At 45.0% G+C, this 47,915-nt stretch carries 29 protein-coding genes; 6 read left to right on the top strand and 23 right to left on the bottom strand.

The annotated features are described in order from the left end of the window. The 6 genes from ACFORF_RS04235 to ACFORF_RS04210 form a co-directional block, all read right to left on the bottom strand. Positions 1–8,908 (bottom strand): family 20 glycosylhydrolase (locus ACFORF_RS04235; protein WP_380425802.1); only part of this gene is annotated, 8,908 nt, incomplete at its 3' end. A gap of 187 nt (positions 8,909–9,095) precedes the next feature. Beyond that, on the bottom strand, positions 9,096–16,541 hold the full coding sequence (locus tag ACFORF_RS04230; protein ID WP_380425800.1) for a discoidin domain-containing protein: 7,446 nt from the start codon (positions 16,539–16,541) through the stop codon (positions 9,096–9,098). A 256-nt stretch (positions 16,542–16,797) separates the two neighbouring features. Further along, on the bottom strand, positions 16,798–17,382 hold the full coding sequence (locus ACFORF_RS04225; RefSeq protein ID WP_380425799.1) for an HD domain-containing protein: 585 nt from the start codon (positions 17,380–17,382) through the stop codon (positions 16,798–16,800). A gap of 72 nt (positions 17,383–17,454) precedes the next feature. Next, positions 17,455–17,913: an NUDIX hydrolase gene (locus ACFORF_RS04220; protein WP_380425798.1), complete on the bottom strand. Its 459-nt coding sequence runs from the start codon at positions 17,911–17,913 to the stop codon at positions 17,455–17,457. Between the two features lie 12 nt (positions 17,914–17,925). Continuing rightward, positions 17,926–19,917 (bottom strand): excinuclease ABC subunit UvrB, encoded by a 1,992-nt coding sequence (gene uvrB, locus ACFORF_RS04215; protein WP_380425796.1) that lies wholly within the window; start codon positions 19,915–19,917, stop codon positions 17,926–17,928. A gap of 103 nt (positions 19,918–20,020) precedes the next feature. Further along, on the bottom strand, positions 20,021–20,932 hold the full coding sequence (locus ACFORF_RS04210) for a CPBP family intramembrane glutamic endopeptidase (protein WP_380425794.1): 912 nt from the start codon (positions 20,930–20,932) through the stop codon (positions 20,021–20,023). Between the two features lie 183 nt (positions 20,933–21,115). On the opposite strand from ACFORF_RS04210, the gene ACFORF_RS04205 reads away from it, so the two are divergent. The 3 genes from ACFORF_RS04205 to ACFORF_RS04195 all read left to right on the top strand — a co-directional run bounded on the left by ACFORF_RS04205 (position 21,116) and on the right by ACFORF_RS04195 (position 25,892). Further along, the gene (locus tag ACFORF_RS04205; RefSeq protein ID WP_380425792.1) at positions 21,116–23,326 is read left to right on the top strand and encodes an ABC transporter substrate-binding protein/permease; all 2,211 of its coding nucleotides are present in this window, start codon (positions 21,116–21,118) and stop codon (positions 23,324–23,326) included. Then, positions 23,326–24,066 (top strand): amino acid ABC transporter ATP-binding protein, encoded by a 741-nt coding sequence (locus ACFORF_RS04200; RefSeq protein ID WP_380425790.1) that lies wholly within the window; start codon positions 23,326–23,328, stop codon positions 24,064–24,066. Before ACFORF_RS04205 ends, ACFORF_RS04200 begins: the two co-directional genes overlap by 1 nt. Before the next feature lie 302 nt (positions 24,067–24,368). Continuing rightward, positions 24,369–25,892, top strand: a complete 1,524-nt coding sequence (locus ACFORF_RS04195) for an ATP-binding cassette domain-containing protein (RefSeq protein WP_380425788.1) — start codon at positions 24,369–24,371, stop codon at positions 25,890–25,892. 176 nt (positions 25,893–26,068) lie between these two features. Here the strand turns inward: ACFORF_RS04195 and ACFORF_RS04190 are convergent, their stop codons facing one another. The 3 genes from ACFORF_RS04190 to ACFORF_RS04180 all read right to left on the bottom strand — a co-directional run bounded on the left by ACFORF_RS04190 (position 26,069) and on the right by ACFORF_RS04180 (position 28,166). Next, on the bottom strand, positions 26,069–26,239 hold the full coding sequence (locus ACFORF_RS04190) for a hypothetical protein (RefSeq protein ID WP_380425786.1): 171 nt from the start codon (positions 26,237–26,239) through the stop codon (positions 26,069–26,071). Between the two features lie 355 nt (positions 26,240–26,594). After that, positions 26,595–27,911, bottom strand: coding sequence for a GTPase ObgE (obgE, locus tag ACFORF_RS04185; RefSeq protein WP_380425784.1), 1,317 nt, complete (start codon positions 27,909–27,911; stop codon positions 26,595–26,597). A gap of 126 nt (positions 27,912–28,037) precedes the next feature. Next, complete coding sequence (locus tag ACFORF_RS04180) at positions 28,038–28,166, bottom strand: DUF4044 domain-containing protein (protein WP_380425782.1); 129 nt, start codon at positions 28,164–28,166, stop codon at positions 28,038–28,040. A gap of 159 nt (positions 28,167–28,325) precedes the next feature. Here ACFORF_RS04180 and ACFORF_RS04175 point away from each other — a divergent pair, with 159 nt between their 5' ends. Next, on the top strand, positions 28,326–29,567 hold the full coding sequence (locus ACFORF_RS04175) for an aminopeptidase (protein ID WP_380425780.1): 1,242 nt from the start codon (positions 28,326–28,328) through the stop codon (positions 29,565–29,567). Positions 29,568–29,638: 71 nt separating this feature from the next. On the opposite strand, the gene ACFORF_RS04170 is transcribed toward ACFORF_RS04175, so the two are convergent. The 12 genes from ACFORF_RS04170 to ACFORF_RS04115 form a co-directional block, all read right to left on the bottom strand. Then, positions 29,639–30,049 carry a GNAT family N-acetyltransferase gene (locus tag ACFORF_RS04170; protein ID WP_380425778.1) on the bottom strand — a complete coding sequence of 137 codons (411 nt, stop codon included), beginning with the start codon at positions 30,047–30,049 and terminating at the stop codon, positions 29,639–29,641. A gap of 10 nt (positions 30,050–30,059) precedes the next feature. Beyond that, entirely contained in the window at positions 30,060–30,788 is a 729-nt protein-coding gene (locus ACFORF_RS04165; protein ID WP_380425776.1) for a pseudouridine synthase, read from the bottom strand. Further along, on the bottom strand, positions 30,775–31,725 hold the full coding sequence (locus ACFORF_RS04160; protein ID WP_380425774.1) for an ROK family protein: 951 nt from the start codon (positions 31,723–31,725) through the stop codon (positions 30,775–30,777). The genes ACFORF_RS04165 and ACFORF_RS04160 overlap by 14 nt, the downstream gene beginning before the upstream one ends. Positions 31,726–31,834: 109 nt before the next feature. After that, a complete protein-coding gene (locus tag ACFORF_RS04155; protein WP_380425772.1) occupies positions 31,835–32,458 on the bottom strand; it encodes a V-type ATP synthase subunit D in 624 nt (207 codons plus the stop codon). A gap of 131 nt (positions 32,459–32,589) precedes the next feature. Continuing rightward, entirely contained in the window at positions 32,590–33,993 is a 1,404-nt protein-coding gene (locus ACFORF_RS04150; RefSeq protein ID WP_380425770.1) for a V-type ATP synthase subunit B, read from the bottom strand. Continuing rightward, on the bottom strand, positions 33,980–35,770 hold the full coding sequence (locus ACFORF_RS04145) for a V-type ATP synthase subunit A (RefSeq protein WP_380425768.1): 1,791 nt from the start codon (positions 35,768–35,770) through the stop codon (positions 33,980–33,982). The genes ACFORF_RS04150 and ACFORF_RS04145 overlap by 14 nt, the downstream gene beginning before the upstream one ends. A gap of 14 nt (positions 35,771–35,784) precedes the next feature. Then, complete coding sequence (locus tag ACFORF_RS04140; protein WP_380425766.1) at positions 35,785–36,105, bottom strand: V-type ATP synthase subunit F; 321 nt, start codon at positions 36,103–36,105, stop codon at positions 35,785–35,787. Then, positions 36,095–37,105: a V-type ATPase subunit gene (locus ACFORF_RS04135; RefSeq protein WP_380425764.1), complete on the bottom strand. Its 1,011-nt coding sequence runs from the start codon at positions 37,103–37,105 to the stop codon at positions 36,095–36,097. Before ACFORF_RS04135 ends, ACFORF_RS04140 begins: the two co-directional genes overlap by 11 nt. Positions 37,106–37,115: 10 nt before the next feature. Next, the gene (locus tag ACFORF_RS04130) at positions 37,116–37,700 is read right to left on the bottom strand and encodes a hypothetical protein (RefSeq protein WP_380425762.1); all 585 of its coding nucleotides are present in this window, start codon (positions 37,698–37,700) and stop codon (positions 37,116–37,118) included. 60 nt (positions 37,701–37,760) lie between these two features. Continuing rightward, positions 37,761–38,240 (bottom strand): V-type ATP synthase subunit K, encoded by a 480-nt coding sequence (locus tag ACFORF_RS04125; protein ID WP_380425760.1) that lies wholly within the window; start codon positions 38,238–38,240, stop codon positions 37,761–37,763. A 1-nt stretch (position 38,241) separates the two neighbouring features. Beyond that, positions 38,242–40,215 carry a V-type ATP synthase subunit I gene (locus tag ACFORF_RS04120; RefSeq protein ID WP_380425758.1) on the bottom strand — a complete coding sequence of 658 codons (1,974 nt, stop codon included), beginning with the start codon at positions 40,213–40,215 and terminating at the stop codon, positions 38,242–38,244. Further along, positions 40,205–40,528, bottom strand: a complete 324-nt coding sequence (locus ACFORF_RS04115; RefSeq protein ID WP_380425756.1) for a hypothetical protein — start codon at positions 40,526–40,528, stop codon at positions 40,205–40,207. The genes ACFORF_RS04120 and ACFORF_RS04115 overlap by 11 nt, the downstream gene beginning before the upstream one ends. Before the next feature lie 273 nt (positions 40,529–40,801). Here ACFORF_RS04115 and ACFORF_RS04110 point away from each other — a divergent pair, with 273 nt between their 5' ends. Then, positions 40,802–42,067: a threonine/serine exporter family protein gene (locus ACFORF_RS04110; RefSeq protein WP_380425754.1), complete on the top strand. Its 1,266-nt coding sequence runs from the start codon at positions 40,802–40,804 to the stop codon at positions 42,065–42,067. A 169-nt stretch (positions 42,068–42,236) separates the two neighbouring features. Continuing rightward, positions 42,237–43,721, top strand: a complete 1,485-nt coding sequence (locus ACFORF_RS04105; RefSeq protein WP_380425753.1) for a DUF1846 domain-containing protein — start codon at positions 42,237–42,239, stop codon at positions 43,719–43,721. A 42-nt stretch (positions 43,722–43,763) separates the two neighbouring features. Here ACFORF_RS04105 and ACFORF_RS04100 read toward each other — a convergent pair whose 3' ends face one another. Beyond that, positions 43,764–46,478, bottom strand: a complete 2,715-nt coding sequence (locus tag ACFORF_RS04100) for a YfhO family protein (protein WP_380425751.1) — start codon at positions 46,476–46,478, stop codon at positions 43,764–43,766. 559 nt (positions 46,479–47,037) lie between these two features. Further along, on the bottom strand, positions 47,038–47,853 hold the full coding sequence (locus ACFORF_RS04095) for an aldo/keto reductase (protein ID WP_380425749.1): 816 nt from the start codon (positions 47,851–47,853) through the stop codon (positions 47,038–47,040). Positions 47,854–47,915 lie beyond the last annotated feature (62 nt).

Genomic DNA, 47,915 nt, shown 5'->3' with positions numbered 1-47,915 from the left:
CCCATTCCTCAATCATAGCTGGTTCGTCGGCGACTGGATAGAGTTCATCAAGCCATTCCTCGACAACTGCTGGCTCTTCAGCGACTGGATACAACTCGTCAACCCATTCCTCAACTACTGCTGGTGCTTCGGCGACTGGATAGAGATCATCGATCCATTCCTCTACTACAGCTGGTTCTTCAGCTATTGGATACAACTCGTCAACCCATTCCTCAATCATAGCTGGTTCGTCGGCGACTGGATAGAGTTCATCAAGCCATTCCTCGACAACTGCTGGCTCTTCAGCGACTGGATACAACTCGTCGACCCACTCTTCATTTACAGTCACTTCTGTACTTGTTGGTAGCTTTGGATTAGCTGGCGTGCTTGGCGTATCGACTATAGTAACACGGACAGGGACAAGGTCACTAGTACCATCGCTATAAGTCACACGTACTTGACCTGCAATAACAGAATCCGTCGCTACACTTGCTGGAACAGTTACGGTTACAGTACCCGAGATAGGATCTACAGCGATGCTTGCATCACTTCCTGACTCCAAACTAAATTGCGTACTCACAGGAATATTACCAATAACTGGCAAGATCAATGACTCTCCGGCTGTGGTAGTCTTGTCTTCATAAGTCGGAGTATAATGTTCAGATTGCGCACTACGAATGGTAAAGTACTTGCTTACTTGACCTTGATAACTTCCCTTACCTTCAATAGTCACTGTCGCCACAACATCCTGACTTTGATTACCAATGTTATCAGAATAAGTCAAGGTGTAATCTGTACCTTCTTCTAGGACAAGTCCCGCAACGGTCACGACTGGTTTTGGTGTCACCGCACCGTCACTAAACGGCAGGCTAATTTCTGATAAGCTAATATGATCATCTCTCAGGGTCACAATAACACTCTCACGAGCACGTAATTCACTAGCAGACATGTAGCGGTTTGCACTTCCAGCATCACCAAGTGTTGATATCGCTTGTAATTTGATGTAACGTCCTTGGGTCGGTGTGAAGCTAACCTCTTGCCAATCATTTGTATTTGTAAATTCACCTGATTTCACTAGAGTCCACTTCGCATTGTCCGGACTTACATAGACTTGGTAGCCAACAACTTTGCCGTTTGGGGAGGTATCTTGACGTTGCATATAAGCCAGACCATCTAGCTGACGCTCTTTACCCGTATCTAGGGTCACCCAAAGGTTCGTCACATCTGTACCTGACCAGGCTGAATGCCAATGGGTAGCTAAGTCGAGGTCGTTAGCATTTGTTACTAACTCACTCGGACGATTTTCCACAGATCCAGCGACCATAGTCACCTCATCACGTGGGATATAACGATGATTCTCGAGAGTCTGAGGACTTTCTGGAACAATGTTAATGGTGTAAGCTAAGGATTTCGTCTTATCCTCTGACTCTGTAAAGATTTTCACCACGCCTTCCTTAGCTGGCAAGATAGTAATGCCGACATTGCTATTAGTATTAGTTGCGAGGACTGCACCCGTATCTGGCACACGCATATTTGTGGTTACCTTGTTTCCACTGTAATTTCTATCTCCGATGCGAACGTTAGTCAAGCTAGCGTCGCTATACTCGGTAAAGCGCTCTAGAGCTGACATCAGTTTCAACTCTGCCAAACCAACGGATGTCTTTCGACCAGTGAGGGCTTCATCAGAGTTTTCAACGGTCATCTTAAAGACAACTGCTGGCACTGGTTTGGCAAGGTTGTAGATAATCTTAGTCAACCCATTTTCTAGGACAGGTGCGCTAGCAGTGTAGGAGATTGCTTGATCTTCAGATCCTGAGCCTAGATTGTAAGCAAAGCTAACTGATTTTGGCAAACGCAAGGACCAATTGTCCTTATGATAATAGGCAACGACTTGAGCAATGTTTTGGGCGGTGTCATATTCAAAGGTCAGAGTCGCATGGGTATTGCCTGCTTGAGCAGACTTGTAATTAGACCAGATGGTTGGATTGACAGGATTTCCACTGAGGTTTGGATCAACGGTCAATCCTAAATCTTTGATGGCATTCAAGGTATCTGATTGCAGGTTTTCTGGAATGTCCTGTGTCAATCGTGCAGCATTTGGGGCTATGTTTTGATTGATGGTAATTGACTTGGTCGCCACTCGAACAGTCGCTGTAACTGATTTAGCATCACCAAGGACATTAGCCAAACCTTGGATAGTTACCAGTCCTTCGGTATCAAATACAGAATCCTCTGGCATTCCCCAGCGAACCGGGAAAGTTGCAGACAAGAGTGTGCCATCAGGCATATAGGCTTGAACTGTTGTTGGCAAGCTTGGTACATGACCAACTTCAACAGCCCGACTAATGTTCTTGATAGCGGCAACTTGGTCAATGACTGCCACAACTACCTCAGCCTCTCGAGACAAGCCAGCCACCCTACCACGCGCAACAAAGTTGCCGCCTGCAGCTAATTTTTCTGCAATAGTATCCTGGTCAAATGTAACTGCCCGCTCCTCTTCATGGCCGTCCTGATAGCGAACGATGACTGTTTCTGGAAGTTTAAGTTCAGCACCTTTCTTGATGTAAATGGTCTTACTAAATTTATAAGCATCTACAACTGATGGATCCTTAGTTTCCTTGGCTTGAACATTAAACTCTTGACTGCTGCTGGTTAATCCATCTGCGCTTGCGGTCACACGAACTGTACCAGTCTCACCAGTCATCTTGAGAATGGCGACAACCTTACCAGCAAAGGCTTGGCGATTGCCATCTTGATAGGACTGGTGATCCACAGCATTACCATTGTCCATGGCAACTAATTCGGCAGGTCCGTCAACTGTAACGGTCACACGATTCGCTGCGTTTGTCACCAAGTTTCCATTGGCATCTTGGACATCAATTTCGACATAGGCAAGATTATGGCTATCAACTGTAGAAGCCTGCTTGGTTACCTTAGTCGCTAATTTAGCAGGTTGGGTGAAGCCAGTAATGGTATGACGGCCGACAGTATCTGCAATCACTTCATCATTAGCATTCAGAGCGATAGCCTTGATGGTTCCTGGTGCGTAGGTAACATTCCAAGTCAGATAGAGGTTTTTATGCTCAGTCCGTTGCTTACCTTCACCTTCAAAAATCTTGTATGTGTAGCCTGCATCCGTCGTCTTGTTTGTGAAGGTCTTGGTTCCCAGGTCAGTTTCTTTACCATTAGGGTCAATATGAACCAATTTAACCTTGTCTGCGTTAGAATAGACGACTACCTCAACCCGATTTTGACGGTCTTTGCTGATGACCGATTCTTCCCATACAGGTAGAACATGGAGGGTCGTATCTTTTTGGTTCCATTGACTGCGGTAGAAGTAATAAGAATCTTTAGGGAAGCCTGCGGTATCAACAATACCGAAGTAAGAGCTCTTGGCAGATGGCCATCCTTCTGTCGCACCCGTACCGGTATTATTCCATGGAGTTGGTTCTCCTAGATAGTCAAATCCCGTCCAGACAAATTCTCCAGCCACAAAGTCTCGTTTGATAACATCGTACCAGGCTTCACTCGCAAAGTGACCCCAGTTTACCTTGCTTTGATCATAAGAGGTCAGTTGTTTATCAGATCGTTTAGTATTACCCTTGACATTGTAGACGCCACGGCTATTGACAGAAGAAGCTGTCTCAGAACCGTAAATAATCCAGTTTGGATTGAGGGCATGACCTGCGTCATATTGGCTACCGTCTGCGTAGTTATAGCCAACAATACCATTCTTAGCCAATAGAGCATTCGCCATCGCAACTGAAGTCGCGTTCTTGTGTTTGAGATAGTTATCTCCCAAAGTGGCTGGACGGGTCGAATCAATCTCTCTAATCCAATCAATCAAGCGGTTAATGACTTGCGGATAGCCACTGGTATCTCGACCGCCAATACCTTCCAATACTTCGTTTCCTGTTGACCACATGATGATAGAAGGATCGTTGAGGCCACTCTTCACCATCTGTTTAACATGGTACTCTGCCCAAGTTTGATCAACCTTGGCTCCATTGAGATGCTCTGCCATGCTTCCAATCTGACGGTTAAAGAAGCGGGCATAGTCATTGGTATTTTCATTCTTAGCATATTCCCAAGTGTCGAAGGCTTCGTCGATAAGAAGCATTCCCTTGCGGTTAGCAATATCTTTCATGACACGGGATGATGGGTTGTGGGTCACACGGACAGCATTAACCCCCATATCCTTAAGAATCTCAAACTGGCGTTCAACCGCGTCGTAATAAGCACGCGCACCCAAACTTCCTTGATCATGGTGCATGGAAACGCCTTGGAGTTTCATGGCTTTGCCGTTGAGTTTAAAGCCGGTATCCTTGTCAAATTCTGTATAGCGGAAGCCCATTTCTTGGTCTTTGCTTTGCAATTGTTGACCGTTTTGGAAGACTTCTGTCCGTAAAATGTAGAGGTTAGGTGTGTCAAGAGACCAAAGTTTTGGAGTAACCAGCTTAAAATCTGTCGTTAAGTCTGTCTCTTGACCTGCCTCGATGCTGCTGATTGGCGTCAGGGCAGATTCAGCCATCTTATCACCAAGACTGCCATCACTGAGACGCTCATAAAGACTGGCTTTGAGCGTGACATTGGCTGTTTCTGTTCCCTGATTAGCGACAGTCGCTTTAACCTTGATCGTGCTACCTGTAGCTTGGTTGTAAGTTTCTTTCAAATCTGGTGTTTGAACAGAAACTCCGTAGTCTGCTAGATGGACATTTGGCGCAAAATTCAAGTTAACAGACCGGTAAATACCAGATCCTGAATACCACCGTGAACTTGGAACAGGATTTGTCACCTTAACAGCAATCAGATTTTCTTCACCAACCTTGAGGTAATCCGTTAAATCAAAGCTAAACGGTGTGTATCCATTGGTATGAGTGCCAAGGGAAGTACCATTAATGAAGACTTCTGTCTCCATATAAGCACCATCAAATTGTAGATTCACCCGTCCTTTAGCAGCTTCTTCGCCAATCGTAAAGGACTTGCGGTACCAACCCACACCACCTGGTTTGTAGCCACTTTCAGCCTCACCGGAAGCCGTATAATCTTGAATTAGACTGAAATCATGCGGTAAATCAAGATTCTTCCAAGATGATGCATCAAAGCTCTTGTCAGCTGCACCGGAAATATCTCCTAAATTAAACCGCCAGTTCTGATCAAAATTGATGGTCTTATCCGTTTCATTGTAATGGTTAACCTGATGCCAGTCAGTTGGGGCATCCTTTTGAGGCAATTTTTCTTCTGGCTTCAAGTCATCCAGACTAACAGGGACTGGCTTGAGTTTGAGATTGGCCAAGGCTTGACGAAGAATCGGCACATAGGCGTCAACATCCGCCTGCTCAGCCCGTTTCTTATCCCAATCAATGCTACGAATGGCGTGTTCAAGGGCTTTGGCACTGCTATCAGTATACTTGCCAGACAACAAATCCTCAGGGATAGTTCTTGCCAGAGCCAACAGTTCTTGATAATTAGCGCCTAAATAAGTAGCATTCTTATCGGCAAAGGCTGTAACCAGCTGATTAAATTTATCATACTCAAAATTAGCACTTGGCGTATCTGCCCAAATGGCTACCATACTACCAATGCTTGGAACTGAACCCGCTTTTGAGCCGGGTAATTGATTAAATGGTGTGCTCTCGATACGAGTCAAGGCAGAAGCAAGATTGTAGCCACCGGTCGTATCATTTCCAAGCACATAGTACCAGGCATCGTTGGTGTTAATCAGATGATGCCCCTTATTTACCAAGAAGTCAGGTTTAGCAACGTTATAACCGTTCCAGCCAACCGTCCAATAAGAGATTATCAGGTCCTTATCAAAGGTTCCAAAGTTTGTCTTACTATTGTAGTAAATACCATCATTAAAGGCCATTGGCTTGAGACCAGCCGCCTTCACAATACCTGCGAGGTCATTGGTATAGTCAATAAACTTACTGTACTTGCCTGTGCTTTGAAGGACCTGCCAACCCTTGGCATCTGTAGCATCATTCGCGTACTCATCCAAACCAATATTGAAGATTTCCACCTTACCAGAGAAAAAGTCAACATATTTTTTAATCAAGGCCTTGGTAAAATCAACTGCCGCAGTATTGTCCAAATCGATGGTACGACTGGAAGTCTTATTCTTGTAAACAAACTTAGGATTTTCAATGCCTAACTCGACCATAGCATCTAGGATGGCATCCATGTGCCCAGGACTGTTGATAGTTGGGATAACACGAATATTCTTATCCTTAGCATAGGCTAAGATATTTGCCATCTCTGCTTGGGTCAAACTGTTTCCATTCGGATCATTATAGTAGTGATTATTCCCATTAGTAATGGCTGTCTTCACTTGCTCACTGGTATAGGTCTTATCGTTTGCAGTGATGGTCATATCGTCTAACTGCAGACGCAAACCATCATTTCCTAAAAGCAAATGCAAGTCTGTGAAGCCTGTTTGACTAAGTCGGTCAATAACTTCCTTAATCGTATCAGATGCAAAGTATTTGCGACCCGCATCCAAGGAGAAGATTTTCAGGTCTAAGTATTCTGTCGGCACTTCTGATAAAAGCGGCAGAACAGCTTTTTTCAAGACATCGACATAGGCGTTAACTTCTGCTTGTTTGTCCTTGCTCTTCTCCCAATCGATAGACACCACAAATTGCTTGATCCCTTCAACGTAATCTGCTGGTAGATTGCTAGTATCCGTAGGAATCAGATCAACCAGTTTCTTCACTTGCTTGTAATCCGCTTTGAAGATAGTTGGGTTCTTCTCAGTAAAGGCTGTCAGTAACTGGTCTACCATAGCTTGGTTATAGGCATTTCGAGGTGCATCTGCCCAAACAGCCACCATAGCCCCGATAACAGGAACTTCTCCCGTCGCATCACCTTGAATCTTATGGTAGGCAGTTCGTTGAATCCCACCCTTACCTTGCTCAAGGTTATACCAACCACTGCGTGAAGTATTGCGACCGATAATATAATACCAGTCATCATTGGTATTCATGATTTCATGGCCCTTATCATGCAGGAATTTCGGAGTTGCCACATTGTACCGCACTCCTTCAACTTCAAATCCTGCTGTCCAGTAAGAGACAATAATATCCTTGTCAAAGGTTCCAGAAGCCACATCATTATCATGGTAAATACCATCGTTGAAGGCCATCGGACGAAGGTTATGTTTCTTGACAATAGCTGCCAAGTCATTTGCATAGGTGACAAACTTACCGTATTCACCACGCTCTTGCAGGGTTTTAAAGCCTAATTTTGGTCGTGTCACGTCATTGGCATACTCATCCAAACCAATGTTGAAGATTTCTGCCTTACCTGAGAAATAGGCCGCATATTTGTCAACCATAGCCTTGGAAATAGAAACTGCAGTCGCATTATTCAAATTCAAGGTTGTTGCAGAAGTTTTTCCATCATGGCTAAACTTAGCATCCGCCACACCCAATTCGCCAATGGCAGTGACGATAGCATCCATGTGACCTGGACTGTTGATAGTTGGGATGAGACGAAGCTGCTTGCTGTGGATGTAGGCAACAAGCTCATCCATCTCAGCCTGAGTCAAGGCCTGCCCCTTATCGTTAGACCGTTGTGTCTTCTCGTAGGCCAAATTTCCCTTGGTCAGAGCCTCTTTAACAGCTTCACTGCTGTAAGAAGTCCCATCAACGTTGAGTGACATGTCATCCAAGAAGAAGCGGAGGCCATCATTTCCTAAAATTAAGTGGAAATCTGTAAAACCTAATTTATCCAGACTATCCACAGCTTGTTTCAAGGTTTCAAGAGAGAAATATTTGCGACCGGCATCCAAAGAAAAGACAGTCATAGGTTTGGTCGTTGCAGTAACAGGAGGTGCTTCAACTGCCGTATTCTTCAACTTCAAGCTTGCAATAGCAGTCTCGATAGCCAAGGCATAGGCATCGACTTCTGATTGCTGACCGGCCAACTTATTCATCTGCACGGCTAGGATGGCTGCATAGACCGCTTCAACACTTGATTCTGTATATTTGTCGACATTTTCAGGTGCTAAGAGGGCTGTGGCTTTGTCGCTGGCCGCCTGTACCTTACTATAGTCTGCTGGCGCATTTGTATCTGAACTGCTGTCATCATCGTCGACCCAGCTCGAATCCGAACTCGCTGGATCTGATAGCGAAGTCGTTGCCTCAACCTTAGGTGTTAAACCAGCAAGAGCTGCGTCAATCTTAGTCGCATAAGCGTCTACTTCTGCCTGTTGACTAGCTGGCTTATCTGGCACAACTGCGCCAATGGCTGCGTAAACAGCCTGAACACTTGACTCCGTATATTTGCTGAGATTATTTGTCGTCAGAAGGGCTGACGCACGCTTGATAGCTTCCTTAACCTTAGTATAATCTGCCGGTCCAGTCGGAGTTGTCGGAGCTGGTGTCGGTGCAGTCGTCTCAGTGGTATCCGTTTCATCGTCTACCCAGGATGAATCAGACTCAGTCAAATTATTAGAATCTGATGCTGGTGTCGACACTTGAGATTTCAAACCAGCAATAGCTGCGTCAATTTTTGAGACAAAGGCATCCACCTCGGCTTGACGACTAGCTGGTAAATCCATCTCAACGGATAAAATAGCAGCATAAACAGCCTGTACACTTGATTCCGTATAATTGGCCAAGTTACCTGTTGCTAATAAAGTCGTTGCCCGTTGAATAGCCTCTCTAACCTTGCTGTAGTCTGCTGGCTGGCTGGACTCAGTCTCAGTAGTGGTCACGGGTGCAGTCGCTTCTGGGCTAGTTGTCTCATCCTCGACCGAGGTCTCATCCTCACCAACAAACTCTTCTGCTACAGATGACTGAGCAGTCGTCTCAGCAAAAGCGGTGTCCGGCAAGAGTAAACTAGCACCAATCATCACAGAACAAACTCCAACAGTTAACTTCCGAATGGAAAACTGATGGCGTCTTGAATACAACATATCTTTCATTCAAATGATTCCTTTCACTTGTTTTTTAAACGCTTACATATTTATGCGAGAGAAAAGGCGGTTAAAAACTGAGGTTCGACTTCGAATTCAATTTTCAAACCACCTATATTTCTCCTTAACTTAGAGGAACTTGATTTGGATTAGCTCTTCTATTTTTTAGTAAACAATGACAGAAATTATTAGAGACTTAGTTGCGACGGCGTTTGCCTAGAGCTGTTGCACCAAGAAGACTCGCCACACCAAAAGCCATATAAGCATAGGCACTGGCATCACCAGTTGCTGGAAGAGTTCCCTTCTCATCTGCTTGAGCTTTCTGAGACGATACTTCTGTAGCTGCCGGTAATGTATCTGATTTAGACTGTGTATCTGTTTTCAGTTTATCCACACCTTCACCACTCACTTCCGTAATAGCTTTCTTGGTATCCACTGTTGCTTCTTCAGCATTAGAAGACACATAGGCATCATCGACCCACTCTGCAGTCACTCCTGAGCTAAAGGTCATTGTTACAACTTGACCATCATAGCCAGTTGAGTCATAGCTCAAACCTTCTGCTAACTTCGCTTCTGCGAGCGCAGACAAACCAGCTAACAAAGTATCATAAGTAATGTTCTTAAAGTGAGAGGTTTGAACTGTTTGACCATCTACAATAATCACAATCTCATAGTCATCATAAGATACTGCATCAGTAATAATATCTTCGCCTCTCGTATAATCACTTTCTACGAATTCACTATTTGTGGTAGTTGGTAACGGTTTATACACAATCGTATAGAAACTAAAGTGGTCTACGGTCACTGAAACAGAGGTGTCTGACAGGACTGTATAGTCGAGTGACTCATCTTCTTGAGTTGGATTGACGTAGTAGACAGCTTCAATATCTCGATTTGCGCGTTTTGGAAGGATAACTTGACGAGACCCTTCAACTGTTACAACCTCACCTGAAGCATTCACAAAGTGGATATCATAGATGTCTAAGTCTTGTGTTTCCAGGTTATCATCCAAAATTGGAGCAACTTGTGTCACTGAAGTTGGAGTAACTTCTAAACGAAGACCTGCGACTTCACTTGGTTTAACTGTCAAGTGAACTGTTACACCAGTGACTTGATTAGTTAAAGTGACAACCTGAGTTGCTTCAAGAACTTCTGGTGCAATATCTTCTGACCAGTCTTCAACAACTGTAGTATCGTCAGCGACTGGGTATAACTCGTCGACCCATTCTTCCACTACGGCTGGTTCCTCAGCAACTGGATACAACTCGTCAACCCACTCCTCAACCATAGCTGGTTCTTCAGCGACTGGATAGAGCTCTTCAATCCATTCCTCGACAACTGCTGGCTCTTCAGATACTGGATACAACTCGTCGATCCACTCTTCAACTACGGCTGGTTCTTCTGGAACTGGATACAACTCATCGACCCACTCTTCAACTACGGCTGGTTCTTCTGGAACTGGATAGAGCTCTTCAATCCATTCCTCAACTACTGCTGGTTCTTCTGGAACTGGAGTTGGTGTAGGATTTGGATCTGGATTCGGAGCGACTTCCGATGCTTTTGTCAGCACGTAAAGTTCTTGTCCTGACGCAAATCCGCCAACACTAGAGAGCCAGTTTACTTTGACATAGCGTCCTTGACTACCTACTGGGAGCAGAGCAACCTTATCTGTATTATTTTGGTCCCACTTGATGACTGGAGTTGCTGCTGACCATGTCTCACCGTCTTCGCTGACTTGAAGGGTAAGACTGGTGATTGTTCCATTTCCAGCATCGCGACGAGGCACATAAACTAGATGATCCAACTCTTTTGAAGCACCTAAATCCAGTACTAAGGAGGACGGCACAGCTCTAGTATTGTACCACTCACTGTGATACTGAGTATCCTCACTGCCATCAACAAATAGTGAGACTTCTTGTCCAGCTTGAGAGGCAACTTCTGCTGTAGCTGTAATTCCTGTTGCCCGACCAGTCACATCTTTAACTGTTGTTCGACCAGAAATCAGTTCCGTAGCTTCTGACGTACCCAGTGGATTTACCGCTTTGACTCGGAAATTGTAAGCTGTATCTGGTAGTAAGTTGTAAATATCTGCACTATTAGTTTCAACACGCGCCACTTCCACATAGGACTTGCTACCATCTTCTGCAGTGACTTCTTTTTCAACCACATAGCGGAGCACCTGAGCATCATTATCCCATGTCAAGGTTAGGCTGCCTTGGGTTGGACGTGTCACAGTTACATTTGTAGGAGTCGTAGCTGGACCTGTATAATGAACAGCCTGACGAACAGGTTCATTGGCTACCTTAGCCGCAGCTTGGTTATTGCCAACAAGGATTCCTTCATTGCTGGTGAAGTCCAAGGTAACGTCTGACAACGCCTTCAAGGTTACAGTAGCTACTGCACCAGAACCACTCAGCAATGGCTTATCACCAAAGTTTACAAAAGTAAAGACAACATCTGTCTTACCTTCACGGGTCTTGACATTAGAGAAATTCTCAGCTTCTTTCGTAAACTCAGTGTTTGGCGTCACCTGATTGCCAACTACAGAAAGAGCACCTGCATCAATCTTGAAGGTTGAGGTCAAGGCGTTGGTATTGGCTACTTCATCAGCCATCAAGGTAACTACTGCTGTCTCTCCAGCCTTCAGAGTCAATTTATCAGCGGTCAAGTAGAGACGTCCACTAGGAGCCACCGTTTGTGGGCTAGTGACACCACCTTCTAGTTGAGTCGCGATCACGTTGATATCCTGAGCGTCAATCAGTCCATTACCATTGACATCGACATGCTTAATGTAGTCGAAGTCGCTATCTGATTTTCTCAAACCAGTATAGTTGAGGAAGGATGTCTTGTCATCTTCAGTAATCTTACCATCATTGTTGATATCACCAGGTACAGCCATCTTAGTGCCTGGTTTTTTGAAAATGAGCATCTCTTCACCGGAAATAAAACCATTATAGCTACTGGTCACCGCCATGTAGACATAGCGAGCCTTGGCATTAAGGACATGTTTCTTAGAAATACCATCACCACGCCAATCTTCCCCACCAGAAGGTGTCCAATTAACGCCATCTTCACTGATCCAGAAATTAGTCCATTGAACACGACCATTTAGACCTCCGTCGCTACGTTGACGATATTCTAGGTAGTCAAGATCATAGACACCACCAAGATCAACCTTGATGTATGAGTCGCTAGAGACAGAGGAATTCCAATCACTATGGAACATATCCCCTTTCTTCTTGTTGAAGAGTTTATCAATACCTTCACCTGGTTGCTGACGAATATTAGTTTCAACCTTGGCTGGATCAATGTCGATGGCATTCAACCATGGATCTTGACTGGTTTGTGTGGTCAGTGGTGCAGACCAATCTGAAGCTCCCTTAGCATTGACAGCTCGAACTTCAAAGGTATGAGAACTTCCGTAGTCGAGGTCTCCAAAGCTAAATTCTGTCGCCTTGATATTAGAGTAGACTATGCCGTTATGACGGAGGTCATAAGCATCTGCTCCTTCACTCGCTGTCCAAGTCACTTTAATATCTGTAGCTGTAACATAGGCTACAGGAGTAGCAAGGTCAGTTGGTACGGCAGGTATAGCTAGATTTTCATCGACTTCTTTGTCGACTTTCTTATTGATGAAACCATCGATAGTTACAATAACTTCAGACTGAGTGACGTCTGTTTTTTCCAATTTGATTTTGACTAAGTCGTTCATGGTGACCGTCAGATTTTGAATAGCCTCACTTCTTGCCCCATAAGTTGCCATCGTTGGATTCTTGTGGTAGAAGAAGACATTAGTGCCATTTTCATAATCCTCAAGACTGTTCACACGAGTCAGGGTAACATCACGGTCGCCAATTCGAGCAGTGACACTATCAACATCTTCAGAAACATTGACATGAAGTTCTGTTGTTTTTTCCTTAACAAAGCCTGTGAAATCGCCACTTGTCTTGCCAAAGGTTAATACAGCAGTTCCCTTGGTATTGGAATCACCAGCCTGACTGGTGATGATGGTCGTTGCAACCTCTCCAGTCTTGTATCCTTCGCTTGTGCCATCGTCTTCATAGAGTTTGAACTCACTTGATTTATGAGGATAGAACTGAACGAGACGATTGCTACGATCAATTTCAGACGGATTATTGTTGGCATTTGCCATCGGGATAATAGCCCCGTTTTTCACAAAGACAGGGATTTTCCATAGCGGAGCATCAAAACCATTGAGGACACGTCCACCTTCGTATTTTTCTCCTGTATAGAAATCAATCCATTCCACACCTTCTGGAAGGTAGATATTGTTACGGATATCATTTCCTTCGCTATCCATGGCCGTTTCTTCATAAATCGGTGCTACAAGGAAGTAATCTCCATACATGTACTGATATTGTACAGCCTTGGTGTAGTTAATCGCATCACTCGGATAATCCAAGAACATTGCACGAACAATAGGCTTACCTGTCTCAGCCGCCTGATGGCCTGTCGAATAAGCATACGGTGTCAGGGTTGACTTAGTCTTAAGTGAGATCCGGTTAAGGTCTGTCGTCTTATCGTCAAAGGCAAATGGTGTCTTTGGATTTGCACCCCAGCCGTCCATGTTCATCATGATGGAGGTGAACATCTTCCATTGGTACTCACGGGCATTGATAATGGCATTTCCACCACCAAAAATGCCGTCCATATCTGATCCCATGTTCGGGTTACCAGAAAGACCTAATCCGATATAGGTTGGGATATGGAAGCGAATGTATTCCCACTCACCACCGACCTGGTCCCCAGACCAGATAGCAGCACCGCGTTGAGTACCACCCCAACCATCAAGCGAGATGATAAATGGACGAGCATTCTCACCGCTCTTTTCAGTCAAAAGAGCTGCTCCAGTCGTCACCCCATTAAGTCCAAAGGAGTAACCAGGACCTACCCAAGCAACGTCAGTCTTAATCGCACGAATACCCGCATCCGCAACCTCTTTTTCAATATTACGGTGGAGGACAACGGCCTTACTTGGATCCGTGTCATAGAGGTCAGACTGGGTCCACAAGCCGACTTTAATGCCATTTTGCTTAGCATATTCAACAAATTTCTTGAGGTTTTGAATATTGCCTTCCAAGGAATCTGCCTGACCATAACCGGCACCATAACCATCATTTGGAAGGAACCAAGCAACAGGCATGTCCATATTCTTATAGCGGTCTATCACTGCGCGTGCGGAGAAGGTGTAACTTTCGCCTTCACCATTGAGGGTTTCTTTGACCGCTTTTGCACGATCAGCTTCAGGCAATTGATTTGGTTGATATTCACGGTAGTATTTACCTTCCAGTTTAATTGCCCCACGGGTTCCTTCAGGAACTTCCACCCAATAATCACGGTTATAGGCATTCAAGTGCCCAAGATAAAGGGCATACTCAGGTAAGACGACAGGAGTTCCGGTCAGTTCTTGGTAGTCCTTGATGATATTAGCAGGTGTTGTATTGATGAAGAAAAAGGCATCATAACGAGACTCATTGTGAGTTGTCTCTACTGCTGATTTATTAGTCGTTCCAAAATCATAACTACCTGGTTTAAAGGTATTTCTCAAGACACCATAGCCTCGTGTTGACCAGTAGAATGGATTTGGAGAGGCGACCCCGCCATCAACCCAGTTATTTTCGTTAACGATACTAATCTTGTTTCCCTTATGAGTGAAGCGACCATTTTGCATCCCACCACCAAAGAAATACTCATCTGCAGCTTGACTAAGGGTCTGTACGGCCGAACCAGCTGTCATTTGAACTGGAACAACTTCCTTGGTAATCAATTTACCAGTTTGATCATAGACTGACATACGGGCAGTAGCCTTATCGAAAACTAGCTTGATAGCATCTGTCTCAATAGTATAAGCCTTATCATCTTGAGAGAGACGGCCTAGAGTGCTACCATCTTTTTTATAATCAGCTAATTTTTTAATAGCAATTTCTGCTGGACGATCTGCACGGCTAGGCTCAGGAGTATCAACGAATGTCGCATCTCCATTTTCAATATTATAGCGGAAAACATGATTATTGTAGAGATCCAGTTGAGCCTTTTGACCTGTCGCAAAATGAATCGTCGCACGATCATTTTCAAATGTCAGAGAGCTAATAGCACCTAAGGCATTTGCAGGTTTGACGTAAGTATCCTCAGTATCAGTTGGAGTTTCAGTTGGATTTTCTACAGGTTGTTCTGCTGGTGTTTCTGTTTCTGTAGCCTTAAACTCATAAAGTTTTAGTTCTCTCAGTGTTAATTTTTGCTTATCTACGGCACCATCCGCTGAATTTTTAGCTTCTAGGAAAGTGATAACAACCTTATTGGCTGTCACATTCCCCAGGTCATGGCTAGCCACTTCTTCAGCAAAATCAGTCGTCACATCTTCTGAACGGTAGACACTCTCCTCCCCATTAAAAGCTTGAACACGATATTTCGTCAGGGTTCCGTTTGAACCAGCACGCTTGAGGATTTCTAATTTATTCAGGACAATAGCAGAGCCATCCTTGGTTGACAGAGTGATATCCTGTGGCAGAGAAACAGTATCAGGCAGTTTTCGATTTGAACCGTAATCCCACTTGAGTTCTGCCAATGTGTCAAGGTTACCATCCGTTAATTTGTCCAGTCCTGCACCGTAAGTAGTCTCGTAAACGTTTTCATTTCCAGATACACTAAAACTGCTAGAATCAATCTTTTGACCATTGTTACTGTAAAGTTCTACTTCTTTCAGAGAGAGTTTTTGATTATCGACTGCTCCTGCAGCTGAATTTTTGGCTTCCAAAAAAGTCAGTTGAACATGACTTACTTTAGTCGGCTGGGTTAATATATGAGCCGCAATTTCTTCAGAGAAATCCGTCACTATATCTCCTGAACTATAGACCTCATCATCACCATTAAAACCAGTTACTCGATATTTGGTTAAAGTTCCGTTAGCATTGATCCGCTTGAAAATTTTAAGGCTCTCAAGGTCTACAGCTTCGCCATTATTAAAGCTAAAAGTTACCGGCTGAGGAAGCTTAATCTCCTCAGGCAAACGACGGTTTTCGTCAATGTCCCATTTGAGTTCTGCTAGAGTTACAGGATCTCCATCAAGCAACTTCTCTGGTGTCTCTCCATCTTGATAGACTTCGCTATTGCCACTAATAGCAAGAGATTCCTTGGCGACCTCTACAACTGAACCAGAAATACCATCTGAGTTTGCACGAGATGGTTGTTCACTATTAGCTTCACGTGTAACCCCTGCTGAGGAACTTACCCTTGTATTTTCTATTACTTCCGTCTCAATGGCAGAGCTCGTCGTTGCAACAGTGCTGGCAGACTCTGAGACTGTTGTATCTGATGACGAAGCCACAGTAGTCTCTACCGATTCTACTGGCACATCAGCACTAGACGTTGGCTTTTCTTCAATAAGATTACTAGAGTTCACTGATTCTGTAACCCCATTAGCATCTGACGTAGTATTCGTTGTAATTTCAGACGTATCTGAGGAACGTGTTGCTTCTGTCGTTTCAAGATTTACAGTAGACACCTCTTCATCTGCAAGGGCAACTCCACCAGAAGCTAAAAAACTGAACGCAATAACAGTCGAGCAAACTCCCACTTTGAACTTACGAATGGAGTACTTTGGCTGTTTATTAAATTGACTCATGCTAGTCTTCTCCTTACTTTTAAATTTTTTATTTAGCACTACACTTAAACTCCCCTCCTTACATGGTAGCGCATACATTTTTCAAATAAAGGATATCACGCTTAATTCACAAAGTCAATATATCAATACAAAGTTTTTAACTTTTTCTTCATATTTTTGTTTAAAATGAGAGATTTTAGAGTTTGCAGATTTTTTCATTAGAAAAAGGTAGAGTTTCTTGCGAAATCTCCACCTCTATTTACCTATTAAAATCTTCTTACTTATCTAAATACAACCCCTTGGCTACACTTTGGTCCAACAAGTCTTGGGTCAACTGCCAGAGTTCTGGACTCTCCTTTTCGATAAAGGATTTTTTAGCCAAGACCTGTGATTTCGTTAGCTCGTCACTATTCTCACCTTCTGCTGCAATCCAAAGATGATTCATCAAGGGAGCCAAAGCATCCATACAGCGTGCAAATCGTGCTTCAGGGCTACGACCTTGCTCAAATTCCTTCCATAAGCCTAAATAATATTGAGCTTGTGCTTGAGGAAGATGGCCAAAAGTTGCGGTCACGGATTTTAGTTCACGCTCATAAGACGTTTGCTTGCCGACCTCATCAAAAGCTGACGTGTCGCCAACTCCGATTTCTCCAATATCATGAAGCAAGAGCATTGACAGCACGTGCTCTAAGTTAATTTTTTCTGGAAAATAATCCCGCAAGGTCATGGCCATCACTGCCAATTGCCAAGAGTGTTCGGCCGAGTTTTCATAGCGCCCATCCATCGTCTGATTTTGACGGGTGACTGTTTTTAACAACTCCAATTCCTTGAAAAATGCAAGTTGTTGGGTAAGGTGCTTCATAATTTCTCCTAACATTTTATGGAAAATCTGATTTCATTTCAACAGAAACAAAACTTTGAATCACAATAACTTTCATCCTCTTTTACGAAGATAGTTAGTAATATAGCCTCTGTACTCATCTCCCAAATTCTCTGGCAACTGATCGTAGTCAAAAAATTGCAAAGCTAGCCCTTCTGACTTATCCAGTTGCAACTGACCAGCATAAGACACAACTTTATAGACTGCCGTGATGACATAAATCTCATCTTGATTGCTCAGTTTGAAATGGTAATCCGGTCCAGAAAAGGTATGAACAAGGCTCAACTCCGTAATCTCAAGGCCAGTTTCCTCGCGCACTTCACGAATGGCTGCTTCTTCTAGCGTTTCTCCAATGTCAAGCAAGCCGCCAGGAAGCCCCCAATTCCCAGAAAGGCGTTGTTGTAGGAGGACTTGGCCTGACTCATTTTCTAGGATGACATTTGACCCGACTAACATCAGCAGATCATGACCGATTTTCTTTCTGATTTCTTTGAAATATTCTGATTGAGGCATAGCTCTCTCCTCCTAATCCATCGCCTTTAGTTCCAGCACCATATCCCGGATTTGGGCGGCGAGTTCGAAGTCCAGTAATTCGGCTGCGGCCTGCATTTCTTTTTCCAGTTTCTTGATAGCAGCCTGGCGTTCGGTTTTGTTCATGGCGGTATAGTCCACGGTTTCCTCAGCCACGTCACTACTGCTGTTTTTAGTCACGGCGATGAGGTCACGGATTTCTTTTTTGATGGTTTGTGGGATAATGCCGTGCTCTTCATTGTATGCCATCTGAATCGTCCGACGACGGGCTGTCTCGTCCATGGCCCTTTGCATGGACTGGGTGATGGTATCCGCATACATAATCACATGACCTTCCGAGTTCCGAGCAACACGACCGATGGTCTGGATGAGCCCACGTTCATTGCGGAGGAAGCCTTCCTTGTCGGCGTCCAGGATAGCGACCAGACTGACCTCCGGCACGTCAATCCCTTCACGCAACAAGTTAATCCCGATCAGGACATCAAAGACTCCCAGACGGAGGTCGCGAATAATCTCGGTCCGTTCTAACGTTTTAATATCGCTATGCATGTACTTGACCTTGACCCCCATTTCCTTAAGGTAGTCGGTCAAATCTTCCGCCATTTTCTTGGTCAAAGTGGTGACAAAGACCCGCTCGCCTTTTTCAGCTCTGCTATTGATTTCGCCCAAAAGATCGTCCATCTGCCCCATGGTCGGACGAACCTCCACCTCTGGGTCCAGCAGGCCTGTCGGACGGATAATCTGCTCGATGACCGTGTCGGTCTGCTCAGCCTCGTAGTCACCAGGAGTGGCAGACACGTAGACAATCTGATGCACGTGTCCCTCGAACTCCTCCCGACGAAGGGGACGGTTGTCCAAGGCAGACGGCAGGCGGAAGCCATAGTCAACCAGCATCTGCTTGCGGCTGCGGTCGCCGTTGTACATGCCCTTGATCTGGCCCATGGTCATATGGCTCTCATCAATCATGATAAGAAAATCCTCCGGGAAAAAGTCCAAGAGTGTGTAAGGTGGCTCACCTTCGCTCCGGCTATCCATGTGACGAGAATAGTTCTCTACGCCGTTGGTGTAGCCCATCTCCCGCAGCATCTCCATGTCGTACTCGGTCCGCTGACGAATCCGCTGGGCCTCAATCAACTTGCCCTCAGACTCAAAGAGCTTGACTTGGGCTTCCATTTCCGCCTGAATCTGGGCAATGGCATGCTCCATATGCTCATCGTTAGTCATGAAGTGGGTGGCAGGAAAGATCGACAGGTGAGAAACCTCGCCTAACTTGCGACCGGTCAGACTCTCAATCTCCGTGATTCGATCAATCTCATCCCCGAAAAGCTCTACCCGAAAGGCATGCTGGTCTCGGCTGGCCGGAAAGATTTCCACCACATCACCCCGCACACGGAAGCGCCCCCGTTGGAAGTCAATGTCGTTGCGCTCAAACTGGATATCGACTAGGTCATTCAAGAGCTGGTCACGGGAAATCTCCTGTCCAGGTCGCAGACTAACCACGCTGTCAGAGTATTCTTTGGGCGACCCCAAACCGTATATACAAGAGACAGAGGCCACAACAATGACATCATTACGCTCCAGGAGGGCTGAAGTCGCTGAGTGGCGGAGCTTGTCAATCTCGTCATTGACCGCACTGTCCTTCTCGATGTAGGTATCGCTGGACGGCACATAGGCCTCGGGCTGGTAGTAGTCATAGTAGGACACGAAGTACTCGACCGCATTGTCTGGGAAAAACTCCTTGAATTCCCCGTAAAGCTGACCGGCCAGGGTCTTATTGTGGGCGATGACTAGGGTCGGCTTATTGACACGGGCAATGACCTGGCTCATGGTGTAGGTCTTTCCGGTTCCTGTCGCCCCCATGAGGATTTGGGCCTTCTCGCCTCCCTCGATATTGTCCACTAGCTGCTCAATGGCCTGAGGTTGGTCACCAGAGGGAGAGTATTTGGAAACTAATTTAAATTGGTTATCGGTTTTGCGTTCAATCATAGCTATACTTCTTTCAGACGTTATCCTTTTATTTTACCATAGTTAGGGCTATTTTTTACCATAGAAAAAGGCTGAGCATGGTCAGCCTGTATCTACAAATTTACTATTTTTTCCGCTCTGCCATGAGTCCATAGGCAAAGTAAGCGATGAAGGCTAATTCAACCAAACTGGCGAAGAGACTACCTTCAATCCCAAATTGACCCCCGGACAGCCAATCCGGTACACCAGTCTGTGTCGCAAAATGCAAGAGAGAATTCCCTGCCTCTGAACCAGAGACCGAAACCCCATAGATATTACCCTGGAAGAAATTCCAAGCCGCATGGAGGCCAACGACACCCCAGATATTATCTCGCTTGAGCATGTAAAGCGCCATGGTCACCCCAGAGAGGATGATACTGACAATAGATAGAACCGTCACGTTATCGTTGCCCAAATGCATGACACCAAACAAGGAACTACTGAGTCCAATGGCCCAGGCCAAATTGGTCCGCTTGTTCAAAATCGGCAGGAGCCAGCCCCGTGTCAGCAGCTCCTCTGTCCCACCCTGAATGAGCCAAAACGGAATAATGGACATCACAAAACCAATGGTACCAGCAGAAAAATCCACTCCTGCGAGCTTAACTCCACCAAAAAGATAAACGAAGAGCAAGGATAAACTAAACATGAGGCCACCAATGAGAAAGCCAAGGCTTAGTTCCTTAAACCAATTTTCCTTGAAGAATCCTAGACTGACAATTGGACGCTTTTCAGCCCATTTGACCCAAGCAAAGAGTAAAAGGGAAACAGCCAAGAAAGCCAATAATTCGACATGCAAAGGTATCCCACCCGTCGTAAAGAGGGACACATTTTGAGTAATCCCAACATAAATTCCAGCAACTATTCCAAATAATATATAGTACAGGGTACTCCCTAAAAAGAAAAATACTTCTACCATGGCTAGGGCTACGGGCACTAAAACCCAGATTGGCCATTTGACATAAAGCAGAGTTGGGGCTTCTAACATTCGCTTGTTCATCCTAAAACTCCTTTTGTTTTATTTATTTAATACAATTATAGTTTTACAACCGATAAAAGTCAAGACTTTATGAGTCACCGCTCTTGTTTTTTTGTGTTATAAAATATAACATGAAATTGCATTAAAGTTGCTTACCCTAAAGATTTCTGATATAATGGGACTAATTTTTGAAAGGAGACTAACATGAAGAAACGCATTTATGCATTTATGCTAGCCATTTTTTCAGTATTTTTCATCTTGGGTGGAAAAACTGTTGCCGCTGACGATACTATTGATATCGCCCTTGACTCAACATATGCCCCCTTCGAATTTAAAGATGCTGACCAAACCTATAAAGGTATTGACGTCGAAATTATCGATGCCGTTGCTAAGCGCGCTGGTTGGACAGTCAACAAGACTTTCCCTGGCTTTGACGCTGCGGTCAACGCCGTTCAATCTGGACAAGCTGACGCCCTCATGGCAGGAACTACCATTACAGAGGAACGTAAAAAAGTCTTCACCTTCTCAGACCCTTACTTTGATACTGAGATTATCCTCGTGACGACAGGCGCCAACTCAATCTCTGATTACAGCCAACTCAAAGGTAAGGTTGTCGGAGTCAAAAATGGTACCGTTGCCCAAACCTTCCTTGAAAAAAACAAGGATAAGTACGGTTTTACCATTAAGACCTACGATACTGGTGATACCATGTATACCTCTCTTGCATCTGGTGCAGTTGACGCTGCTATGGATGACAAGGCAGTTGTTCAGTATGCCATTAGCCAAGGCCAAGATTTAGCCATTAATATCGAAGGTGAAAAAATCGGTTCCTTTGGTTTTGCCGTTAAAAAAGGAAGCTCGTATGAGTACCTTGTAGAAGACTTCAACACTGCTCTCGCTGAGATGAAAGCTGACGGCTCTTTAGACGCCATCATTGCTAAATGGACAGGAGAAAGCACCGAGACGAGTAATTCAGACTCAAAATATGGTTCTAGCTTGACACTTACAGGAGACGCTTCTGCCAAGGCAACTCCAATCAAATCTTCCTATACAATTGTTGCCGATTCATCCTTTGCTCCCTTTGAATTCCAAAATGATGCTGGCGAATATGTCGGTATCGATATGGAATTGATTAAGACAATTGCTGCTCAACAAGGATTTACCATTACCATCCAAAACCCAGGTTTTGATGCTGCGCTTAACACGGTCCAAGCTGGTCAAGCGGACGCCGTGATTGCAGGAATGTCCATCACAGATGCCCGCAAGGAAATCTTTGATTTCTCAGATGCCTATTACACCTCTAACATCCTTATGGCTGTCAAATCAGGTAGCGATATTGCAAGCTACGAGGACTTAGCTGGTAAAACAGTTGGGGCCAAGAATGGTACCTCTTCTTACGCTTGGTTTGAAGAACATGCCAGCCAATATGGCTATACACTAAAGGCCTTTGATGAGGCTTCAACCATGTACGACAGTTTGAACTCTGGTTCTATTGATGCCCTCATGGATGATGAAGCAGTGCTTCGCTATGCTATCCAACAAGGCCGTCAATTTGATACACCAATTGCTGGTGAACCTTCTGGTGAATATGGTTTCGCTGTTAAAAAAGGCAGCAACCCTGAATTGATTGAAATGTTCAACAATGGTCTTGCTGCCTTGGTGGAATCTGGTGAATACGACAAAATTATCGACAACTACTTCTCCACAGAGGATAGTGAGTCAAGTGCAACGACATCAACAGTTGACGAAACAACAATTGTTGGTCTCTTGAAAAACAACTACAGCCAACTCTTAACTGGTCTTGGCTCTACCGTGGCTCTGGCACTCATTTCCTTTGCCATCGCTATTGTGATCGGGATTATCTTCGGGATGTTTGCAGTTAGTCCAGTCAAAGGGCTCCGCATCCTATCTTCTGTCTTTGTAGACGTCATCCGTGGTATCCCACTCATGATTGTAGCTGCCTTTATCTACTGGGGAATTCCAAACTTAATTGAATCCATCACTGGTAACCAAAGTCCAATCAATGACTTTGTAGCCGGGGTTATCGCTCTCTCACTTAACTCAGGTGCCTATATCGCGGAGATTGTTCGCGGTGGTATCGAAGCTGTTCCGACAGGGCAGATGGAAGCATCTCGATCCTTGGGTGTTTCTTATGGCACTACTATGCGCAAGGTTATCCTGCCTCAAGCAACTAAACTGATGTTGCCAAACTTTATCAACCAATTTGTTATCACACTTAAGGATACAACCATAATCTCCGCTATTGGTCTAGTGGAACTCTTCCAAGCTGGTAAGATTATCATTGCACGGAACTACCAATCCTTCCGTATGTATGCAATCTTGGCCATCATGTATCTGGTCATCATCACACTCTTGACCCGTTTGGCCAAACGTTTAGAAAAGAGGGCTAAGTAATGAAAGAATTAAAAATTGACGTTCAAGACCTCCACAAATACTATGGTAAAAATGAGGTTCTGAAAGGAATTGATGCCAAATTTTATGAGGGGGATGTAGTCTGCATTATCGGCCCTTCAGGATCAGGGAAGTCCACCTTCCTCCGCACCCTCAACCTCCTGGAAACCATTACCTCAGGTAAGGTTGTCGTTGACGGATTTGAACTATCAAATCCTGATGTGGACATCGATAAGGCGCGTGAGAATATCGGAATGGTATTCCAACACTTCAACCTCTTCCCTCACATGTCTGTAATTGACAATATTACCTTTGCGCCAGTTGAGCTCGGCAAGCAAAGCAAGGAAGCTGCGAATGCTAATGCCAAAGAACTCTTAGAAAAAGTTGGCCTAGCCGACAAGGCCGATGCCTTCCCTGAAAGTCTCTCAGGTGGGCAAAAGCAACGTGTGGCTATCGCACGAAGCTTGGCCATGAACCCAGACATCATGCTCTTCGACGAGCCAACTTCTGCCCTTGACCCTGAGATGGTCGGTGACGTTCTTAACGTTATGAAAGATTTGGCTAAGCAAGGGATGACCATGTTGATTGTTACTCATGAGATGGGATTTGCCCGTCAGGTAGCTAACCGCGTTATCTTCACCGATGGTGGTCAGTTCCTTGAGGACGGAACACCCGAAGAAATCTTTGATCATCCAAAACACCCACGTCTCGTGGAATTCTTGGACAAGGTCTTAAATGTCTAAGCATCATAAGCAAGCTTTCGGGCTTGCTTTTTCTTCCACAAAAACTTGACAGCGTTTCCAAAAAATGATACTATAATTCAAAAGCTAAAGAGGAGGATCGCCATGAGCACAAAATAATCAACTTGATGTTCTTATCTAGTATGGTTATTTTGAGTGTGCGAAACTCCGTGTTTTAATGTTTTTTGGTGTAGTCTTTTGAGCTATCCCTAGTCCTGAGTTGTCCTCAGCAGATTAATTTCGCCCTTTTCTTTTACCCTACTGGATAACAGTAGGGTTTTTATGTACCAGAAAAGGAGATTACTATGCTACAGACCAAACACTTGTCTATCCATCATCTCAAAGACTTGCACCCACTCATTACTGACCTATCCATATCCATTAACCATGGCGATAAGGTTGCTATTATAGGCGAAGAGGGCACTGGTAAGTCTACACTGCTGAAGCACCTCTATAAGCCTGAACTCATTCAGTCCTATACAGCTGTTGAGGGCGAGGTTATCCGGCAATTTCAAGCGCCGGCCTATCTTCCCCAAGCCATAGCAGAGCAGGATTTAGACCTGACTCTCTCTGATTTTATCTACAAAGATATAGATTATGCCATTTTTGATTTTAATCAGCTCTATCAACTAGCTGGAACTTTAAACTTTGAAGCTTCCCGTCTCGATAATACCAAGCAGACCGTTCGACAGCTATCTGGTGGTGAGAAAATCAAGATTCAACTTCTTAAATTATTAGCTCAGAACCCCGATATCCTCTTTCTAGATAAACCTTCCAGTAACTTGGATTTAGAGTCCGTCACCTGGTTAAAAGGCTTTATAAAAACGACACCGCTAACCCTTGTCTACATTTCTCACGACGAGGATTTGCTGGGAGCAACGGCAACACACATCATCCATCTCGAGCAGGTCAAAAAGCGCAGAGAAGCCAAGACGACCAGCTCTGCCATGTCCTATCAAACCTATAAGGAAACAAGGGAGGCAACCTATATCAGGCAAGGTCAGCTGGCCAACAAGGAACGCGAAAAACAGGCCAAACGGACGGACAAGCTCAATCGCCAAATGTCTGCGGTTCGTCATCAGTTGGAGGACACGAAGAATTCTACCGCAGGTCGCCTCCTCGCTAAAAAGTATCGCACTCTGCAGGCTCAGGAGAAACGTTTTGAGCGTGAAGCTGAGTCCTTCCATGCCATTCCTGATGAACTGGACCAAGTCAACCTCTTTTTTCAGGAGGTCCAACCACTCCCTGCAAGTAGCACCCTCATCCACTATGATCATGAAGTCTTGGTCACAGGCCAAAACCTATCCTTTACCATGCGTGGACAAGATAAGGTAGCTGTCATTGGCCAAAACGGTATCGGGAAATCTCTCCTTCTCAAAAAGATTTTGAAGGACCTGAGTCGGAAGCCCAAAATTTCTCTAGGCTATATGCCTCAGAACTATGAAGATTCATTAGTCATGACAGAGACACCTCTCCAGTTTCTTGCTCATTCAGCCAGTCAGGAAATCATTCGGACGACATTAGCCAGCCTCCAATTCACCCGCCAGGAAATCACCCATACCATTGCTGACCTATCAGGCGGACAAAAAGCCAAACTTTTCCTCTGCAAGATGGTTCTAGAGAAAAATAACGTCTTGTTACTGGATGAACCGACCAGGCATTTTTCTCCAACTTCCCAGCCCGAAATCCGTAAACTTCTTAAGGATTTTCCTGGTGCCATCCTGACCGTTTCTCATGATAGAACCTTCATCAATTCCCTCTGCCAGCACGTTTACGAGTTAAACAAATCCACTCTTTTGCAGATAGATATTGAGGACTTGTTAAACTGAAACTCTTATAAAATCAAAACTATAAGGCGTTAGCTATCCTTGCTTAACTTTCTCATGTCTGTGTTAATCTCCCCTGTTTATTCAGATTTTAGTGAGTAGAAAATCTTAACATTTAGTCATTTAAACTTAATTCAACTACTAGAAAAGCCATTCCCAAAATCAGGAATGGCTTTATCTTACTCTTCACTTGCTTCTGCTTCTTTTGCCAGTCGCTCACGTTCCAAGCGGAATTTCCGATTGGGGTTGAGGCGATTAAACAGTTCCTCCAACTTGGTCGGATTCCACACATCCGCAGCAGATACAAAATTTCCATCCTTATCTTTAAAGGATATCGGCTTGTCTCCCATCTTCACTTCCTTTCATGTTGCACAATAGCAAAGCGATAAACTCTAGAACTAGAGAACGTTTGAGTCTATCAATATAACTTAAGAAAGTCCTTAGAACCGCCTCGCTCTTCTAGTTCTGGACTCAATTTAATTGGTCACCCAGCCCAACCTTACTTAGGCATCTCGAGTTCGGGTTAATAAGGTTCTCTGTCCTGCTACTTGCATTATCATTTGTTAGATAAGTAATCAGCTACGACACCTAGCAAAATCGGTCGATATTACCGATTTTGCGAAGTTAGTAAGGTAGCTAGGCAAGTCGCCATAGCGATTGCAGTCTGCTCATTAGAGGGCTCTGCCATCAATGAACAGCGCTACGTTAATCCACAAACTCAAATTCGAAGTTGCCAAGTCGAACGATGTCTCCATCTTTGGCTCCTCGTTCACGGAGGGCTTCATCAACTCCCATACCACGGAGCTGGCGGGCGAATTTCATGATAGACTCGTCGCGTTCCATGTTGGTCATGATAAAGAGTTTCTCCAATTTCTCACCAGAAAGTACCCAGGTCGCATCATCATCACGGGTAATGACGAATGATTTTTCATCTGGATTGAAACCATAATAAGCTTCTTCTTCCTGATATAGATCTTCTTCGTTATAGAGCAAGAACTCGTCCGTTTGGTCAAGCAAGTCAGCTGTCGCATCTAAAAGCGAATCCAAGCCCTGGTGTGCAATCCCTGAAATTGGGAAAATACGTGGCACTTCCTCAAATTCATCATATTCTGCAGCCAGTTTTTCCTTGAATATTTCCAGATTCTCAGCCGCCTCAGGCATGTCCATCTTGTTGGCTACAATCAGTTGTGGACGTTCCATCAGGCGGAGATTATGGGACTCTAGCTCATGGTTAATGGCCACATAATCCTCATAAGGATCACGCCCTTCGGAACCGGACATGTCAATCACATGGAGGATGACACGTGTCCGCTCAATATGACGGAGGAACTGAGTTCCCAGACCAACACCTTGATGGGCTCCTTCAATCAAACCAGGTAGGTCGGCCATAACAAAACTCTCACCAGACTTGGTCCTCACCATACCGATATTTGGAACAATTGTCGTGAAATGGTAGGCACCAATTTTAGGCTTAGCTGCTGATACAACACTGAGGAGCGTCGATTTTCCAACAGACGGGAAACCAACTAAACCAACATCCGCTAGAATTTTCAATTCCAACTCCAGTTGACGCTCTTCGCCTGGCTCTCCATTTTCTGCAATTTCTGGCGCTGGGTTGCGAGGAGTGGCAAAGCGAATATTTCCACGGCCACCGCGGCCACCGCGGGCAACTGTAAATTCCTGACCATGCTCAACGAGGTCTGTCAGAACCTTGCCAGTCTCAGCGTCGCGAACCGTCGTTCCAGGTGGGACCTTGACGTAAAGGTCTTTGGCTCCCTTACCGTGCATCCCCTTGGTCATGCCCTTTTCACCGCTTTGGGCCTTAAACTTCCGATTATAACGAAAATCCATCAGGGTACGTAAGCCCTCATCTACCAAGAAAATGACATCGCCACCGCGACCGCCGTCACCCCCCCAAGGACCTCCGTCTGGGACATACTTTTCACGGCGAAAGGCCACCATGCCATCGCCACCACGGCCCGCATGTACACTAATCTTGGCCGTATCTAAAAACATACTCATCTTTTCTTCCTATACTTTCATTTAATCATTTTGCAAGAGGCGACATTTAAGGTTAGACTTAACTCATCAGAACTCCAGCTCCGCCATTGCAACAAATAAGAGCTGACAGAAACCAGCCCTTGAGTCCTACATAAATGCACTCACGGCGCTAACAACAAGTGCACCGAGGGTCGCCACTAACATGACGATAACCAAAACCATGGTTAATTTTTCAAATGCTGTTTTTTTACGTGGACCATTATCACCAAATGCCATTTTTTTACCTACTTCTGTTGAGTTTTTACTTCCCTATCTTATCACGATTCCAACCATTTATCAAGCTAGAACTCGTCTTCAAAGGCAGTCAATCATTGTTTCTTATCGCTTTTTATGGTAAAGTAGTTACTGTTAATATATGATACTCGGGAGGACATCATGGTTTTACCTAACTTTGACCAACATTTAGAAAAATACGCAGAGCTACTCATCGCAAAAGGCATCAACGTCCAAAAAGGACATACTGTCATTATCTCGATTGATGTAGCTCAAGCAGCCTTTGCCCGTCTTTTGACTGAAAAAGCCTACGCCTACGGAGCTGCTGAAGTCGTTGTTGACTACACCGACGACCAAATCACCAAGGCAAAATTGCTTCATGCGGATCAAGAGCGTATTGCAAACGTCCCAGACTATGTGGTTGCTAAATCTGACTATTTCTTAGAGAAAAAAGCAAGTCGTTTGGTTGTTCGCTCAGCTGATCCAAACGTCTTTGCCAGCGTTGACCCAGACCGTTTGCAAGAAAGCACACGTGCAACTTCTATCGCCCTTGCCAACCAACGCATCGCAACTCAGTCAAACCAAGTCAGCTGGAATTTGGTTGCTGCCTCTGGACCAGAATGGGCAGCTATGGTCTTCCCAAATTTGGCTACCGAAGAAGAGCAAGTTGATGCACTCTGGGATGCCATCTTTAAGATGAACCGTGTCTACGATGAAGACCCAATCCAATCTTGGGATGAACACGAAGCTCGCCTGACTGAAAAATCAGATCTCCTTAACAAGTGGCAATTTGACGCCCTTCACTACACTGCTCCTGGTACAGACCTGACATTGGGCATGCCGAAAAACCACAACTGGCAGGCAGCTGGTAGCTTCAACGCTCAAGGCGAAAAATTCATCGCCAACATGCCAACTGAAGAAGTCTTCTGTGCACCTGACTACCGTCGAGCAGACGGCGTTGTCTCATCAACAAAACCGCTCAGCTATGCCGGGGTCGTTATTGAAAACATGACCTTCACCTTCAAAGATGGGCAAATTGTCGACGTTAAGGCAGAAAAAGGGGAAGAAACCCTCAAACGCCTGATCGAAGAAAATGATGGTGCTCGTTCACTCGGTGAAGTGGCCCTCGTTCCTCATAAAACTCCAATTTCCTTGTCTGGCCTAACCTTCTTCAATACTCTCTTTGATGAAAATGCCTCAAACCACTTGGCCATCGGTTCAGCCTACGCCTTCTCAGTGCAAGGTGGAACAGAAATGACTCAAGAAGAACTCAAGGAAGCTGGGCTCAACCGCTCTACTGCTCACGTTGACTTCATGATTGGTTCTGACCAAATGGACATCGACGGTATCACAGCTGATGGACAAGTTGTTCCAATCTTCCGTGGTGGAGAATGGGCTATCTAAAATCGTTTCACATCAGTATTCAAAAATCCTTCTCATTAAATTTGAGAAGGATTTTTCTATTCCGCAAGCTATTAATGGTATTTTGAAAAAGCAGCGCAGCCAATCTCACTATCTCTTACCATTCCAAGGGAGGTGTAAAACTGAATGGTCTTCTCACTGTCCTCTGTCATCAGATGGAGCTGATAGACATTCTGATAGGTTTCAAAAACCTGCTCGAGCAATCTTCGACCAATCCCCTGACGTTGGTAGTCCGAACGGACAATTAAGTCCTGAACAAACACCACCGAATGACCATCCCCAACAACACGTATCAAGCCAACCACATCCTGACCAACCTGAGCCACATATACCTTAAGGGAATGGGCAAAAGCTTTCTCCAACATATCCCTCTGCTCTGTGTAGATGGTCCAACCTGCATCGACATAGAGGGCAAATAAATCTTCCGTTAAACCTAATTCAGCTTCTTTAATCACAACCGTCATCAAGAACTCCTTATAATTCTACACCAAAGATCTGCAAACTCTCCAACTCTTCACTGGTCAGCGAACGATAAAGCCCCAATGCCAAATGCTCATCTAGTACCAGCGGGCCCATGGATAGACGTTTGAGGTCCGTCACCTCCTTGCCACAGGCAGCCACCATCCGCTTGACTTGGTGAAACTTGCCTTCACGGATAGTAATCTGCACACAACAAGTTTGGCTTGTCTCATCACTACTTATGATCGATAGCAGAGCTGGCTGGCAGTCATGGTCACTAAGCTTGATGCCGTCAGCAAAAATCTTGACATCCTGGTCCGTCATAAGACCTGAGATCTCTGCTTCGTAGACCTTATCTACATGCTTTTTCGGAGACAGCATGGCATAGGCCAATTGACCATTGTTGGTCAACAATAAGAGTCCATGTGTGTCCTTGTCCAGCCGACCAACTGGGAAGACTTCCTTTTGTCGAGCACGGTCATCTAAGAGATCCAGAACCGTCCGATGCTTAGGGTCGTCCGTCGCAGAAATGACTCCCTTGGGCTTATTGAGTAGATAGTAGACATACTTTTCATATGACAACTCTTGTCCCTGATAGGTCACCTGATCTCGCGTTTCATCAATCTGGGACTTGGGAGAAGTCTTGACCTTGCCATTGACCATGATTTGCTTTTTCTTGAGAAGGGCTTTGACCTCAGTTCGACTGCCCAGTCCCACTTCACTTAAAAACTTATCCAGCCGCATGCTTGCCCTCTTCTAATAATAACTGATAAAGAGCCCCAACCAGGTTGGAAGTCCCAACATAATGGCAGGCCTCAATCTCTACAGGCGTAATCATATCCCCAAAAATCTCAAGCTTACCTAGCAAGTCTCGATACTGACGGCGAATTTCTTCAACAACAATGGGCTGGGCTGAGATACCACCACCGATGACGACCCGTTTCAGGTCCACAATAGCCTGCTGGTTGTAGATAACAATGGCAATATGGCGACAGAAGTCCTGGAAAATTGGCCAGGCACGCTCATCCCTAGCATTGATCGCTTCAAAGACGGCAATCCCATCCTTCTTGTCCTCTAGCCCTAACTGCTCTGCTATGGCCATAATCATCTGAACTGGAGAATATTTCATACCTGCAGCCTCTTCCAGTTTAAAGGTTTTATCATCAAAATTGAGCATGGAGAGCTCACCGGCCTGGAAATGACTTCCTTGATGCAATTGACCATTGAGAATGAGACCGCCCCCAAGACCAGTCCCCAAAATCAGAACTGACCCATTGTTTACACCAACAAGACCACCATTCCAAAACTCTGCCAAGGCCGCCGCCTTGCCATCATTGAGTACGATGGCTGGAAGTCCTGACAGTTCCTCAAGAAAGGTTTGAGCAGGAAATTCATGAAGATAGGGCAGGGCTCCACCATAGTAGATCACTCCCTCAGCCGTATCTACCTTACCGGGACAAGACAAGGCAATCCCAAAAAGATCACCTGCATACTGCTTGTAAATCTCTGTTAAGGCATTCTCAAAATCCTGACGCCCCTGGGCCTTCTCTTCAGCGGTGGGCTGAAAGGAAATGGCTGGTGTCGGACGCGAAGCACTGTCAAGCACTGCTCCTGTCTCATCCATCAAGGCATATTTAATCAAAGTCCCACCGACATCGATGGAAAGATAGTGTTTAGACATTGTTAACTCCTTTTGAATGGATTTTATCTTGTATGAAAACGTTTAGATTGTAACTATTATAACATAAAAACCAGGTTACTCATACGTGATGAACAACCTGGTTTGTCTCTTATTTCACCTTCATGATGCGGACGAGGTTGGCTCGTTCTGCTTCTTCCAGTTTCATTTCAATATAATGGATGGTTTCCTGCAGTTGCGGGATGGTCATATACTCCAGACCATTAACCCGACGGCGGGTTTTCTCTAGTTCTTCTGCCATCAGTTGGCAGGTTTTTTCGATTTCCGCTAAACGGAGGAGTTTATCTAACTGCTGCTCCATGCTGTTAATGGTATGGTCCATCTGGCTATTGGAGGACAGATAGGAGTAAACGACATCACCGTCATCATCGTCCTGGGGATTGTCTACCTGAGTGTGCATCTTAGGTACCGTGACACTCATGATATTCTCCTGCTCAATAAAGAGCTTGACTTCTTTAGTCGGTACGGCAAAGATTTCTTGGACCATGAGATCATTTTCCAAAGACTTGGCCATGACAAAGTCTTGCATATTCTGAGCTAGGGCAGCTTCAACATCTCGGCGAAGGACATTGTTTTCCTTGACCAGTTCGATGAAGCGACGCATGAGTTCATCCCGCTTGTCCTTGAGGAGTTTGTGGCCACGCACAGCTGTTTTTAACCTGGCTTTGAGGTTATTGAGCTCCATCCGTGTCGGTTTGACATTCAATCTCGCCATATGTTTCTCCTTTTCTACTAGGGTTAGACTGGGTTGCTCTGCTATTTTCCCCGGGAACCATAGAAGATCTACTCAACAGCTAACTACAAATCTGTAGGTGACTGAGGCCTATCTTCTATCGTCAGGGATGGCTAAGCTTCCTGGTCCGTAGCCTTTTGGAGATTTGGCAAATACTGGTCAATCATGTCGTCCTTAATCCGCTTCAGTTCTGTACGCGGCAAGATTGACAGGAGGTCCCAGCCCAAATCAAGGGTTTCTTGAATGGTACGGTTGGTTTGGAAACCTTGGTTGATGTACTCTTTTTCAAAGCGATCCGTGAACTTAACATAGAGACGGTCAGTCTCAGACAGGGCAGATTCTCCCAAAACGACCGCAAGTTCCTTGGCCTGCTTCCCTTGGGCGTAAGCCGCAAAGAGTTGGTTCATAGTCGGTGCATGGTCGCCACGGGTCTTGCCTTCACCTGAACCCTTGTCCTTAAGACGAGAGAGGGATGGCAAAACGTTAATCGGTGGACGGTAGCCTGAATTGTAGAGATCATGAGAAAGGATAACCTGTCCTTCCGTGATGTAACCTGTCAAGTCAGGGATTGGGTGAGTGATATCGTCCTCAGGCATGGTCAAAATCGGAATCTGTGTCACAGACCCTTTCTTGCCGACCAAACGACCCGCACGTTCATAGAGGGTTGAGAGGTTAGTATAGAGGTAACCTGGGTAACCACGACGACCTGGAACCTCACGGCGGGCCGCTGAGACTTCACGCAGGGCTTCCGCATAGTTGGTCATATCCGTCATGATAACGAGGACGTGCATGCCTTTTTCATAGGCCAGGTACTCAGCCGTTGTCAAAGCAATCCGTGGTGTCGCAATCCGCTCGATGGCAGGGTCATTGGCCAAGTTAACAAAGAGAACTGAGCGATCAATAGCCCCTGTCTCACGCAGGTCATTCATGAAGAATTCTGCTTCTTCAAAAGTTACACCCATGGCCGCAAAGACCACGGCAAAGCCTTCATCAGAATTAAGTACCGTCGCTTGACGGGCAATCTGCGCCGCCAACTCCTGGTGAGGCAGACCAGAACCAGAGAAGATTGGTAATTTTTGGCCACGAACCAAGGTGTTGAGGTGGTCGATGGCTGAGATTCCTGTTTGGATAAACTCATCTGGATAGTCACGAGACACTGGGTTGATGGCCTGACCATCAATGTCCAAGTATTTCTCAGGGATCAAATCTGGTCCGCCGTCAATTGGTTTTCCCATCCCGTTAAAGATCCGTCCAACCATGTCCTCAGACACTGGCAATTCCAGTGGATGACCAGTGAAGCGAACCTTGGCCTTGGCTAGGTTGATTCCAGTAGAACCCTCAAAGAGTTGGACCATTGCCTTGTCTTCATGAACTTCCAGGACCTGACCTTGGCGGACATCACCATTGTGGAGTTTGATTTCAACCAGTTCATTATATTGAACACCCTCAACCTGGTCGACAATCATCAAGGGACCAACGACTTCGCTGACCGTGCGGTATTCTTTAATAAGTTCCATGGTCCATTCCTCCTTTTGCTACAATTTCGTGAATTTCGTCCTTGATGGTTTGAGACAGGACCTCAATCTCTTCAACACGATCTTCGGAGATGAATTTTGAACGGGCGATACGGTCACGTAAAACAACCGTTCCATCCATCAGTTCAGTAAAGTAAGCACCCAATTCCAAGGCACGCTCTGCCTCTTCTTCAAAAGTCAAAATGTTAGACAACATGGCAACCTGTTTGCGGAATGACGTAAAGGTGTCGACAGAATCAAAGGCGTTTTGTTGCAGGTAGTCTTCACGAATCTGACGGGCAGTATTCATGGTCAAGCGGTCACGCTCTGAAAGCGAGTCAATCCCGACCAAACGCACGATTTCTTCCAGCTCAGACTCTTTTTGCAAAATATTCATGGCCTTAGTCACTTTTTCTGCCCACTGCACTTTTTCACGTTTGTTGATGTATTGACCAACTTCATCCAGATAAAGCGAGTAAGAAGACAACCAGTTGATGGCTGGGAAGTGGCGGCGTTGGGCAAGCGGTGCATCCAAGCCCCAGAATACCTTAACGATACGAAGGGTATTTTGGGTAACAGGCTCAGAGATATCTCCCCCTGGAGGTGACACGGCACCAATCGCAGTAATGGTTCCTTCACGACCTGGACTACCGATGGCCTGTACACGACCTGCACGTTCGTAGTACTGAGCAATACGACTTCCGAGGTAGGCTGGGTATCCTTCATCACCAGGCATTTCTTCTAGACGACCAGACATTTCACGGAGGGCTTCGGCCCAGCGAGAAGTCGAGTCAGCCATGATGGCAACGTTGTATCCCATATCGCGGAAATATTCAGCAATGGTAATACCCGTATAGATAGAAGCCTCACGGGCCGCTACGGGCATGTTTGAAGTGTTGGCAATCAGAACAGTCCGTTCCATGATAGACTCACCCGTTGCTGGGTCAATCAACTCTGGGAACTCGTTCAGAACGTCGGTCATCTCATTTCCACGTTCACCACAACCAACGTAGATAACGATGTCCACGTTAGCAAACTTGGCAACCTGGTGCTGCACGACAGTCTTACCGGCTCCGAATGGACCTGGAACGGCAGCAGCCCCACCCTTGGTAACAGGGAAGAAGGTATCAATTACCCGTTGCCCAGTAACAAGAGGCTCAACCGGAATCAATTTTTGACTGACTGGACGTGGTGCCCGAACTGGCCATTTTTGAAGAAGCGTTCCTTCAAAGATAGAACCGTCAGTCTGTTCGATACGGTAAACCGTATCGGCAACCGCAAAGTCACCTGCCTCAATAGCAACAACCTTACCAGCGACACGATGGGGCACCATGATTCGGTGCTCAACAACCTTAGTCTCTTGAACTGTTCCCAGGATGTCTCCGGCAGAGACTTCTTGTCCCACTTCTACGCTTGGTGTGAAGGTCCATTTAACCTCACGGTCCAAGTTTGGCAAGTCAACCCCTCTGATCAAGAAATCAGATTGGGTTTGTTCCTTGAAAGCTTCAAGGGGACGTTGAATCCCGTCAAACATTTGTGAAATCAAACCAGGTCCCAACTCAACAGAGAGAGGGCTACCGGTCGTTACAACAGGCTCACCAGGAGCCAAACCAGATGTTTCTTCGTAAACTTGAATGGAAGCCTCGTCCCGACGCATCTCGATGATTTCACCAATCAAACCTAGATTACCAACCCGGCAAATATCTTGGATATTGGCTTCTTCCATCCCTGATGCTACAACCAGGGGACCTGAAACTTTAATAATTTTTCCTTGTTTCAAGCTTGCTTCCTCCTTTATAAAATATTTTGTCCGACTGCCTTATCGACATTGTCCTGCAGCCTTTGTAATGCCAATCCTGTGTTCCCCTTGTGGGTCGGAATTAGAATAACCGCCGGGGTCACTTGGCTGTCGTAATAGCGAATGGTTTCCGGAATTTCTGCCGCAATGTCTTCGGTCAGGTAGATGATTCCAAAATCATTCATCGCTAGATGTCTCAATGTATTGGTCGCTTGCTGGGGTTCTGACACCGGAAAGGTCTGAAAGCCAATCATCTGAAAGGGCAAGATGGCGTCGCGATTGCCGACAACCCCAATTTTATAGGTTTTATTGGCCATAAATCGGTCTCATCCTTTCTGTGATTTGTTCCTCTGACAGATTATTATCCCGTCCAGCCAAGATCAGTCGGAGATTCTTCACCTCCAACTCTTTCCCAAAAAGGTAACGAGCCAGAGCCAAGGGGCTATCAGCCTGATAACGGGCCTGATCCAGCAGTTTGAAGATCAGCACATCATGCAGATATTCCAACTGGGCACTGGTAATCGTCCCTGCTGCCATGGCTTCTTCATAGGTTTTTAGGTCCATAGCAAAGCTATCTGGATTGACTTGGTTGAACCAGCTTGCCAGTTCAGTATTCTCAATCAGCTTGCGATAGCCTTTCCCATTTTGCGTACCTTCATCTGAGACCAGTTGGTAGATAAAGGAACGCGGTTTACCTTGGTCCAGACCACGTTTGACCGTTGTCATGTTATAAAAATCAATCATGAGAGTAACCAGTTGTTCAAACTCAGGCTCATCCAAGACGTCCAAAAGACGTTTGAGGTGTTTGAAATAAGCCAGGTCCATCCCAATCTCGATAACTCGAACATCGTGGTAGTCCTGAAATTCATTCCAAGTCGCCAAAACTTCTTCCTGCATGAAGCTTGGTACCATATCATCAGATAGGGTTACGACCAAGTGCTCCAGTGCTTCAAGTGAATAGGCACCGATTGGTATTAAGAGATGATTGAGCGATGCTTCTCTTGCCTTGGCCTTGAGAAGAACCTTGAGGTTATGATAGGTATAGCGGAGCGAAAAGAGCTGCACTACTTCTTTCACGGGAGCCTCTTGAACGGCCCACTTATAATCATGAAACAACTGCTTCATAAGGGCAGTCTCAATCTTATTGAGGTCAGAGAGGTCTTGGGCCTCTAACTGGTAAACTGTTCCCTGCAAGACCTGTGCGCAAGCGTCATTATCCTTAGCCTGCAAGAGAGCTTGAAATTGCTCAGGTGTCAGGAGACGACTTTCGCGAACAGAGATGGTTGTATTGATTTGGGAGAATAGGGTTGAGTCCATATCAAACCTCCTATTCCTCAGTGAAAATTGCAGTCGCCATGCGGTAAGATTCTTGATTCCACAGGGAATCAACGAGGCGGCTGAAGAGATAGTTATCATCAACCTGACCTGCTGTCACAACGATACCAGCCTCTTGAGAAAGACCCTCAGCCACAAACTTAGCTTGTGGGACAGAAGCCTTCAAACCGGCTAAATCTTCTTGACTTAGCTTATCAAGAGTCAGCTGTCCAAATTGGACACGGATAGCCTGCCCTTGGTAACGAGCCAAGAGTTTACTGATAAAATCAGCCTGCTTTTGACCCTCCCAATTTTCCATGGTTTCTTGGGCAGACTTAAAGATTTCCTTAAGCACCTTATTTTTAGTGACTAGAGTTGATTGACGAGCTTGGTTTTGAATTTGCTGCTCTTCACGCTGGAGCTGGCGCTTGACCGCTCCGATTTGTGAATTGCGTAAGGCTTCGCGCTCCTGTAAAAGAGCCTGTTGCTTGCGTTCAAATTCCTTCTCAGTTGTTTGGGTTGCCTCTGCTAGAAGCTGACGTCCTTGTTCATGGGCTTGTTCAAGGACAGAGGCTTTTAATTGTTCCATTTCAGACACAGATGGCCTCCTTATTCATGAATAGCTAGGCTTGGCCTAGGGTTGGACAATAGCAGAGCCTTATCCGACACGGTTCATCAAGATGAAGGAAACAACGAAGGCCAAGATAGCGTAAGTTTCTACCATGGCAGCCAAGATAGCACCCTTCATGAAATCTTCAGGTTTTTTGGCCAAAATTTGCATACCAGTCACAGAAACGTTACCTTGGTGTTTAGCTGAATAGTAACCAACGATACCAACTGGTAGGCAGGCAAAGAAGTAAGCCACACCTTTAGCCAAGTCAAGGTCAGATGTAATGTTCAAGAGAGTCAAGAATCCGATAACGAATCCGTAAAGACCTTGGGTACCAGGCAAGAGTTGCAAGATAAGGGCTTGCGCAAATTTTTCAGGTTGTTCTTTCAATAGTGCTGCAGCGGCTTGACCAGCCTTACCAACACCAAGGGCAGAACCCATACCACTGACGATAACAGCGATGACAACACCTAGGCTGGCAAAGAAGGCACCACCGTATTGTGAGAAGTAAGAAGCTAAGTTTTCCATGTTATTTTTCCTCCAAATGAGTTTCTTTTTTAATGTTTACATAAGTTTCAGCAGGCTTGAGTGGTTGGAAAGCTTTACCGCCACCTTCATAGAATTTACCAAATAATTCTACGAAAATCAGACGGGCCCCGTGCACGTATCCTGACAGTAGTGATAGGAAAAGGTTGACCAAGTGCAAGATGATAAAGAGCACTGTCCCCACAACAATCCGTGGCATCGGTGGAATCAAGGTCACAATCAAGTTGAAGGCTGACCCGATACTTGCCCCAGAAAGCCCTAATGCCATCAGACGGGTAAAGCTGACCAAGTCTCCAACATAACCAGAAGCATTGTAGAGATTGTAAAGTCCACTTCCAAGCCCCGCTAGACTCTTAGAACTGATGACCGATACCACTACGATACCAACAGCATTGATAATGGCAAGCCAGCTTCCGATAGTCTTTAAAATCGCAAAGCCAGGGATGAACATGCCAAGCACCAAGAGCAAGACTCCCAGTAAAATCATACACCAGGCAAAGCCATCGTTATAGGCACTGGCATAATCCTTCATTTTCAACTTCTGTTGACCGCCTAAGAAAAGCCCAATCAACAGGGTAATAAAACCAAAAGCAACGGACATGACCAAGATGGTCATAACGTCTGTGGTTGTTGAAATCAGCTTGACAGGTAATTCAAATCCGAAGAAAGAGCCATAGATCAAGCCCCAAAGAGTTGTCGAAATTCCCAAGAGATTGAAGAACTTCATAAATCGTGTCATACCCTTGTCCAAATGCAAGAACTTGAGCGCTGCCCAAGTCGCCAGAAAGACGACCACACCATAACCAATATCAGCCACCATCATCCCAAAGAAGACGAAGTAAAGTGGAGCCAAGATTGGCGTCGGATCTTTTTCATAGTATTTAGGGAGGGCGTACATTTCCGTTACGGTTTCAAAGGGCTCAACAAACTTGTTGTTTTTGAGCTTAATTGGAACATTGTCCCAGTCGGTCTCATCAACATCTTGGGCTGAGAGGTAGACCGCTTGCCCAAACTTGCTCTGAATGCCAACTTTAAGACGTTCAACCTGGTCTGCTTCCATCCAGCCCTCAAGAGCTGTCAGATTTTCTGTCGAGGCTAGCTTGGCCTTACTTTCCTGACGTGCTTGCAGACTGAGACTGTAATCGAGCTGGCGTTGCAGGTCTTCCAAATCAGGCTTGGCTTCTTGCAGATAGGCCAGGATAACCTCTTTTTCTTGCAAGTCTGCTTCTTTTTGCTCAGTCCAAATCGCTAGTTGTTCGCTCGGCAAGATATCCTTATCGTAATCAAAGACTTTAAAGGCATAAGCATCCGCCAAATAAGTCGGTAAATCCAAATCTCGGTTTGCAGTAAAGACGATGAGACCATGTTCTGTTTCACTATGGAAGACTTTTTCCAATTGCAAAGCAGGATCTGCTTGAATCCCTCGATAATCAGAATCGTCCTCGGAGTTAGGAACAGTCCCAATCAAGGCACGCAAGTGACTGAAACCCTTGAGGGCCTTAGGTGTCGTGGTTAAGCTCTGCCATTTTTCAAGGGCTGAAACCTTAGCCCTAGTCTTATCAATCTGATCTTCCAGTTCTTGCAGACGACGCAGCTGACCTTGAACCTTCTCCAAGATAGCTTGACCTTGACCATTTTGACCAAAGTCCTCGAGGCTAGCGAGATCTAACTCAGGTTTAGCCTGACGCATACTAGCTAACATGCCTTGTTTGGGCTGGTGCGCTGATAGTTTCTGAATAGCGAGCTCTAACTCCTGATGGTAGGTCTGTAAACTGCCAAGGTCTGCTTGTCCAGCCAAGGACTGGACCTCTTGATTACCTAGGGCTACTTGCCAATCGGGAAGTTCTTCCAAATCCCTAACCTGCACCCCCTGCTGAGCCTGCAAAAATTGTAAGATGGTGTCTAACTGGGCCTTGGGAAAGACCAGCGAGACCTTTTGCATGCGACTAATTGCCATAAACGTCTACCACCTTGTCCACAATCTGCTGAACCAAGTCATCTTTTTTATCGGTCAAGGCTGTCCGAACTTTTGCATCATTTTCTGCAATGGTCTGGTCACGTTCTTGACTGAGCTGAGCCAAGCGAGTCGACATTTCAGCTTCTAAATTACTAACCAGATTTTGAGTTTCCTGATCATAGGCGTGAGCAATCTCATCCAAGCGACTCTGAGTCGTTGCTTGTAGGTTCTGAGCCTTAGTCTGATAGTCTTTTATGACGTCCTGTGCCGCAGACTCGATGGCTTGCATGACTTCCAGTGTCGAATTTGCCATGTTGCTACCTCCTTCTAGCACTTTTTTTTATGCCAAATATGTTTAGATTATACCACAATAATTTTTGATTTACTATGTCAAAAAGTGACTTCTCCCCTGTTCAAATCCTAGATTTGGCGCCTTTCTTCCTATTTAATCCAGAGGTAATAAAAATCACAGTTTAAGTCAAGGTTTATCAGGAATTCTCAAAAAATTAACAAAAACAAAAAATATTTTTCAGCAAGCCCTTTCATCATCCTTGAAAAAACCTCTTCTGCCCTCTATAATGGGATTATGAACTTAAAAGAACAATCTCAAAAACTCCCACAAAGCTTGACCATCGAGCCAGCCCTTGAGGCCATTGTCAAGGCGGGTCGTCTTCTCATGGAAAATGGGGCTGAAATTCATCGTATCGAACTGACCGTTAATCACATGGCCCAAGCCCTTGGCATTAAAGGATTTGAGGCCTTTGTCATGAATAGGGGTATCTTTGTTTCAGGCCTAAATTCACAAGGTTTGGCAGAAGCCAAGGTCATCACAACCCAAGAGACCGGTATGAATCTGCGGATTCTGGACGAGGTCAACGCCCTCTCCCGTCGGATTAGTCAGGAGCCAAGCTGGACACCAAGTAATATTTTACAAGAACTCAACCATATTGAAGGACGGTCAGATTATTCTGCTTTGACAAGTCTCCTTGCCTATTTTGTAGGTGCAGGTGGTTTCGCTTGGGCTCTAGGCAGCACCCTTATAGATACCCTGATATCGGCTAGCACAGGACTCTTTATCGGGCTCCTCCTCCACTGGATGAACCCCTGGCTTAAGACCAGTTTCGTCCGCATTATTCTGGCCAGTGGACTTGCCACCTTGGCTGTTCATGGACTGGTATTAACTGGTTTAGGACAGAGCCGCAGTCTTATTTTATTGGGGGCTTTTATGGTCTTGATTCCTGGAGCCACCTTTGTCAATGCTATCCGGGAGTTTTCTCAGAGCAATTACCCGACTGGCCTATCTTTAGCCTTGTCTGCCCTCTTGACCTGCATTTCAATCTCAGTCGGGGTTGCAGCCAGTTTAGGCCTAATTCCAAGGGCAACACCCTTATCAGCTGGCTTTTCATTGGATCACCTCTCCATACTCGACTTTCTTACCAGATCCCTAGCTGCCGGTATTGGCACTGTCGCTTTTTCCGTTTTCTACTCAGTTCCGAGACGCTTCTTTAAGGAACTGGGGGTCTTGGGCACTCTGACCTGGTTGCTTTATCTGATTATTGCAACTTCAACTGGCAAGGAGGCCCTGGCCATCTTTATCCCTGGACTCATTATTGCAGCTATGTCTCAGATTTTAGCCATCTACCGCAAATCTCCTGCAACCATGTTTCTAGTCACTAGCATGTTCCCCCTCCTACCTGGAATCAGCTTTTATCGCGCTACCTACCTCGTCCTGACTGGATCGACTGACCTGGCCCTGCAACAGATGCGGACCTCCTTCATCTCCGCCTTTACCATCGCCATTGCCATCACTCTGGCCCAACAGATTCCTTGGAAAAAATGGCTGAGCTTTTAAACTAACAAACCCAAGCAAATTCATCTTCTGAAAAAATTTTTTCAGCTCTGCAAGCTTGATTTAACAACACGCAAGCGTTTGCGGAAACCTACACATCATCCTTTGCCCGCTCCATATAGCTTTGCAATTCTTCAAAAGTATGTTACAATGGTTTTCCAGAGGTGAAAAAATGAAAACATTTGCTTTTGATTCAACTAAATACTTAAATCTGCAGCGTGACCATATCTTAGAGCGCATCGACCAATTCGGAGGAAAACTCTACCTCGAATTTGGCGGAAAAATGCTCGAAGACTTTCACGCTGCTCGTGTTTTACCGGGCTATGAACCCAACAACAAGATGAAACTCCTTCATGAGTTACGCGACCAGGTCGAAATTGTCATTGCTATCAACGCCAACAATATCGAACATTCTAAGGCGCGTGGTGATTTAGGAATTTCCTATGATCAAGAAGTCCTACGTCTCATTGATACCTTCAATGAACTGGGTATCTTTGTCGGCTCTGTCGTTATTACTCAATATGCCAACCAGTTGGCTGCGGATGCCTTCCGTAAAGAATTGGAGAAAAACGGCATCGCGTCCTACCTCCACTACCCAATTCAGGGCTACCCCACGGACATGGACCACATCATTTCTCCAGAAGGAATGGGCAAAAACGACTACATTAAGACTAGCCGTAATCTTGTCGTTGTCACTGCACCTGGCCCAGGTTCTGGTAAGCTAGCGACCTGTATGTCTCAGCTCTACCATGACCAAGTTAACGGTGTGACCTCTGGCTACGCTAAGTTTGAAACCTTCCCAGTATGGAACCTACCACTCCATCATCCTGTCAACCTGGCTTATGAGGCTGCAACTGCTGACCTGGATGACGTCAACATGATTGATCCCTTCCATTTGGAAACCTATGGTAAGACAACGGTCAACTACAACCGTGACGTGGAAATCTTCCCTGTTCTCAAACGCATGCTAGAGCGGATCCTAGGTGAGTCTCCTTACGCTTCACCTACGGACATGGGTGTCAACATGGTCGGCTTTGCTATTGTCGACGATGAAGCTGCTAAGGAAGCTTCTAAGCAAGAAATTATCCGTCGCTACTACCAAACCCTGGTCGACTTCAAGGCAGAGCGTGTCCCTGCATCTGCAGTTAAGAAAATCGAACTGCTCATGAACGACCTTGGCATCTCAGCCCTGGACCGTCAAGTAACTGTCGCTGCACGTGCCAAATCTGAGGAAACTGGTGCACCTGCTCTGGCCATGGAACTGCCAAACGGCCAAATCGTAACCGGGAAGACCTCTGACCTCTTTGGCCCATCTGCTGCTGTCATCATCAACGGCATCAAGGCTCTGGCCGGTATCGACAAGGAAACCCTCCTCATTGAAGCGGAATATGTCAAGCCTATTCAGTCTCTTAAAATTGACCATCTGGGTAATAAAAACCCACGCCTGCACTCCAATGAAATCCTCATTGCTTTGGCTATCACTGCCATGAACAATAAGGATGCCGACAAGGCTATGCAGGAACTGGGTAATCTTGCTGGTAGCGAGGTCCACTCAACCGTAATGCTTCCTGAAGAAGACAAGAATGTCTTCCGCAAGCTAGGCATCAACGTCACTGTTGACCCTAACTATTCGCAAGAAAAATTATACCGTAAATAAGATGTTAAAAGACGCTAACTTTCGTAGTTAACGTCTTTTTATTTATTCTTTTTTAGCGCTCTTATGTTCATGATAGCAGAGCATTCCAAACAGACATAGGCTGATAAGGGAAACGACCGCTGACCAAGCAAGATAAGGATTCTGGTAGGTAAAAACCACTTTATGCTGACCTTTCTTTACCTCAACCGCTAGAAATAATTTATCAGCGACTTGAAGTTTCTGCTTCTCTCCATCGACGGTCACAGACCAGCCATCTATAGCAGGAACTTGGACAACCAATAATTTATCCTGAGAGAGATTTAGTTCACCTGAAATACGATCGTCTTTGATGATGACTTTCTCCAGGTGCTCTTGAGAGAGTTTACTAGAGTCTTCAAGAATTTTTTGAACATCTTGAGTCAATACCTTTAACTTATCAAAGGAATAGAATCCTGGCTTAGCAAATCTAATCGTGATAGATGTTCGACCGTCTTCTTCATGACCCAGATTAACCAAAAAGTCATGGTTATCAGAATAGAAATTATCATCTTGAGTTCGATAATTTAAGATAGCTTTATGTTGACCACTAATTAATTTTAGATTAGTCTTTTTAGCATCTTCTGAAGCAAAGAGACCCACTTGCCCTTTTTGAGAAAACTTAAGTCCCTCAATTTGAAAATAAAGCTCTTGATTAGCAGTAGCCGCAAAAGTCAGGGTCACAGAAGCCTTATTTTCATGGACATCAAAGGCATGATTTTTAACTTCAAGACCATCAGCATCAGTAATCGTATAGTCTTGGTTCTGACTCAAACTACTTAAGGACGCTTTTTGGAGTTGGCCCGCATTTTCTACAATGACTGTTTCTAATAAGGCGGCCTGCTTGTCTAAAGGCGAGAGTGCCTCATAATTTACGCGACTCATTGTTGTCGCTGAGGTATAGCCAAATGGCAGAGCATAGTCCGATTGATAGAGGGTAAATTTACCGGACTCGCTTACTAACTGATTATAAGCATATGGAAGAAGAGCTTCTTTACCTTTTGGGATTGCAAGATACTTGACCGTAAACAAACTCTCTAGAAGACTTCGGCCATCCAAATTATAATACTTCTGCGTAATATCATAATTCAATTGCATGTCATCAATGAAGTCAGCGACAGGTGATGTCAAAGTACTAAAATAATAACCAATCCCATTTTGGTTCCATAGCATTGCTGAGTTGACCATCAAATCTGAACTAGTGACCCCGACACTATCAAAACGATAGACACTTTCATCTTCAAGCTTAGCGACCAGCTCTGTCGCTGTATTTTTTGTGAGCTTCTCATAGGCTTGTCCAGATTCTATCTGGTAGCGTCCTTGATTCTCAAATAAGACAACTAGACTGTTAACCATTACTAAGAAGCTGAGAAAGGCTAGAGTAGGCTTTGAGCGCTTCCCTTGCCATTTGGGCTTTCGAATCCAAATCAAAAATCCAAGAGTTACAAAAATTTGTAAGTCAATCACGATTAGAAGCTCTGACCTAAGAAGTTCTGCACGGTAAGAAACATAACTTAATCCCATCAAGAGTCCAAGTCCACACAAGATGACCAGCTTTGCTATTTTCCCAAAAGGCTGGTTCAAAAGTCTGGGGAACATGACAACTAGGATATGAGAGACCGAAAAGCCCAGGGCCCAAATCCAACGGTTGGAGGCATAACCAAAACCATTAAAAACATGGCCAGCCATAGGTAAGAAACTGGCTGCCATTAGAAGACCGAAGCGGAAAGCGAGTGGAGCTAAATCCTTGTTAGAACGAAGACTAGCAAAAAGTACTAAAATGGCAATAACACCTAAAGCCGTGTAGCCATAGTTACTATAGCCATCAACTACTGGCACAAGCAATGAAGGAATGGCCGTCAAATTCCGACTTAGACTATAGAACAAGGTCAAGGTACGGACAATACCAACACGCGAGACCCCTAAGAAGCTGACAATCGTCGGTATCAAAAGAACAGCTGCCATTCCAACCGATAAAAGGCTGGTGAGGATAAACTGACCAACCATTAGCAGGAGATGCTTGAAATCCTTGATACCGTACAACTCAATATAGCGCAAGACAGTATAGCCTAAAACAAGTAGGCAAAGCATATAAAAGAAATAAAAATTAGCCATTCCAGCCAAAGCTAGAGTCACAATATAGTAGGTTTTCTTTTGCCCAGCTAAGATTTTTTCAATGCCAATTAAAAGGAAGGGGAAAAAGACCATTGGCAAGGCAAAGTAGGGATGGCGCAAGGGGCCAAAAAGCCCGAAGCCACAAAAAACATATAATAAAGCACCAGCAGAGGCGGCACTTCTCTCATAACCCTTATAGTAACAAAAGGCCAAAAATGCCAAACCCGCAACATACAATCGTAGAACAATCAAACCATTATAGGCCAGTTCTGAGAATTGCGTCGGTACCAGAACAGATAGGAGCGAAAATGGATCTCCAATCACATAGTAGGTCAAGGTCGAAATGATATCCTGACCATAACCAATGGACATATCCCAAGTCGGTAGATCGAAACTATGATGGATAAAGACTGTCGCTAATAACTGTCTGAGGTAACGTCCATAGTAGATAAAGGCATTATAATGTTGGACCAGACCATCCTGAGCCCCTTGATCGCTATAGTAAATGAGGGATTTATGTCTCAGAGCAAAAAATCCTAAAATCACAACTACCACTATTGAAAATAAAATAGTATAGGGACCATAATAGGAAATTTTTTCTTTTAATCTTGCTCCTACCTTCTTCATCTTTTTCACTCCTCTCCTACAGAATACAGTTCACTTCCCATTATACCATAGCTAGAAAGAGAAAAGGGAAGGGAGGATGACCTATCAAGAAAATATAAACTCTCCCTAAACTTTTGGTAGAAAATTAGGGAGAGCTTTTAGAAATCATTAAAAATGTCATTCTCCAGTAGCAAGTAGATAAATTCTCATTTTTCTATGGTTGCTCGCTCAGATGGTCGACATCTAGTTTGGACAATAATACTACTGCCTCAACATGTGCTGAGAGCTTGCTTCTATACTAATAGACGAAAGAGAGTGAGAGTGATTTTAGAATTATACTGTGGAACGGAACCATATCCCTGTCAACGATTCACTTTTCAACCGACTAACCGAGGATAATCACGACTCAACAACATAAAGAAGACCGTAACGACAATGGTTGCACACTGTCGTTACAGCCTTTCTTTTTCTCTATAAGTCTACCTCAGTTCCTTCAAGGAAACAAATCGTGATTTCTCCATCAAGCCAAGCGACGACCATATCGTAATAATACTCAAATCAATTGATTCGAAGGTTATGCTCAATCCGCTGGCACATAGGCCATCAGGTTTTTCTCACGTTCTTCCAAGGTCATATTGAAATAACGGAAGTCTTTATCAAGGGCATTGATCCTTGCCATTTCCTCATCGGTCAAGGCAAAATCAAAGATGGCAATATTCTCTTTTAAATGGTCCGGATTGGTCGTTTTTGGAAAGACAGCATGACCAGACTGAATATGCCAACGTAGGATAATCTGTGCATCGGTCTTGCCATATTTTTGAGCTAGTTCAGTGAAGACAGGCTCATTGATTAAACTAGCGTCCCCGTGTCCAAGTGGATACCAGCTTTCGATGATCGCACCGATCCCTGCAATCCGTTCTTTCAACTGACTTTGTTGGAAATAAGGATGGCATTCCACTTGTAAGGCTGCCGGCTGGACCGTTGCCAGCTCAAGAATTTCTTCCAAACGTTCAGATTCAAAATTACTAAGTCCAATGGAGCGGACTTTCCCAGCTTGAACGGCTGCTTCCAGGTGTTTCCAGCCCGCCTTATAATCGCCAATTTCTTGGTGCAAGAGGACAAGGTCAATGTAGTCCATATCTAGGCGCGCCAACATCTTATCAATCGCCTTTGGATCCGCATAATCGCTCGGCCATAACTTTGAGGTGATAAACAATTCACTGCGATGCAAGCCAGAGGCCTTGACCGCTTGCCCAACTTCACGCTCATTTTGATAGGCATGCGCCGTATCCACATGGCGATACCCAAGAGCAAAGGCATCCAGTAAATTTTGCTTCGTTTCTTCAGGTTTTACTAAATGATAAATTGTAAAATATAGTGCAACAAAAAAACTCACAGAGTTTCTCTCGTGTAAACTGTAAGTAACCACACAAACAGAGCACGAGGACATCTATGAGC

Origin of the sequence: Streptococcus caprae, assembly GCF_042649745.1 — a bacterium.
Lineage (GTDB): Bacteria > Bacillota > Bacilli > Lactobacillales > Streptococcaceae > Streptococcus > Streptococcus caprae.
The sequence above is the reverse complement of the archived record's forward strand: the minus strand, read 5'-3'. Positions and strand labels throughout refer to the sequence as shown.

Excerpts from the sequence above, each read along its gene's own strand:
- ACFORF_RS04230 (WP_380425800.1), bottom strand. The coding sequence starts at position 16,541 with ATGAGTCAATTTAATAAACAGCCAAAGTACTCCATTCGTAAGTTCAAA.
- ACFORF_RS04225 (WP_380425799.1), bottom strand. The coding sequence starts at position 17,382 with ATGAAGCACCTTACCCAACAACTTGCATTTTTCAAGGAATTGGAGTTG.
- ACFORF_RS04220 (WP_380425798.1), bottom strand. The coding sequence starts at position 17,913 with ATGCCTCAATCAGAATATTTCAAAGAAATCAGAAAGAAAATCGGTCAT.
- uvrB (WP_380425796.1), bottom strand. The coding sequence starts at position 19,917 with ATGATTGAACGCAAAACCGATAACCAATTTAAATTAGTTTCCAAATAC.
- ACFORF_RS04210 (WP_380425794.1), bottom strand. The coding sequence starts at position 20,932 with ATGAACAAGCGAATGTTAGAAGCCCCAACTCTGCTTTATGTCAAATGG.
- ACFORF_RS04205 (WP_380425792.1), top strand. The coding sequence starts at position 21,116 with ATGAAGAAACGCATTTATGCATTTATGCTAGCCATTTTTTCAGTATTT.
- ACFORF_RS04200 (WP_380425790.1), top strand. The coding sequence starts at position 23,326 with ATGAAAGAATTAAAAATTGACGTTCAAGACCTCCACAAATACTATGGT.
- ACFORF_RS04195 (WP_380425788.1), top strand. The coding sequence starts at position 24,369 with ATGCTACAGACCAAACACTTGTCTATCCATCATCTCAAAGACTTGCAC.
- ACFORF_RS04190 (WP_380425786.1), bottom strand. The coding sequence starts at position 26,239 with ATGGGAGACAAGCCGATATCCTTTAAAGATAAGGATGGAAATTTTGTA.
- obgE (WP_380425784.1), bottom strand. The coding sequence starts at position 27,911 with ATGAGTATGTTTTTAGATACGGCCAAGATTAGTGTACATGCGGGCCGT.
- ACFORF_RS04180 (WP_380425782.1), bottom strand. The coding sequence starts at position 28,166 with ATGGCATTTGGTGATAATGGTCCACGTAAAAAAACAGCATTTGAAAAA.
- ACFORF_RS04175 (WP_380425780.1), top strand. The coding sequence starts at position 28,326 with ATGGTTTTACCTAACTTTGACCAACATTTAGAAAAATACGCAGAGCTA.
- ACFORF_RS04170 (WP_380425778.1), bottom strand. The coding sequence starts at position 30,049 with ATGACGGTTGTGATTAAAGAAGCTGAATTAGGTTTAACGGAAGATTTA.
- ACFORF_RS04165 (WP_380425776.1), bottom strand. The coding sequence starts at position 30,788 with ATGCGGCTGGATAAGTTTTTAAGTGAAGTGGGACTGGGCAGTCGAACT.
- ACFORF_RS04160 (WP_380425774.1), bottom strand. The coding sequence starts at position 31,725 with ATGTCTAAACACTATCTTTCCATCGATGTCGGTGGGACTTTGATTAAA.
- ACFORF_RS04155 (WP_380425772.1), bottom strand. The coding sequence starts at position 32,458 with ATGGCGAGATTGAATGTCAAACCGACACGGATGGAGCTCAATAACCTC.
- ACFORF_RS04150 (WP_380425770.1), bottom strand. The coding sequence starts at position 33,993 with ATGGAACTTATTAAAGAATACCGCACGGTCAGCGAAGTCGTTGGTCCC.
- ACFORF_RS04140 (WP_380425766.1), bottom strand. The coding sequence starts at position 36,105 with ATGGCCAATAAAACCTATAAAATTGGGGTTGTCGGCAATCGCGACGCC.
- ACFORF_RS04135 (WP_380425764.1), bottom strand. The coding sequence starts at position 37,105 with ATGGACTCAACCCTATTCTCCCAAATCAATACAACCATCTCTGTTCGC.
- ACFORF_RS04125 (WP_380425760.1), bottom strand. The coding sequence starts at position 38,240 with ATGGAAAACTTAGCTTCTTACTTCTCACAATACGGTGGTGCCTTCTTT.
- ACFORF_RS04120 (WP_380425758.1), bottom strand. The coding sequence starts at position 40,215 with ATGGCAATTAGTCGCATGCAAAAGGTCTCGCTGGTCTTTCCCAAGGCC.
- ACFORF_RS04115 (WP_380425756.1), bottom strand. The coding sequence starts at position 40,528 with ATGGCAAATTCGACACTGGAAGTCATGCAAGCCATCGAGTCTGCGGCA.
- ACFORF_RS04110 (WP_380425754.1), top strand. The coding sequence starts at position 40,802 with ATGAACTTAAAAGAACAATCTCAAAAACTCCCACAAAGCTTGACCATC.
- ACFORF_RS04105 (WP_380425753.1), top strand. The coding sequence starts at position 42,237 with ATGAAAACATTTGCTTTTGATTCAACTAAATACTTAAATCTGCAGCGT.
- ACFORF_RS04100 (WP_380425751.1), bottom strand. The coding sequence starts at position 46,478 with ATGAAGAAGGTAGGAGCAAGATTAAAAGAAAAAATTTCCTATTATGGT.